This is a genomic window from Rhizobium sp. BT-226 (assembly GCF_025847085.2).
Lineage (GTDB): Bacteria > Pseudomonadota > Alphaproteobacteria > Rhizobiales > Rhizobiaceae > Rhizobium > Rhizobium sophorae.
Genome location: NZ_JAOYTI010000001.1, coordinates 1,903,325 through 1,960,995, shown reverse-complemented (window position 1 = coordinate 1,960,995; position 57,671 = coordinate 1,903,325). Strand labels below are relative to the sequence as shown.

The window sequence follows — 57,671 nt, the reverse complement described above, 5'->3', positions numbered from 1 at the left end:
GTGTGTCACGCGGTCCTGGGGCGGCCGCTTCCTGCGATGCCGTATCCGGTTCGGAAGAAACCCCCATCAACCAGTTCTTTGCCCTATCCTGCAGCGAAGGCGTCTGATCGACAAAGTCAGGATCGGTATCGAGACCCAGTGCCGTTACCGTTCCACCGACGACATCGCTGGATTTGGCGATCTCCAACTGTCCCTCGATGAACGCGTCTTCCGCGAAAGCCCTCTGCGCTTCGGAGCCGCTGACCTGGGGGACGATCACAAGTTGCGTGTTGGCAACGAACGTCGGTTCGGCGGTCAGCACGTAGCTCCCTGCCATTACGAGGAAAGCGAAAATCGTCGCCGCAATCCACAGCCAGCGCATTCTGAGAAAGAAGAGCATATCCCGCAAGGTGAGCGGCGAATTCCCGCTAGCGGCTGCGGCGGGCAGAGATATCGGAGAAACACCGCTGAAGATCGTGCTTGAGGTCATGTCGTCCTAATCCAAAATGGCGAGATCACGGAGTAACCGGGTAGTGGCAGCTTGGAGGGACGGGGGAGTGGCGTGTCTTCCGATTCCAGGCATGATCGGCGGCTCTCCCCATGAATGCTCAATACGAGCCACGCTGCGAAAACAGAGCGGGAATGGTCTTGGCAATGATGATGAAGTCCCGGCCGAGCGACCAGTTGTTGAGATAGTGAACGTCGAGGGAAACCCGATACTCGTAGCTGACATCATTGCGCCCGCTGGTCTGCCAGTGACCGGTCAGGCCGGGGCGGACGGCCATGTAGGCCCATATATGCTCGCCGTAGCGCGGCAATTCCTCGGCCGTGACCGGCCGGGGGCCGACAAGGCTCATGTCGCCACGCACGATATTGATCAGCTGCGGGAGCTCGTCGATGCTCGACCGCCTGAGGATATCACCGACAGCCGTGATTCTCGGATCGTCCTTCAGCTTGCGAGTCGCTTCCCATTCGCTTCGCGCAGCCGGATTGTTTTGCAGCAATTCGGCAAGCTGAGCACTCGCATTGGTCTTCATCGTGCGAAACTTGAGGCATCCGAACGGCGCTCCGCCGACGCCGATGCGCGTATGGGAATAGAAGACCGGGCCGCGGTCGCTCATCTTCACGATCATTGCGACGATCAACAGAAGCGGGGAAAGCAGGATCAGGGCCGTGACTGCGATGACAAGGTCTAGCGCGCGCTTGGACGATCTGCCTGCCGCACGAGGCCGGGACGAATGGAGATCGTCGCCTTTTGCGGACCGTCCGACACGCGACCAAGCCTCGAAACTATGTGCTTCCCATGTCATCGCTGGTCTCCAAAACATTCCGATTAAGAACCGTTCAAAGTTTGCTGCGCCGCACTCTGGTTGTCTGTTACCAAGGTCATAATCCTTAACAAATTCTTTATGCTACTAACGGGCATTCGAGAATTCGGATTACACCTTGATGGCCTTCTTTTCATTTCAAACGACAATCTAATCTAATTCGTGCTGATTATCTGCTGAAACTTATTTATAAGTTTTGATATCATCATTTCGATTGTTGCCGTTTTTTATTCAGTAAGCCATTTTAATAGGCATCCATCTTCGGTCGCGTGGCGGTTTTTTGGCTTCGTTGAGATTTTGATTCCTTTTTATGGTGTCTATTTTTGTTTTGAAGCTAAATATATACTTTATCTTTACGTCATACCTCCGTGATGTTATTTGACTCTCATATTAAGACAATATAAATGATGCAGTGCAGCATTGCCTATGGTTATCGAGTGGAGTTATGCGCATGGATGGGGCGACACAGGCATCAGATCGCAGGGCCGGCATCGGCAAGGCGGCGATATCGGCTAACGGCGGCATTCATCTGAACAGCCGCATCGTCATCGACGACGAATTCCTTTCCTGCCGGTCGAGCGTCCGGCGTTTCCGGCGCGGCGAGATCATCGCCGGGGCCGGCGTCCTCGTCGATACGTTCGCGCGCGTCCATTCGGGGGTGGTCAGCGCAAGCACGATGCTGCCCGACGGCAGGGAATTCATTGTCGAGATCATTCCGAAATCCGGCCTCATCGGCGAGCTCGAGGTTCTGCGCAGGCAGACGTTGAGTCTCGAATACCGCGCCGGTTCCGCCTGCGAACTGCATTTCTTCGAAGGCCGGCTGCTGCGCGACATGTACGCCAGCGATCCCTGCTTTCGCGAAAAGGTCTTCTCCAGGGCGCTGGCGCGTATTTCGGAGCTTGAACTCCGGATCATTGCGAATGCGGCGTCGGGCCTGCAGTCGAGGCTGGCCAGCACGCTGCTGCGGCTTTCCGCTGTTTATGGAAGAGATGCGGCAAACAGCGGCGACGAACTGATCATCTCGCAAAATGACCTGGCCGCGACGCTGCCGGCGTCCCGCGAGAAGGTCAATCAATGCTTGCGGCGCCTGCGGGAAGGCAAGATCATCGACGGGGGCCAGGGCAGGATTCGCATCCTCAACCGCAAGGCGCTGGAGGCCTGTGCCAACGGCGCGGTTTCGGTGAAGTGATGCGCCCGTCGCTTCCCGAGGCCCTCCGATCCGCCGCAAGCGTCGGCCGGTTTCCCGGCCCCGGAAAGATCGATCGCGTGGTCATCATCGACGACTATTCGGTGGCCAGAGGCGGTGCGACGGCGCTGGCGGTGCTGTCCGCCAAGCTTTTTCGGGGCCTCGACATCCCTGTGACTTATATTTGCGGGGATGACGCCGCCAATGCGGAGCTCGCTGCACTCGGGGTCGTAATGGTCGGGCTGAACAGCCGCGATCTGCTCAGTGCCGAGCGTGCGAAGGCTTTCGTGACCGGCATTCACAATGGCGCCGCCGTCCGTATGGTCGCGAACTGGATTGCCGCAAACGACACCGCCAACACCGTCTACCATGTGCATGGCTGGCACCAGATCCTGTCTCCGGCGATTTTCAGGGCGTTGATGCCGGTCGCCAGACGATGTGCGGTGCACGCGCATGATTTCTTCACGGCCTGCCCCAACGGCGCCTTTTTCGATTATCAGGCGCAGGAGGTCTGCCTTCGACGCCCGCTCGGCGGAGGCTGCATTGCGACGGCCTGCGACAAGAGAAGTTATTCGCACAAATTGTGGCGGGTTGCCCGCGGCTCCAATATCCTCCGGCGGCTGAAGGATCAGGCCGATTTCGGCCGCATCATCCTGCTGCACGAGAAGATGGCAAGCTTCCTCGTCGGCGCCGGATATCGGCCCGAGCGACTGACGACGATCCGCAATCCCGTCGCTCCGCTCTCCATCAAGCGCATCGAGGCGGAGGCCAACGACGAATTCGTCTTCATCGGGCGGCTGGACGAGGAGAAGGGCATAGAGGACGCCGTGGCCGCCACGCGCAAAGCCGGCGTCAGGCTCTGCGTGATCGGGGACGGGCCGCTGATGCCGCTGGTTGCGGCTTCGGGAGATCACGTCAGGGCCCTCGGCTGGCAGTCGCATGCGGAGATCGGCCCGACCATCCGCAAGGCGCGTGCATTGTTGATGCCGTCTCGCTATCCCGAGCCATTCGGCCTCGTCGCTATCGAAGCGGCCAGGAGCGGGCTGCCGGTCATCATGTCGCGCAGCGCCTTTCTTGCCGAGGAAATGGAAAGAGCCGGCATGGCGATCGCCTGCGATACGGCTGACGAAAGCGCCTTTGCTGATACTTTGACGAGATTTAGCCAAATGCCGAGGCACGAGGTCCGCGCCATGAGCGAGCGGGCTTTCCGGCTGTCGCCGGATCTTGCGTCGACACACGAGGAATGGCGCGACGCGCTTCTTTCCGAATACCACAGCCTGATTTCGAAGAATGCGGTTCCCGGTCTGACAGACGGTGTGGTGATACAAGGAGTATTGAGTTGACCCTTAAGGCAACAACCTCTCTTCCCGACGCGAGGGCATTTCTCGGCGATGCGCCTGTCATGGCGAAAAGACGTGTCTCCGAGGCCGGAAGCGTGAGCGATACCAAGCAGCTTCGTGTCGCCATCGTGCATTATTGGCTCGTTTCGATGCGTGGCGGCGAGAAGGTCGTCGAAGAGCTGTGCCGCATGTTTCCGCAGGCCGACATTTTCACCCTCGTCTGCAACCGGGATCGCATCAGCGATTTTCTGAAGACGCGGAACATCCGCACATCCTTCCTGCAGAAGATCCCCGGCGCACAGCGGCATTATACCAAGATGCTGCCGCTGATGCCCTTCGCGCTCGAGCAGTTCGATCTGCAGGATTACGATCTCGTGCTGTCGAGCGAATCCGGACCCGCCAAGGGCATCATCACGCGCGCCGACGCCCTCCATATCTGCTACTGCCATTCGCCGATGCGCTACATCTGGGATCAGTTCCATGTCTACCGCCATGGCCTGCCCTGGGTGGGTCGCGCAATGATGTCGATCACCGCGCCCATGCTGCGCGCCTGGGACGTGACGACCTCCTCGCGGGTCGATGTGTTCGTTGCCAATTCCGATTATGTCGCAAGCCGCATCCGCCGCTTCTACGACCGGGAATCCATCGTCATCCATCCGCCGGTTGCGACCGACGATTTTGCTGTGGGGAAGGGGAAGGGCGAGTTCTATCTCTATGCAGGACAGCTGACCACCTACAAGCGGCCGGATATCGCCGTTCGCGCCTGCACCGAGGCCGGCAGGAAGCTGGTCGTGATCGGCGAGGGCGATCAATTGGCCTATCTGAAGTCGATCGCCGGACCGACCGTTCAGTTTCTCGGCCATCAGCCCTTCAACGTTCTGCGCGACCACCTGTCGCGATGCCGCGCCCTGTTGTTTCCGGGGACGGAGGATTTCGGCATCCTGCCGGTGGAAGCCATGGCATCAGGACGGCCGGTCCTGGCTTTCGACGCCGGCGGCGCCAGGGAAACCGTTTCCTCGCCGCAGGTCGGGTTTCGCTTCGCGCAGCAGACCACGGAAGCACTGTTGGAAACGATGGCGGCGTTCGAAGAGGTGGAGGACGATATCGATCCGCATGCCATCCGCGCGCACTCGCTGAAATTCTCTTCCGCCGTGTTCCGCGACCGTCTGTCAAGCCTGATCGAGCAGCAACTGACCACCCATGGCGACCGATCCGCCGAGGCCTTCAGAAGACGGCCAGGCTGAGGGCAAGGAACGGAGCTGCCTGTCTTGCCGCTGCGACCGAAACCGTCTCAAACCCTCGACGAGGAATAGATAAACAGATCATGTCAAGCGTATCTCAGAGGACGGCGACGGCGAGCATCTGGACCATCAGCGGAAAATTCCTGGCGCGGATGCTCGATTTCGTCAGCCTTCTGGTGCTGGCAAGGCTTTTGAGCCCTGCGGATTTCGGCCTGGTCGCCATCGCGACCTCGGTGCTGGTCATCGTCGAGGCGATCCTGGACCTACCGTTGACGCAGGCCCTGATGCGCCAGCCTTCGCCTTCGAACGAGATGTTCGCCACGGCCTTCACCCTCAGCCTGCTCAGGGGGCTCGCCATCAGCCTGCTGATGATGATCATCTCCTGGCCGATGGCGCTGATCTACGACGATTCCCGGCTTTTCGCCCTTGTCGCCGTTCTCTCGATCGCGCCTGCCATGCGCAGCATGATCAGTCCGCGCATGGTTCTTTTCATGCAGCGGTTCGACTTCAAACGCGAGTTCGCGCTCGATCTCATCGCCAAGGGATCGACATTGCTGTTCGGGGTAGGTGTAGCTGTGGCAACAGGCAGCTATTGGGGGCTGGCGATCGGAGCGGTCGCCGGCCCGACTGCGGCGACGATCACGTCCTATGTCTTCGCGCCGATGCGACCGACATTCAGCCTCTCCGAATGGAAGCATTTTCAGGACATGATCAGCTGGAATACCGTCTCGCAGGTGCTGAATTCGATTAATTGGCAGCTGGACCGACTGCTTTTGCCGCGCTTTACGGGCTTGTCGACCTTCGGCGCCTTCAGCGTCGCCGACAATATCGCGGGTATTCCATACCAGACCTTCGTCGGCCCGTTGCTGCGCCCGCTGATGGCGGCATTCTCCACTGTCGAAGACCGCCGCAACTTGATCGTCGCCTATTTAAAGGCGACGAATGCGATCACCTTCGTCGCGGCGCCCATTCTCATCGCGCTTGCTCTTCTCGCCGAGCCGACCGTGCGGATCCTCGTCGGCGAGAAATGGGCATCGTCCGCGCCGATCCTGCAATGGCTGTGTCTTGTCAGCCTACTCGGTCTTCCCACGAACATGATGCCGCCATTGGCCATGGTCATGAACAATACCCGTTATGTCGCCCTGAGGATGTTTGTCGAGTTCGCCGTCAGGGCTCCAGTCACCATCCTGGGCATCGCCTATTTTCAGGTAGCGGGTGCGATCGGCGCACGGATCGTGGCAGTCCTCGTCGCCTATGGCGCATCGCTGGTCATCACGCGGCGGCTGATCGGCGCGAGTTTTGCCGCGCAGCTGAATTCGTTTTGCCGGCCGCTGGCCGCGAGCTTGCCGATGATCGCTTTCCTGCTGTGGATGGAGCCGATGCTCGCCGCCATGCCTGTCGGCCTCAACCTGATCGTCAGCCTGGCGCTTTGCGGCGGGGCGGCAGTGGCGATCTTCTGGGCCTTCGCGCTGCTCGTGTGGCAAATTGTCGGAAGGCCCGACGGCATCGAGACCATCGTCGTCCAAAGGCTCATGCCGCGACGAAACGGAGTTCTCATCTCATGATCGAAACAAGTGCAGCCCAACGATTGGTTTGGCGTTTTCGGAGGAGCAGAATGCGTTACGGGATATCTTCTAAGGCTCTGGGTTTGCTAATCGTTCTTGGTCTGGGGGCGTTGCCCGGCCAGCCCAGCGTGGCTCAGGAACCACTCAATATCAATGCCTACCAGCTTACGTTCGAGGAGAGTTTCGACAGTCTCGACGTCTCGGCCTGGGGGGAGAGAAGTTCCCGCTGGATCGCCCATACGCCCTGGAACGGCGATTTCGGTGACGCCCGTTTCACAGATCCGGCCCCCGGCTTTCCATTTACCACCGATCAGGGAATTCTGAAGATCGAAGCACGCAAGGAGGCCGATGGAACCTGGCGCTCGGGCCTGCTGTCGTCGGTGAACCCGAAAGGCGAAGGATTCTCGCAGCAATTCGGTTATTTCGAAGCACGGATGAAGCTGCCGCCGGGCAAGGGCGTCTGGCCGGCCTTCTGGCTTATCGGGCTCGACCGGTCGAAATACACCGCCGAGATCGACGTCCTGGAATATTATGGGCGCGCGCCCTACGAATTCAGCATGGGCTTTCATATCTGGCGTCAGAGCCAAGGCGGCCAGAACACGACCGGCGGCCACTGGCAAACCGTCCAGGACGGAATTCTGAACAGCGAATATCACACCTACGGCGTCGATATCCAAGCCGACAAGACGAGCTTCTACCTCGACCGTCAGTTCATCTGGAGCTTCGACACGCCGAAGGAATTCCACATGCCGTTCTATCCGCTGGTGAACCTGGCACTTGGCTCGGGTTGGCCGATCGATGAAACGCCGAATCCTTCCATTCTGCTCGTCGACTATATTCACGTCTACCAGCGGAAGCCTACTGACGCGGCGAATTGAACAACTGTCGGGGATAGCGTTCCGTCGCTAAAGCGCGTCAAAACCGCTGCATAGTTTTGCGCGACATGCTCTAGAACAGGATGATTTTAGGCCGGGTCGGCCTAAAATCTCAATCCTGTTCTACATTATATAGTGAGAGCATGATGTCGTCCGAAAGCCGATCACACTTTTCGGCATCATGCTCTAACGGCCGCAGCTGAGACCGGTTTCCGGGTCGAAGAGATGCATTGCTTCCTCGTCGAAAAAGAGGGTGAGTTTCTCGTTGTCGCGGATCGGTGTGCGTGGCGGCAGGCAGGCCATCAGGCGCTGATTTCCGGCAAGGGCGGTGACGACGAGTTCCGGGCCGGTCAGCTCTGCGACCTCAAGGGTTGCCTCGATCGACGGGCCAGTGCCGTCCGTGCGAAGCGCCTCGGGACGGATGCCGAGGATAAGGCCGCGGCCATTGCCGGCCGCCTGGCGGAAACGGGCGGGCAGGGGCAGGATCGCATCGGAGCCTGAAAGCGCCAGGCGATCGTCGCGCACCGTCGCCTGCAGCAAGTTCATCGGCGGCGCGCCGACGAAGGTCGCGACATAGAGCGTTGCCGGATGGTTGTAGATCTCCTCCGGCGTGCCCAACTGCTCGATGCGGCCGTCGCGCATGACGGCGATGCGGCTTGCAAGGGTCATCGCCTCGATCTGGTCATGGGTGACATAGACGACCGTGGTCTTCAGCATCTGGTGCAGCCGCTTGATCTCGGTACGCATCTCCATGCGCAGCTTGGCATCAAGGTTGGAGAGCGGCTCGTCGAAGAGGAATACCTCAGGCTTGCGCACCAGAGCGCGGCCGATCGCGACCCGCTGACGCTGACCGCCGGAAAGCTGGCTCGGCTTGCGGTCGAGGAGGTTTTCGATCTGCAGGAGCTTTGCGGCATCATGTACGGCCCTGTCGCGCTCCTGCGCCGGCACCTTGCGCATTTCCAGACCGAAGCCGATGTTCCGGTGCACCGTCAGGTTGGGATAAAGCGCGTAGGATTGGAAGACCATGGCGATATCGCGGTCCTTCGGATGCACGCCGAGCACCGAGCGTCCACCGATCCTGACATCGCCGCTCGTCGCCTCGGCAAGGCCGGCAATGATGTTGAGAAGCGTGGACTTGCCGCAGCCGGAGGAGCCGAGCAGCACGAGGAATTCGCCGCTTTCCAACGAGATGTCGATGCCTTTCAGCGTCTCGACGTCGCCATAGGTCTTGCGGATGTTTTGAATTTCGAGCGCGCTCATCGCACGGGCTCCTGAAGAGATGTCGGGCCGCCATAGGTGCGGGGAAGAGTGGAGATGGCGCGCGAGGCAACCTCGGTTCCCGCCATCAGGCAGGAAACCAGCGGCTCACCGCTTGCGAGCGCGGCGAGAAAGGCGGCGTTGAAGACATCGCCGGCGCCGATCGTATCGACGACTTCGACAACGGGTGCCGTCACCGAAACCAAGCTGCCGTCCGGCCCAATCGCGAGAGCGCCGTCCGGGCCGCGCTTGACGACGACGATCGCGCCTTCCGGCATGTGCGACCGGATTTGACGGGCGGCCTCGATCGGGTCGGCGATACCGGCAAGTGTCGTCGATTCGACTTCGTTCAGCAGTGCGATGCCACTGCGGGAGAGCCAGGCGCGTGTCGCTGCGCAATTATCGTCCGTCCAGCCGTCGAGCGGCCAGCCGGTATCGAGGGCGACGGTAATGCCATGGCCGTCGGCCCAGTCGAAGAAGGCGTCATAATCCGCTGTCAGATCGTCGGTTAGGAACGAGCCGCAGAGAAGGGCGTAGCCGCCCTGCAGTGTTGTGCCCTCGATGACGGTGAAGACATCTGCCAGGCTGAAGCGCGGCAGGTGGCCTCTCGTCGTGAAGAAGGTGCGCTCGCCGTCCGGATGGGTGATGCCGACGGACAGCGTCGTTTTCTCAGGACGTACCGGCCACTTGTCGGAACGGTGGCCGAAGGCTTCGCTCAGCCAGCGACCGAACTGATCACTGCCGATATTGGCGGCGATCTCGAATTCGACGCCGAGCGCTTGCCAGGCGAGCGCGCTGTTGCCGGCGGCTCCGCCGACCCGCAACTCGTCATGATCGACGATGATTTCCGTCCCGGCTTTCGGCCAGGGGGCGGCCGGTCCAAGGATCAGGTCGACGTTGACGTTGCCGATGACTGCAAGCGGCCGCATTCATTCGCTCCGGGTGATTTTGGTGGATCGAACCGGGGTTCCCGCATTCTCCACGCGGGCATCGGCAAAGGCGATCATCAGCCGCTGGGCGACCGGCAGCATGGCGAAGATCGCGGCAAGGCCCGTTGCAGGCGTAAAGCGGATCGTCACAGCGCCGGCGACCGGCGCTTGCCCGGATGCGTCGAACAGGATGACCGGGGCGCCGGTCTCGACGGCGGACACCGCCATTGCCGTCACCAGGTCGGCGGTTTCATCCATGCCACGGAACAGCACGACGCCGACCTCCGGCCCCAGCATCTCCATCGGTCCGTGGCGCAGCTGGCCGCCTTCGAGCGAGAAGCAGGGACGGCGCGACAGCTCGGTCAATCCGAGCGCGAGCGCCTCGGCGATACCCTGCAGCCGGCGGCCTGACGTGACAATGGTTGCGACGTTTTCGAGCGCCGAGACAGCGGTGGCGATGTCATGATCTTCCGGCGCCTTGAGGGCGGCAAGGGCGGTGTCAGGATCTTCGCCAAGAGCAGAAAGGATCGCCAGATGCAGGGCGAAAGTCACCGTCAGGCTGCGGGTCGCGGCGAAGGCGAGCTCGGTGCCGCCGCTGCCCACCAGCGACGGGGCGGTTCTTGCGAGGAAGGAATTGCCTTCGAGTGTCAGGCCGAAAGTCTCCTCCGTGCCGCCGGTCTCGTTGAACCAGCGTATGACCTCGGCGCTTTCGCCGGATTGTGAGGTGACGAAGATCGTCCTGCCGGCGATCGGCAGCGGCTGGCCGAGCTGTTCGGACAGCGGCAAGGCAACGGCATCGACGCCGAGGGCCCGGTAGAGCGGCTCGACGGCGCGGTTGACGGCATGCGAGCCGCCCATGCCGATGAGCAGCAGCCTGCCGGTCTTTTTCAGCGAAGCGGCGGCCCTCGCCGCCATCGGCTGGGCCGCTTCATAGGAGACGATCGCATCGGCATGCTGGCGCGCCATTTCGTGATCGATCGCGGCAAGTCCGGCCGGCCGGGTTCTTTCTTCTGTCATGTTCATCCCTTGACGCCGCCGCTGGTGAGCCCCGAAATCAGGGCGCGTTGCATGACGAGACCGATCAGCACCGGGGGCAGGGCGGCGAGCACACCTGCCGTCGCGATCAATCCATAATCGGAAACGCGGCCGCCGGCGAGATCGGCAATGGCGACGGTCAAGGTCTTGGCGCGCTGGTCGGAAGTGAAGAGCAGCGCATAGAAGAATTCATCCCAGGCAAGCAGGAAGGCAAAGAGGCTTGACGTCGCCACCACGGGGGCGGCCAACGGCAGCGTGATGATCCTGAGCGTCTGGAAGAGGCCGGCGCCGTCGATCATCGCGGCGGATTCGATCTCGCGCGGGATGGAATCGAAGCCCGACTTCATCAGCCAGGTGGTGAAGGGGGCTAGGATCGTCAAATAAACCAGGGCAAGGCCGAAGACGTTGTTCAGCATGCCGAGACGGGAAAGGCCCATATAGAGCGGCACCGCGAGCGCCACCGGCGGCAGCATGTAGGTGGCGATCACCATTGACAGCGACCATCCCACAGAGGGCGTGCGTGACACCGCCCAGCCGGCCGGAATAGCGAGTGCGATGGCGGCGATCGTCGCCATGCCAGCCACCTCGATGCTGTTGCGCAGCGACGAGGTGAAGGCGGCGCCGGCGCTGTTTTCGAGCGTCGAGAGCAGCACGCCGTAGCGCGAGAAATCCGCCGTCTGCGGCCACCAGCGCAGCGGCTTTGCAGCAAGGTCGGCGGCCGGCGAGATGCTCATGATGAACAGCCACAGGATCGGCGCCAGGATGACGGCGGCAAGCAGCAGCGCGCAGAGGTGGATGAAGGCGGAAAAAAGTGGGCTCTGGCGTTCCATCAGGCTGCACTCCCCGCGGTCCTGCGCACCAGGGCGGCGTAGCCGGCAGCAAGCAGCGTCACCAGCAGCGTGACGATCAACGCCAGCGAGGCGCCGGAGCCCGCCCGTTGGAAGGAGAAGGCCTCCTGATAGACGAGGATAGACAGCGTACGCGTGCTGTTGGCCGGGCCGCCGCGGGTCATGACCCAGATGATGTCGAACACCTTGAAGGCTTCGATCGTGCGCAGCACCAGCGCCACCATCAGCGGGCCGGCGAGATAAGGCAGGATGACGAAGCGGAAGCGGGCGAAAGCGCCAGCGCCGTCGACCAGCGAGGCGGCGGTGATGTCGCGCGGCACGGCCTGGAGTGCGGCCAGCGCGATCAGCGCCACCAACGGGAAATTCTTCCAGCAATCGGCGACAATGAGGGCCGCCAGCGCCGTGCCCGGTTCGCCGAGCCAGGAACGGTAGGCCTCCAGCAGGCCGAGTTGAGTGAGTGCGGCGTTCAGCGCACCATATTCGGGATTGTAGATCAGCCGCCAGAGCGTGGCGTTGACGACGGTCGGCAGCGCCCAGGGCAGGATCATCAGGGCGCGAAGCGCGGTGCGACCGCGGAATTGCTGGTTCAGCAGCAGGGCGGCGAGCACGCCGATCACCATTTCGGCGGCGACCGAGACGATCGCGAACCATGCGGTGGTGACGAGCGTGCGCTGGAAATTCGAACCGGAGATCATCTTCACGTAATTGTCGATGCCGACGAAGTTTCCTTCGGTGCCGACCAGCTTGGCGTCGGTGAAGGAGAGACCGACGGTATCGATCAGAGGCCAGCCGATGACGGATATCATGACCACGAGAAGCGGTAGCATCAAAAGCCACGCGCGCGTTGTCAGCCAAGTGCTCGACATCGAGGCGACCCTTATTCTTCATAGGTTCTGGAGACCGGGCGACTGCAGCCGCCGCCCGGGGTTTCATGCGTTGCTCAGAGGCCGCTATTGTCGGCTGCCGACTTCAGCGCGTCCTCGGGCGAGGACTGGCCGAGCAGCGCTTCCTGGATCGCCTGCTGCAGCGCGGTCGAGAGCTCCTGATATTTCGGCGTCGTCGGACGTGGATACATCGCAGCAAGGCCGATCTTGGCGGCGGAGATCAACTCTTCCTGGCCCTTGGTGACCGCTGGGTCCTCATAGGAAGACGCCCAGATCGGCAGGCTGAGCTTGGCATAGGCATTCTGCGTCGCCTGCGAGGTCATGAAGGTGATGTATTTCCAGGCCTCATCGGGATGCTGGCTGGCCGAGGTGATGCCGAGGCCCATGGAGCCGTTGACGGCCGAAGCCTCGCTCTTGCCGGCAATACCCGGCGCCGGCACGACGCCGACCTTGCCCGCGACCTTGCTGTCCTTCGGATTGTTGGCCATGTTGTACATGTAGGTCCAGTTCAGCGCGAAGGCGGCATCGCCGTTTTCGAAGACCTTGCGGACGTCCTCTTCCAGGAATTCCTTGGAGTTCGGATTGGTGAGGCCCGAGGAGTAGCTGGAGACCATGTATTTCAGCGCATCGAGGCCGCCGCCGGTCTGGAAGGCCGGCTTGCCGTCCTTCAGGAAATCGCCGCCATAGGCGCTGACGAGCGTGGTGTAGTCGCAGATCGCGGCTTCGGCCTGCGACCAGCTCCAGGCGATCGGCGTGGCGAGCAGGCCCTTGTCCTTGATCGTCTTTGCCTGCTCGGTCAGTTCGTCCCAGGTCTTGGGCGGGGTCTTGATGCCGGCCTTTTCGAGGATTTCCTTGTTATAGAACAGATATTTGGTGTCGAGGATCCACGGCATGCCGTAATATTTGCCGTCGTATTGCACGGTGGTCCAGGCACCCGGCAGCACGCCCTTCTTCATCTCGTCGGTGACGCGAGAGGAGACGTCGACCAGCACCTTGTTGGTGGCGTATTCGGCGGGCCAGATGACGTCGAAGAGGACAACGTCGTAACCACCGCCCGAACCCTGCGCCAGCACCGTCTTGTCGTGCAGGCCTTCATAGGGAACGAATCCTAGATTGACCTTGATACCGGGATTCGCCTTGGCGAAGGCGTCGGTCATGGCGCGCACATCGGCCTCGCTATAGGCGGCCTGCGCCATGAACAGCGCGTTCAGCGTCGTTTCGGCGAAAGCGTGCGGCGCAAAGGATGCGCCGATCAAGGCCGCACCGAGAAGCGTCTTGTTAAAGGATTTCAGCATTGCAACCTCCAGTTTTTGACATTTACGCATTGCCGAGGGCGGTCCTCCGCCATCGGTGTTCGAGAGGGCACGCGCGAAAGCGTGCCGGTTCGTCGTCTCGGAGCGTTGTCGGAGCTCTTGCCGGCCTCCTGCGTTCCCTGGGACTCTCCGGTCCCTTATTAAGTCAATTGTCTTGACTTATTACTTCGTCAACATTCTATTGGAGTCAAGAGGGAATTGCACATGAATGACAGCCGCCCGATCCGGGCGAAGAGTGGCACCAATCACGAAGGCACCAGCGCCCATAACCGGCGCGTGATGATCGATGCCCTGAGGATCAACGGAGCGCTTTCACGCGCCGATCTGGCGCGGGCGACGCGGCTGACCAAGCAGACGGTGTCCAATATCATCGAGGAACTCGAGCGCGACGGTCTCGTCAGCTCGCAGGAGGCGGTACGGAAGGGCAGGGGCCAGCCCTCGACGCCCTACGGCCTGGTGCCCGAAGGCGCCTTTGCGATCGGCCTGCAGATCGACCGGCATGTGACGCGGGCGGTCGCCGTCGATCTCGTCGGCAGCGTTCTTGTGCGTGACGAGTCCGGCCTCCCGCCTGGAGGTCCATCGAGCGGGACGAGGGTCATCCTCGATCTCGTCGCCGGCGTACGCTCAAAGCTTGCCGGGATCGTCCAGCAATCGGAAAAGCGGCTGGTCGGCCTCGGTGCCGCCATGCCCGGGCCTTTCGGGGTTGCCGGCAGCGGCGACGATCCGTGGATGATGGAGGCCTGGCAGAAATTTCCGTTGTTGGAAACGCTGAGCGCCGGCACCGGGCTCGATGTCGGCCTGCAGAACGATGCGGCGGCGGCGGCGACCGCCGAGCGCATGGTGGGAGCCGCCCATGGCCTCGACCATGCCGTCTGCCTCTTCGTCGGCTATGGCATTGGCGCCGGCCTCATTCTGAATGGCGATCTCTACCGCGGCACCAACGGCAATGCCGGCGAGATCGGTATGGCGTTGTTGTTTGCCGACGGCAAATCGACGCCGCTCGAGCATCGCGCCTCGCTGGCCTCGCTCTATCAGCATCTGTCCGTCGATCCCGCCGATCCTCATCTCCATGCACGCATCAACGATCTTGCCTTGAAAGGCGACCAAAGCATCCACGCCTGGGTCGAAGCAGCGGCAGTGGACCTGCGCTGGAGTATCCATCTCATCGAAACGCTGTTCGATCCGCAGACGGTGATCCTCTGCGGCAGCGCGCCGGAAGCGCTGGTGAGCAGGCTGATTGCGGCAATCGGCCCGCTGCTGCCGTCGATCGCCGAGCGCCGTGGCCGGACGCTGCCGCGCCTGCAGCCCGGCATGGCCGATCCCTGGTCGGTGGCGCTTGGTGCTGCCGCTGGACCGATCAGCCGGGCATTCGATCCGCGTTTTGCGGCGATCCTGAAGGATTCCCTTCAATCATGAGGCCTAAACCCTGGGGTTGCACACCAGTGCAACGGCAAAAATGCGGGTGTTTTTACAAGTTTCGTTGGGTCGGAGCGGCCGAATAAAGGTGCTCTGTCGCAATATAAATAAATATTAAGTATGCCCTAAAATTCCATTTTTTCGAATATAGTTGTAATTTATTGACAACATGCTGAAGCAATCTTTGAAAATTCTCTAAATATTTCTCTGGGATTTGCGAATAACGGCTGCGTGAAGGTTTTATGACATCTGTATTTGGGTTGTTTCATGTCATGTAATATTCATTGGCCGTGGCAATTTGAACCAGCTAATAGGGCGTGCGCTGAAAGTGCGCGTCCCTTTTACGTTCGAGGTTCTCATGCAAGCCAAGCTTCTCGGCGCCGTTGGCGCCCTTCTCGCTACAGCGTTTCTTGCTGGTCCCGCTGCCGCCGCCGATAAGACCAAGATTGACTTCTGGTTCGGCAATTCCGGTGACATCGCAAAACGTGTCCAGGAGCAGTGCGATCGCTTCAACCAGTCGCAGGCCGACTACGAAGTGGTCTGCACCAGCCAGGGCAGCTACGACGCGTCCCTGCAGAACACCATTGCTGCCTTCCGCGCCGGCAAGCAGCCGACCATCGCCCAGGTCTCCGACGCCGGCACTCTCGACATCATGCTTTCCGGCGCCTACTACCCGGCCAACAAGCTGATGACCGACATGGGCTACAATGTCGACTGGAAGGACTACTTCTCCGGTATCTCCGGCTACTACGCGACATCGAAGGGCGAGATGTACTCCTTCCCCTTCAACTCCTCGACCGCTCTTCTCTACTGGAACAAGGACGCCTTCGCCAAGATTGGCAAGGATCATGCTCCGGCGACCTGGAAAGAAGCAGGCGAGGACCTCAAGGCTCTGAAGGATGCAGGCTATGCTTGCCCGCTCGGCTTTGACATCTCCAACAACGAAGTCTGGCAGTACATCGAGCAGTTCGAAGCCGTGAACGGCGAAGCGATCGCCACGAAGAAGAACGGCTTTGAAGGTCTCGACGCCGAGCTGGTGTTCAACAAGAACCCGCTTCTCGTCAGCTACGTCAAGGACCTCAAGTCCTGGTACGACAACAAGCTGGCCGTCATCAAGAACAAGGCTGTCGGTCAGACCTTCGTCGAAGCCTTTGCCGCTGGCGACTGCCAGGTCATCCTGACCTCGGTCGGCGACCACGGCAACGTTGGCCGCACCGCCAAGCAAGGCATGAACTGGGACGTTGCTATGCTCCCGACCTACGGCGATGCGACCCGGCACAGTTCTTATGTCGGCGGCGCTTCGCTCTGGGTTCTGAAGGGTCATTCCGACGCTGAATACAAGGCTGCCGCTGCCTTCTTCAACTTCATTGCCAAGCCGGAAGAAGCGCTGACCTGGTCGACCGTTACCGGCTACATTCCGGTTCGTAACTCCGGCTTCGAATATCTGAAGAAGCAGGGCTTTTACGACAAGGCGCCTTACGCTGGCCGCGAACTCGCCATTCAGAGCCTGACCGCATCGCCTGCTGGCGATGCAGCTCCGCAGGGCATCCGTCTCGGTGGCCTGCTGCAGGTCCGCACCGAAATCGCCAATGGTCTGCAGGCAATCTTCGTCAACAATGCCGATGTCCAGGCTTCGCTCGACAGCGCTGCCGAACGCGGCAATACGCTGCTGCGTCGCTTCCAGCAAACCTACAAGAACGTTCAGCTCCCCTGATCGGTTGATATGAGCCGCACCCGGCCCGCGTTTTGCGCGCCGGGTGCGTCTTTGTAAGTCTCTCATTTGTCGCGGCTGCGAACTCGCCGCCCGCGCCTAACCACATCAGGCCGAAAACGACCACCCATGGAAAAGCGCGTCACTTTCTCCTCAACGACAATCGGGCTGCTCTTCGCATTTCCGATGCTGTTGCTGATCTTCGTCTTCTTCTATTGGCCGAGCGCGCAGGCGCTCTATTGGGCGTTCACGCTCGAGCAGCCATGGGGCGGCGGCAATGCCTGGGTCGGTTTCGACAATTTCAGACAGTTGCTCACCGATCCGATCTATTGGGACTCGATTACCCGCAGCATGATCTTCGGCTTCAGCTCGACGGCCATTGCCATGGGGCTGGCGCTGATCCTGGCGCTTTTGACGGATCGTGAACTGCGTGGTCACAAGGTCTATCGGTCAGTCTTCATCTGGCCTTACGCGATTGCCGCTCCCGCTCTCGGCCTCGCCTTCCGCTTCATCCTGGCGCCGGAGGCCGGCCTTCTGTCCGTCATCAACCACGTCTGGCCCGGCCTCTGGAACCCCGCGCTCGACGGCAAAGATGCGATGATCGCGGTCGTTGTCGCCTTCTCCTGGAAATATATCGGCTACAACTTCATCTTCTTCCTCTCGGCGCTGCAAGGCATTCCGCGCTCGCTGATCGAGGCCGCCGCAATGGATGGTTCGGGGCCGATGCGCCGGATCTGGGATATCCAGCTGCCCCTGCTGACGCCGACGCTGTTCTTCCTGCTCGTCATCAACATCACCGAAAGCTTCCAGGATTCCTTCGGTATCGTCGATGTCATGACGCAGGGCGGCCCGGCGCGCGCCACCGAGCTCATGGTCTATAAGATCTATTTCGACGGCTTCAGGGGTCTCGATTATTCGGGTGCTGCAGCGCAGTCCATCATCCTGATGGTGCTCGTTGTCCTTCTCACAATCTTCCAGTTCCGCTTCATCGAGCGGCGCGTGCACTACAAGTGAGGTCGCGGACATGATCGAACGCACGCCGATATTCAACTTCATCTGCTATACGCTTCTCGCGCTTGGCATGGTGATCGCGCTTCTGCCTTTCGCCATCGTCATCATCGCGTCGACCCTCGATCTGGAGACGGTCAATCGCGTGCCGCTGCCGCTGATGCCGGGCTCGCATTTCTGGGAAAACGCTCAGACCGCCTGGGTTCGCGCCGATCTCGGCAACAAGCTGTTCCACAGCATCATCTTCGCCGCAACCGTCGGCGCCGGCAAGGTCATGCTGTCTTCCATGGCAGCCTTCTCGATCGTCTACTTCCGCTTCCGCGGCCGGTATGTGATTTTCTGGATCATCTTCATCACGCTGATGCTGCCGCTGGAAGTCCGCATCGTGCCGACCTATTCGATTGCGGCCAACGCGTTGCAGCCGTTCCAGACGATCCTCGAAGTCACCGGCATAAGCTGGCTCGTCGCACAGGTCACCGGCATTCAGATCAAGCTCGAATGGGGCCTGCTGAATTCCTATCCCGGCCTCGTTCTGCCGCTGGTCGCGACCGCGACCGGCACCTTCCTTTACCGGCAGTTCTACCTGACGGTTCCCGACGAACTGGCCGAGGCCTCGAAGATGGACGGATCGGGTCCGGTCCGGTTCTTCTGGGACATTCTGCTGCCGCTTTCGCGGCCGAACATGATCGCACTCTTCACGATCATGTTCGTCTGGGCCTGGAACCAGTATCTCTGGCCGCTGCTGATCACTACCGATCCGAATTTCGGCATCGCCGTGACGCAGCTCAAGACCCTCATCCCGTCCGAATTCGGCCTGCCCGACTGGAACGTCGCCATGGCCGGAACCCTGATCATCATGTCGCCGCCATTGATCCTCGTCATTCTGATGCAGCGCTGGTTCGTACGCGGCCTTATCTCCACCGAGAAGTGAAGGAGTACTCCCTTGGCACCGATCTCCATTCGTGGCGTGAAGAAAAACTACGGCAAAACCCCCGTCGTTCACGGCGTCGATCTCGACATCCAGTCGGGCGAGTTCATCGTCATCCTCGGCCCCTCCGGCTGCGGCAAGTCCACGTTGCTGCGCATGATCGCCGGCCTCGAGGAAATCACCGGCGGTGAAATCGCCATTGACGGCCGCGTCGTCAACCAGCTGGAGCCGCGCGAGCGGGGCTGTGCCATGGTGTTCCAGAACTATGCGCTTTATCCGCATATGAGCGTTGCCGAGAATATCGGCTACGCATTGAAGGTGGCCGGTGTCTCGAAGTCGGAGCGTCAGCGGCGCATCGGCGAGGTCGCCAAGGCGCTCAGTCTCGAACCGTTCCTCGAGCGCCGGCCGGCTGCCCTTTCCGGCGGCCAGCGCCAACGCGTCGCCATGGGCCGCGCGATGATCCGCGAGCCGAAGGTGTTTCTCTTCGACGAGCCGTTGTCGAACCTCGACGCCAAGCTGCGCATCGCCATGCGCGCCGAAATCCGCCGCCTGCACCGCCGCCTCAGCGCAACCTCGATCTTCGTCACGCATGACCAGACCGAAGCGATGACGCTGGCCGACCGGCTGGTGGTGATGAACGGCGGCAGGGTGGAGCAGGTCGGCACGCCTGAAGAGGTCTATCATCATCCGGTCTCGCGCTTCGTCGCCGGCTTCGTCGGCACGCCGGCGATGAACCTGCTCGAGGGCACGATCAATGACGAGGGCGTCTTCGTCTACGATCAAAGCCGCAAGGTCGCGCTGCCACGCGAGCGCGCCGCACCGCTGAAAGGCAAACGCGTGGTGCTCGGCATGCGCGCCGAGGCCGCCCGGCTGGTGGCCCCGGATGCGCCCGGTGCCCTTGTCGCAACGGCCGATTTCATCGAAGAGCTCGGCGCAAGCCGCATCGTCCACGCCGATTTCGATGGGCTGCCCTTTGCCGTGGCGCTGACTGAGGCCGTGAAGGTGAAGTCGGGCGATCCGATCGGCATCGCGATCGATTACGACCAGATCCACCTTTATGCCGCCGATACCGGCCGGATCATCGAGAACCCTGTTATGAACAGCGCAGGCGCCGTCCACGCCTAAAGCGGTCTGCGACGATCCTTTGCGATGATCTTGGCAGAGCGTTCGGCGGCTGAGGATGTCAGCCGCTTGCGCGAAGGTGAATTGCTCTAACGATGGATCGGGTCGATCCACGCGACGTCCTCCGGCTTTTCGACCGGCTCGATGTCGAGGTTGACGACGACCGGTTCCTGGCCTGAGCGGACGAGAACGCATTCCAGCGTCTCGTCGCGGCTGGCGTTGATTTCCTGATGCGGCACATAGGGCGGAACATAGATGAAGTCGCCTGGGCCAGCCTCCGCGGTATATTCCAGATGCTCGCCCCAGCGCATGCGGGCCTTGCCCTTGACCACGTAGATGATGCTTTCGAGGTCGCCATGGTGATGGGCGCCGGTCTTGGCGTTGGCATGGATCGTCACCGTGCCGGCCCAGATCTTTTCGGCGCCGGCGCGCGCGTTGTTGATCGCGGTCGCGCGATTCATGCCTGGCGTCTGCGCAGTGTTCGGATCGAGCGAGTTGCCGGGAATGACCTTGACGCCATGTTCGCGCCAATCGACGTGATGATGCTCGTGGTCGTCGCTCATGCCTTGCCTCCAGCTTCGATTTGATCAGTCTAGGCTTGAGCCGGGCGGCGGCCAAGCGGAATTGCCGTTGCGCAGCCACACGACATCTCCGCACCGATAGCTTCTGTGCGCCTAAGGAAAGAGCCGAGCCGGTGAGCCACCTCCCGCAAATCGATTACAACACCGCTTCGGAAGAGGTTCGTGCGGCGCATGACGAGGAAGTCATGCTGCGCGGCCGGATGACCAACATGAAGCGGACACTGCTGCACTCGCCGGCGGCTCACCGCATCTATGCCGAGTGGTTCACGCTGCGCGCCGAACTCGATCCTGCGGTCAACGACCGGGCGATCTGGATTTTCTCGCATGCGATCTCGAAGGCGGCCAGATCGAAGATCGCCGTCACCTTCTTTCGCAGGGCGCTGATCAACAAGGGCTTCAACCCCGATGCGCTGGAGTTTTCCGACGAGGAAGCGCTGCTCGACGCCTTCGGCAAGGCCATCGTCGCCGATTCCAACGCTGTTCCCGCCGAACTCTGGGCGAAGCTGAAACAGCGCTACGAGACCAAGGTGCTCGTCGATCTCGTCGCCTTCGCCGGCATCATGCTGGCCACCGCCGTCTTCAACAATGTCGTCGAGGTCGATTTCGACCCCGAGCTTGAAGCCTTTGCCGAAGGCGCCAGTTCATCCGCATCCTGAAGTTTCAGCTATCGAGCGGCAGGATCAGCACATCGCGCGGCGGCACCTCGATGCTACTATTGCCGATATGGTCGATCGGCCAGACTGCCTGGCTTTGCGCAAGCGCTCCTTCGGATAGCGTCACCTCGGTCTTCTGCGCCGTTCTCGTCGGATTGACGAGCCAGAGGAAGCTGCCATTTTCTCCCTTGTGGATACGGGCGAAGAGGGCGGCATTCGACAACGTTACGTGACGCTTCTTCCCGCTCCATCTCAATAGCTCAGCGAAGAAAGCGCCGTTCGCCTTCCCCTGTGTGCGGTAATAGGCAACGGAGGGGTTGGTGCCGATCAGTAGCGTGCGGCCCTTGCCATAGGCGTTTTCGACCACGGCAAGACGACCGTCGGTGAAGTGGCCGCGTCCCGTTCCGCCGGTCAGCCGATAAGACTGGAGGAAGCCGCCACCGTCGACCGCCGCGCCGTCGAGAGCGAAATGGATGCGGTCGCCGATATCGGGCATGAATTCGACTTCCTCCTCGCGCGCGCCGAAGACCTCGTCGAGGCCCATGTTCGGCTGCACGGTGCCGACATGGCCGCGATCGCCGAAATAGCCGGGGCATGCCTCGGCAATCAGCGTGCCGCCGTTTTCGACCCAGGCTTTCAGGCGCTGCGCCTGCTCTGACGTGAACATGATCGGATAGGGGAAATAGAGGAAATCATAGGCCGCGATGTCGTCGATATGTACCCAATCCGGCTGCACGCCATTTTCGAGGAAGGCGCGATAGGCCCCCCACATGGCTTCGGGATAGGGCTTTTCCTTGCGGTCGTGGTTCAGGAGGTAGTCGAACTCCTGGGTTTCGCGGACGACGAGGATGCCGACCTCGCCGCGCACGGGCTTCGCCTCCCAGAGGGTGGCCTGCGCCTTGTCGTTAGCCCATTTCGCCATGGCGCTTGCCATGTCCGAGCGCGGCGTACGCGAGCCGTCCATGCCGTAGGAGCCGAAAGCGCCGAAGAGTGGACCGTCGAGCAACGGGCGCCAGCGCAGATTGATCACGCCGCGGGCGCCGCCGGCAAGCGAGGTCATGCTCCAGAGGCGGATATCCTCTGGCTCGGCGACGCGGCCATCCTCCTTGTCGCGGCCGATCACCTGCGGCTGCAGCCAGAGCGGGCCGCCCTGGCGTTCGGCATGCCAGAAGGGTTTGCCGCGGGCGGCAGCGCGGTTGATGTCGACGCCGTACCAGTTCTTCCAGGCTTCCGAGCCCTTGCGGGCCTGGATCCAGGTGAAGCCGTAAACCTCGACCTTGGAGGCGGCGAGCCAGTCGTCGCAGCCGTTGGCCGCCATGTTGGGAATTGCGCCGGATATGCCGTGGGCAACGATGGTGTTCTTCTGGTCGACGGCGCGGATCGTGTCGATGCGCCATTGCATCTGATCATAGAAATTGTCGCGCTTGAACTGCAGCCAGTCGATGCATTCGGGGTAGGGCGCCATGTGCACTGGCGGCTCGATATCGTCCCATTCGGCATAGCTGTAGCGGTACCAGGTCTTGGCCAGAACCTTCAGGCTGCCGTATTTCTTTTCCAGCCATTTGCGAAAGGTAGCCTTGGCATAGGGGCTGTAATCGACATCGGCGGAATAGTTGCACTCGTTCCAGACGTCGTAGCCATAGATCGCCGGATGATCCTTGTAGCGGGTGGCGAGCGCGGTCAGGAATTTGCCCGCTGCTTCCTTCACTTCGGGGCAGTTCAGCGTCAGGGCGCCGGCGCCGCCACCATTGTTGGAAAAGCCGCCGGTTGCCGACGACACGCCCATATAGGAGCCGAGTTTGGTGCCGTCGGCATTGACCTGCAATGCATGAGCGTATTTGCGCACCGCCCAGTCGGGCACGGCATGGATCAACTCGGCGATAACGGTCTTGATGCCGTTTGCGGCGGCAAGGTCCATCTGACGGTCATATTCCTCCCAGTCGTAGACGCCGGGGGCGGTTTCGATCGCGCTCCACATGAACCAGTGGCGGAAGATGTTGAGGCCGTCTTGCCCAGCGGTCACGTAGTCGCGCTCCCAATCCTCGCGGGGCGGATTCGACTTGCGGAAATAGACGGCGCCGTAGGGCAGTTGGATATCTTTGTTGAGCATTGTCCTGTCCTTCTCTATCGATGTCCGGACATGGCTTCGCCGTCCGGAAAGAAGGATCCGGCAGTCGGCAATCGAAGATGTCGTCCGGCTATTCTAAAAAGCGTTGATCTAGCGGGGTCCTCCGGCGAGGAGTTCCAGGGTGCGGATGAGGGCGGAATGGTCGCGTTCGCCGTCGCCATTGGCGATCGCGGCATTCATCAGTTGTTGCGTGGCGGCCGTGTTCGGCAACGACAGATCGAGCGCGCGGGCGGCATCGACGGCAAGCGTCATGTCCTTGCGGTGCAGGCGGATACGGAAGCCGGGCTCGAAGGTCTCCTTGACCATGCGCTCGCCATGCACTTCGAGGATGCGCGATGAAGCAAAGCCGCCCATCAGCGCAGAGCGCACCTTGGCCGGATCGGCGCCGGCCTTCCTGGCAAAGAGCAGCGCTTCGGCAACCGCCTCGATCGTCAGGCCGACGATGATCTGGTTGGCGACCTTGGCCGTCTGCCCGTCGCCGCTGCCGCCGACATGGGTGATGTTCTTGCCCATTTTTTCGAAGAGCGGCTTGGCGCGTTCAAAAATCTGCTCCTTGCCGCCGACCATGATCGTCAGCGAGGCGGCCTTGGCGCCGACCTCACCGCCGGAAACCGGAGCATCGAGATAATCGCAGCCGAGCGCCTCGATGCGTTTGGCGAAAGTCTTGGTGGCGACCGGCGAGATCGAGCTCATGTCGATAACGAGCTTGCCCCGGGAAAGGCCGGAGGCGACGCCGTCTTCGCCGAACAGCACCGCCTCGACATCTGGTGTATCCGGCAGCATCAGGATGACGATGTCGGAGGCTTGCGCCACCGTCCTGGCGCTGGCGGCAGCTTTGCCGCCCTTGTCGACAAGATGCTGCGAGGCTTCCTTCACGCGGCTCAGATGCAGCGTGTGGCCGGCGTCGATCAGGTGTTCCGCCATCGGGCGGCCCATGACGCCCAGTCCGATAAATCCAATGTTCATGCTGCTCTCGCTGAGTTCAGATAGGGTTTCATCCAGCCGAGGCCCTCGCTGGTGCCGGATTTCGGCTTGTACTCGCAGCCGACCCAGCCGTCGTAGCCGAGACGGTCGAGTTCGGAGAGGATGAAGCCGTAGTTGATCTCGCCGGTGCCGGGTTCGCCCCGGCCGGGATTGTCGGCGATCTGCACATGGGCGATCTTCTCCTTCAGCCTTGTGAAGGTCGGGATCAGGTCGCCCTGCATGATCTGCATGTGGTAGAAATCATACTGGATATAGAGATTGTCCGAGCCGACCCGGTCGAGGATGTGCTCGGCATGAGTGGTCGTCGATAGGAAGAAACCTGGAATATCGCGCAGATTGATCGGCTCGATCAAAAGCCTGACGCCAGCGTCGGCACAGCGTTTTGCTGCATATTTCAGATTGTCGACCAGCACATTTTCCAGCGTTTGAAGGTCTGCACCCTTCGGCACCAGGCCGGAGATGACGTTCACCTGTGGGCAATCGAGCGCTGCGGCATAGTCGAGCGCCAGCGCGACTCCGTTGCGGAACTCCTCTACGCGCTCCGGCAGGCAGGCGATGCCGCGCTCGCCGCCGGCCCAGTCGCCGGACGGTACGTTGAAGAGCGCCTGTTTCAGGCCGCTCGCCTTCAGCGCCTCGGCGACCTTCTCCTTCGGCTCGGCAAAGGGGCCGAGATATTCCAGCGCACCGAAGCCGTCCCCTGCGGCAGCGGTGAAACGGTCGAGAAAGGGCAGGTCCTGGTAGAGGAAGGAAAGGTTGGCGGAAAATTTCGGCACGGGATCGTCCTTAGATATCGGCAGGCGCGACGAAACGATGCCGGTGCAGCATGCGCTTGTCGCGAGGGTCGGGATTGGGAACGGCGGAGATGAGGCTCTTGGTGTAGGCCTCTTCGGGAGCGGTGCAGATCTGTTCTGCCTCACCAAGTTCGACGATTTTGCCGCGATGCATGACGGCGACGCGATCGCAGAAATAACGCACGACCGAAATGTCGTGCGAGATGAAGATGAAGCTCAGGTTCAGCCGCTGGCGGATATCGAGCAGCAGGTCGAGGATCTGGCTGCGGATCGAGACGTCGAGCGCCGACGTCGCCTCGTCTGCGATGATGATGCGCGGGTCAAGTGCAAGGGCGCGGGCGATGCCGATGCGCTGGCGCTGGCCGCCGGAGAAGGCATGCGGGTAGCGCTCCATGCCCATCGGATCGAGGCCGACGAGGCGCATCAGTTCGGCGACGCGGTCCTCCAGTGCCTTGCCCTTGGCCAGCCCGTTGACAACAAGCGGATCGCCGATCACCTCCTTGACGGTCATGCGCGGATTGAGCGAGGCGAACGGATCCTGGAAAACCAGGCGGACTTCGCGGTGGAAAGTGCGGAGTTCGCGCTTGGTGAGTTTCGTGACGTCGATCTCGCCGCCGTCCCTGCCGCGATAGGTGATGCTGCCCGATGTCGGCTCGACGGTGCGCAGGATCAGACGGCCGAGCGTCGTCTTGCCGGAGCCGCTTTCGCCGACGATACCGAGGTTTTCGCCGGGATAGAGATCGAAGCTGGCGTCGTCGACGGCGCGCAGCGTATTGGCCTTGCCGTGCCAGCCGTAGATCTTGCCGAGATTGCGGACGGACAGGATCGGCTGCGGCGCCTGCGGCGACAGTGCGACGGCCGGCAGCCTGCCTTCGACATGGTGGGTGAGCTTGACCGTCGATGCGAGCAACTGGCGGGTATAGGGATGCTCGGCGGCATGGTAGATCGCATCGACCGGCCCGCGCTCGACGATACGGCCGAAGCGCATGACGGCGACGTCGTCTGCCACTTCGGCGACGATCCCCATGTCATGGGTGATGAGCAGCATGGCCATGCCGCGCTCGACCTGCAGGCGTTTGATCAGGTCGAGGATCTCGGCCTGGGTGGTGACGTCGAGCGCCGTCGTCGGTTCGTCGGCGATGAGAATATCGGGATTGCCGGCAAGCGCCATGGCGATCATGGCGCGTTGGCGCATGCCGCCGGAGAATTCGAACGTATAACGGTCGGCCATCTTGTCCGGATTCGGAATTTCGACCTGGCGCAGCAGTTCGACGGTCCTTTCGCGGGCGGCGCGCTGGTCGAGATTGCTGTGCAGGCGCACGGCCTCGATGATCTGCGAGCCGATGGTGTGCACCGGCGACAGCGAGCTCATCGGCTCCTGGAAAATCAGGCCGATGCGGCGGCCGCGGATGGCGCGCATTGCCCGATCCGACGGCTTCAACGCGGCGATATCGGTGATCCCGTCGCCGTTGTTGAGCAGGATGCGGCCGGAAACGATGCGGCCGGGGCTGTCGACGATCTGCAGCAGCGAGCGGGCGGTGACGCTTTTGCCGGAACCGCTTTCGCCGACGAGGCAGAGCGTCTCACCGCGCTTCAGCTCGAAGCTGACATTTTCGACGGCGTGCAGGATGTGGGTGCGCAGCCTGAAATCGATCGAGAGGTTTTCGACGGAGAGAACGACGTCGTCTGAAAGATCGGTCATGGTTTCCTCCTCAATTGTCATAGGGGTCGGCGGCATCGCGCAGGCCGTCGCCGAAGAAATTGAAGGACAGGACGGCGACGACGACTGCGAGCGACGGCCAGATCAGGAGCCACGGCGCGGTGGCGACGGTGCGGATGTTCTGGGCGTCCTGCAGCAGCACGCCCCAGCTGACGACCGGCGGCTTGAGGCCGATGCCGAGGAAGGACAGCGAGGTCTCGGCGACGATCATGGTCGGCACGGCCAGTGTGACGACCGCAAGGATATGGCTCGTCAGCGAGGGCAGGATATGGCGGAAGATCAGCCGCGTCTCGCTCGATCCGTCGAGCCGGGCGGCAACGACGAAATCCTCGCTGCGCAGCGCCAGGAACCGTCCGCGCACCTCCCGCGCCAGGCTGGTCCAGCCGAGCAGCGAGACGATAATCGTTATGACGAAATAGACATTGACCGGCGACCATGTCAGCGGGATCGCCGCCGCCAGGCCGAGCCACAGTGGGATGGTCGGCATGGCGCTGACGACCTCGATGACACGCTGGATCAGCGTATCCACCCAGCCGCCGTAGAAGCCGGAGATCGAGCCGAGCACGACACCCAGGATCAGCGACATCGCGACGCCGACGAGGCCGATCGACATGGATACGCGCGTGCCGTAGACGAGGCGCGAGAAGACGTCGCGGCCGAGCCGGTCGGCGCCAAGCAGATACATCGGGTCGTTCTGGTTGAGGGGGCCGATCAGGTGCCGGTTCATCGGGATCAGCCCCCAGAGGTTATAAGCTGCGCCTTTGACGAAGAAGCCGATCGGGACGACCTTGGTGTCGTCGACGACGAAAGTGCGGCGCAGCGCCACCTTGTCGATCTCGACCTTGTAGCCCTTCACATGGAAATTGAATTCCGAACTGCCGTCCGGCTTTTCGACGAAGAAGCTGAACCCCTGCGGTGGAGCATAGGTATATTGCGGTCGCGAGGTCATCGGCAAAGCAGGCGCCAGGAATTCGGCGAAGAGGCCGACCAGATAGAGAAAGAGGATGATAGCGCCGGCCACCATCGCCACTTTCTGGCGGATGAGTTTGCCGGCGACCAGCCGCCAGGGGCCGATCGCGGCGGTCGAGACGGCCTTGCCCTGTTTCAGCGGGCTGATCGAGGGGCCGTCGGCGACGACGTGGAGGGGTCCGGTGTGGTTTCCGAAGGTTTCGTGCGTGCTCATCGCATTCCCCTCAATTGAACCGGATGCGTGGATCGAGCAGCGCCAGCAGCAGATCCGACAGCAGCATGCCGACGAGGGTCAGCGCGCTCAAAAGCAGGATGAAACTGCCGGCGAGATACATGTCCTGCGAGATCAGCGCGCGGAAAAGCAGCGGGCCGGCCGTCGGAAGGTTCAGCACGATGGCGGTGATCGTTACGCCGGAGACGAGATGCGGCAGCACCCAGCCGATCGCCGAGACGAAGGGATTGAGTGCGATTCTGACCGGATATTTGAGGATCACCTTGTATTCCGGCAGTCCCTTGGCGCGGGCGGTAACGACATAGGGCTTGTGCAGTTCGTCGGTCAGGTTGGCGCGCAAGATGCGGATCATCGCTGCCGTTCCGGATGCGCCGATGATGATGATCGGGATCCAGAGATGGGCGAGGAAATCGCCGACCTTGGCGAGGCTCCAGGGCGCCTCGGCATATTCCGGCGAGATCAGTCCGCCGACGCTCTGGCCGAGATATTTATAGGCGATGTACATCAGCGTCAGCGCCAGGATGAAGTTCGGCACCGCAAGGCCGATGAAGCCGAGAAATGTGAAGACATGATCGCCGACGGAGTGGCGGCGGACAGCGGAATAGATGCCGATCGGCAATGCCACAATCCAGACGAAGAGCAGGCTCAAGAGCGAGATCACCAGCGTCGAGCCCATGCGGCCCCAGATCAGCCCGGAGACGGGCTGGCCCCATTCGAAGGAGTAGCCGAAGTCGCCGCGGCTGACGATGCCCCAGATCCATTTCAGATATTGGATATAGAAGGGGTCGTCGAAGCCGTAGATTTCCTTCAGCCGCTCGATCTGCGCGGGATCGACGGTCTGGCCGCTATCGCTCATGGTGGCGATCATCGACGTCAGATAGTCACCCGGCGGCAGCTGGATGATCAGGAACGAGATCAGCGACATGCCAAACAAGGTCGGGATCATGTAGAGCACGCGCTTGAAGATATAGCCAAGCATTGAAACGTTTCTCCTCCCGTCGGGAACGCCGTGACGCGCTTCCCCCGGATCTTCACCCGCCTTCGGCCCTCCAGGCCGAAAGCGCTCCTCCGTCGCGTGTCATCTCATTTCCAGGTGAGATGCAGGACCTCCAGCCGATCGATAGCAGGCACCTCCACCTGCGCGCGGCCATTCCCGAAGCTGAAGCTTGCGGCGCGATCGGCAACAACGAGCCAAGCCTTCGCCACCGATCGGCCCTCCGGAATCTCCACCGAAACGGTCTGCGCTGCCAGAGGGTAATTGTCGCGAATCGGGCCTTTCATCATCATCGGATTGGTGAGGTTGAAGAGGCTGAGCGCCAGGCCCTCATCGTTTTCGCGCAACGCCAGATCGACGACGCCCTTGCCCTTGACGGTGACGCGCGGCGTCTTGCCGAGTGCCCAATGGACGGCGTTGGCGATGAGACGGGCGTGGTCGACCGCAAAGACCTCCCAGAAGATCTCGCCGATGTTCCAGGGAATATAGACCGTGCGGCCACCCTTGCCAGTCTCGCGGGCGATGACGGCAGCACCTTTCGGGTCTTCACGCGGATAGACTTCTTCCATCGGCAGATCGGGAAAGTCGGGTACGTAGAGGAAGGGAGTCTTTGCATCGGCCGACGGCTCGGCGTGGATCAGGCGGGTGCCGCCCATGATGCGTTCGGCGCCGTCGAAACCCCGATTGATCGGGTGATCGCCGGAAAGGGCAACATAGGTGTTCTTGACGATGCCGCGCGGGCCGGAGACGTATCTGGCGCCGAGCACGTCGGCCAGACCGAATTCGTCACGCTTCTTGCCGAATTCGTCACGCAGCGACGTCTCGTAGGAGGAAATGACGCTGCCGCCGCGATCGACATAGGCGCGGATCGCCGCGTTCTGCACATCCGAAAGGCAGGAGGCGTTGGCGAGAATGATCAGCTTGAAGCGGTCGAGGTTTTCCTCGGTCAGCACTTGGTCCGAAAGCAGCTCGAAGGGCAGGCGGGCTTCAACGAGGGCGTGGTAGAGACCGAGATCGTGCTTCTCTGCGGAATGCCGTTCTTCCGGCGCCCAGTGGCGCAGCGTCGTCGAGGGATCGATGACGGCGATTTCGGCGGTCGGCTTCATACTTTCCAGCACTGGCTCGACGGCTGCCTGCAGGCCGAATGCGTCGGCCACCGGCTCGACCCAGCGTTTGTCGGGCACGACACCGTTGAACTTGGTGAACCAGGCGTAGAGGCCGTGGGCGGTGCCGTCATTGATCCAGAGCTGCATCTCCTCGCCCGAGGTGACGGCGTCCTTCCAGCGATATTCCTCCTCCGGGCCGATCGAGGTGATCAGTACGACCGGGCGGTCGGGGAAGGTGGCGCGGATGCGCTTGCCGTTGCGGCCAGCCGACCAGCCGAGCTCGAGGCCCTTGCGGCCCTGATGGTCGACGACGAGGAAGGGGCAGTGCCTGGCGATGACCGAGAGGTCGAATTCCATCAGAGACGCGCCGCCCATGTTCGGAATGAAGCTCGCATGCGGACGGATCGCTTTGACGGCATCGTCCCATTGCGCGATCATGTCGGTGAGCACGCGGCGGCGCCATTGCACCCAGGCCTGCCAGGCGGGATCCTCGGCGTCGGGTTTTACAGGCAGGGCGTGGCCGGACATGTCCTTGAAGCGGCGGGCGCTGTCTTCGCTATAATCGACGCCGTGGCCCTGCCAGCGATTGGCGAAGACCGCATCGATATCGTATTTGCGGACGATCTCCTTGACCACCTCAGGCATGAAGACGGTGTTGTAGTCGCCATAGGCATTGGTCACCCAGACATCGGGATAGGCCCAGTGACGGCGCGGCGTGCCGTCGGCATTGATCATCACCCATTCGGGATGGGCTTTGGCGGCATCGTCATGGATAGCATGCGGGTCGACGCGGGCCATGACATGCATATCGAGTTTGCGAGCGGCATCGACGAGCGCGCCGAAGATATCCTTGTCGCCGAGATACTTGCTCACATAATGGCAGGGCACTTCGCTCGGATAATAGGCAATGTAGCCGCCGGCGCTGAGGCAGACCGCGTTCGATTTCGTGCGCTTGAAGACGTCGACCCAGAAGGCCGGGTCGTATTTCTCCGGATCGTCTTCCACGAAGGTCAGCTGGGTCCAGCGGGTCGCCGTCTTGAACCAGTCCGGCGTCCTCAGCATGTGGGTATTCTGTTTTCTGGCATCGAGCATCGTCTTCATCCAATCATCGGCAAAAAAAGGGCCTCGGCGCCAACCGGCGGGGCCGGCGCCTAACTAGGCTCCTGGAATAAAGGTCTTCAGACCTTGTAGAACTGCTCCGGCATGGTCGGAGCAGGCGTCGGCCAGCCGAAGGAGTTCGGCATGATCTTCGTGATGTTCTTCATGTTGTTCTTGACGATGCCGTATCCATCGGGCGGCAGCGAAATGCCGAAGACATAGAAATTGTCGGCGGCGCCTTGCAGGATCTGCTTCATGACCTCGCGCTGGCCTGATGCGTCGGAGGTCGCCTTCAGCTTGTCGTAGAGCGCAAGCTGGTTCTTCGTGCTTTCCGGCGGCTCTTCGGCATTGGCATTGGCGCGGTCGCGATACCAGAGTTGCCAGGCCGGGGCATACATGGCGTTGGCATCGGTCGGCACGTAGTAGCGTGGGTCGAGCATGGCGGCGACGCCGCCGTTTGCGCCGAACTGGTGGGCGGTCGCATCGAAATCACGGCCCTGGCGGACGCGCGTCTCCCAGAGCGAACGGTCCATCGAGCGCATCTGCGCATCGATGCCGACCGCCTGGAACATCGGGATCACCAGCTGGAAGAGATCGAGGAAAACGGCGCGCGCCTGGTCGATCTCGAAGATGATTGTCAGGCGGCGGCCCTTTTCGTCGAGGCGGAAGTTCTGGTCGTCGCGCTTCGGCACGATCTGATCGAGCATGGCATTCGCCTTGTCGACGTCATAGGCCGTGAACTGCGTGGCGAGCTGCTCGTTGTAAAGCGGGTCTTCCTTCTTGATCGACGGCTGGGCAGGCGCCCCCTGACCAACAAGCACTGCATCGATCAGCGACTGCCGGTCGAGCGCGGTCGAGAGTGCCGCACGGAAATCCTTGTTCCGGAAGAGCTTCCGCTTGGTCTCGTCATTGTGGTTCAGGTTGAAGATGAAATTCATCACATTGGCCTCGGTCGAGGTCAGTGTGTAGAAATCATAACCGCCCTGCTCACGCGCATCGTAGAGAACCGACTTGTTGTTCGGCGTGGCGATATACTGGTCCATCAGGTCGACTTCGCCCTGCATGGCCTTCAACAGCAGAACCTGCGGGTCGGCGACCATCTGGTAGACGATACGGTCCATATAGGGCAGCTGGTTGCCCTCGGTATCGACCTTCCAATAGTAAGGATTGCGCTCGGCAACGGCGCGTTCGGTGTTTTCGCCGGGCGCTATGGTGAACATCCAGGCATGCACGCAGGGCTTCTTCGAGGAGTTCAGGAAGAAGGCGTTGTCATCCTGGAAACCGGCGGCCGCCTGGAAGGAAGCGATCCAGCTTTCGAAGCCGCGTTGCTTGGCGAGTTCATCGGCCTTCGGATTGAAGTCGATGTGGAACTGCTCGAGATAATGTTTCGGTGTGCGTGTCGTCTGGTCGTTGTTTGCCCAGGCGACCTGCAGCGGGAACAGGCCGTTCGGCTTGTCGAAGGTGACCTTGAAAGTCTGCTCGTCGACGATCTCCAGCTTGGCGGGCTTGCCGCCGGACTTCCAATGATCCTGACCGACGAAGGCGACGCGTTTGTCGGTGAAAACGGTGTCGTACCAGAACTTGATGTCGGCGGTGGTATAGGGATGGCCGTCCGACCATTTCATGCCCTTGCGCAGGCGGATCGTATAGACCTTGGACTCGGCGTCGCCCTCAAAGGACTCGGCGACATTCAGCGTTACGCCAGACCAGTCGGGCGTATAGCGCAGCAGCGGCTCGTAGGCTTGATAGCGGAACAGCATCGACAGCGAACCGCCGCCGACGAGCGCCATGTTCCAGTCGCCGCCGTACTTGCCGACGCTTTCGACCGGTTTGACGACGAGCGGATTTTCAGGAAGCCGGTCCTTCAGGGCCGGCAGGGTGCCGCTTGACACCTTCGTTTTCAAGATATCCGCTTCCTTGAAGTCAGCGGCGAAAACCGGCAGGGCCGGCAATATCAGGGCGGCCGATGTCCCGGCCAGAAACGCACGTCGTTTCAGCTTGATCATAGGGATCTCCTCCAAAAATCCGCGCCCTTATCATTATTTTTGCTGCGGGCTGGGATGAGGGGAAGATTACATTTGGATATTGTTAGGTAAAGCGTTATGTTTCCGTTAGTGTAAAAATTTGCTTTGGTGGCGCGGTTGATATAGCCAGCGTCGCATCAATCGAATGCTGAGGTGTCACGTGGGAAGCAGAGGCCGGGTTACATTGCAGACCATCGCAAAGGAGGTCGGCCTGTCGAAATATGCGGTATCGCGGTCGCTTGCCGGCAAGAGCGGCGTCAGCGAAGAGACGCGCGCACTGATTCGCGAGACGGCGCAGCGCCTTGGCTATACCAAGCCCGCCGGGCAGGGTGCTGCAGGTGAGGTCGCGGTTGTCTTTCACGATCTCGACGCGGTCAACAGTGAGCTCTATATGCAGGTGCAGAACGGTGTGCAGCGCGAGGCTCATCGGCTTGGCATGACGCTGCGCGTACGCTGGACCCATGATTCCGGTCAGCTGGAAGAGCTGGCGCGCAGCTGCGACGGGCTGATGCTCGTCGGTCCACATGCCCGTGAGGCAGTGGCGGCGGTGAGTGCTACCGGCGTTCCGATCGTGCGTTTCGGCTGGGTCGATGCGCTCGAACAGATCGATCATGTGGGTGGCACCGATCATGAGGCAGGGCAGGCGGTGCTGGAGTATCTGGTCGGGCTCGGCCACCGGTCCATCGTGTACGTCTATGGCATGCCGGGCCTGCGGGGCCGCCAGGAGCGGCATTACGGTGCCCGAGAAATCGCCGAACGTTATCCGGATGTTGCGCTTCATGTCATGCAGTTCGATGAAGAGAATGGCTTCAACGCAGCCTTCCGGGCGCTCGCCGAAAAAGGCATCCGGCCGACGGCTTTTTTCTGCGCCCATGACGGGCTTGCCCTGACCGTGGTTTCCGAGTTGCTCGGTCAGGGATACCGCATTCCCGACGATATTTCGGTTGTCGGTTTCGGCGACTACTCGCCGGCGACGCAGATCTCGCCGGCGCTGACGACGGTGAGGATGGAGGGGCAGGAATGCGGGGCTGTCGGGCTGCGGCTTTTGCTGGAGCGCATCGAAAATCCACGCCTGCCGGGCATGCCGGCGCGGCGCATCATGATCGCCTCGCGCATTATCGAGCGCCGCTCGGCCGGACCCTGCAAGGTGGTGGCAAGCGTCGATGCCGCCGAGGTTTAACCGCCGAGCGAAGCAATCGCGGCCTTGACTGCGTCCGCGCCGGGCCTAGTCGGCCGGTATTCCAGACCGACGGCGCCGTCGTAACCGTTGGCGAAGATCCAGCCGAGGCGTCGAGCAAGGTCGATATCGCCGGAGCCCGGTTCGTTGCGGCCAGGGTGATCGGCGACGTGGACGTGGACGATCGGTCGAGACGGCCGTTCAGCACCTCCTCGGTGCGCTCGTCCATCACGGCGGAATGGTAGATGTCGTAGACGATGCCGATCTCGGGGCGAGCGACGTCATCGATGATGTCGAGACCTTCGCGGGTCGAATCGAGGAAATAGCCGACATGGTCGATGCGGATGTTGAGCGGCTCGACGCCGAGGCGAACACCACTGCCTTTGAGGATGTCGGCGCCGGCTCTCAGCGTTTCGGTCAGCGCCCGGCGCTGTTCTTGGCGGGGCAAGCCTGGGACATCGTCGCCCGCCTGGGCAATCAGCACCGGCGCGCCGAGACGCTTCGCGACAGTGACGGATTCGGCAAGGCCTTTCAGCCAGGCCTGCCGGTTGGCAGCGTCGGTCAGCGCGATCATCGGTTCGGCGACGAGGCTGGAGACGGCAAGGCCGGTTTCCTTCAGCGCCGCCTCGATCGCATCCAGATCCCTGCCGGTCCAGCGCCAGAATTCGATCGTCGTCAGGCCGGCCGCATGGGCGCGGCGGTGCGATCGGGAAAGCTGTCACCCTCTTCGGCAAACAGCCATTCTATGCAGGCTGAATAACGTCGCATGAAAACTCCTCCCACATGTTGATGCAGGCATGCGACAGATCGGCGCCTGCCGCAAGAGGGCCTGGACGCTTGACGCCCGGGTTCATTGGCGAAACACTTGGCACATCAGGCCGGGATCTCCGGCCGTTTGCGGAGGAAGACATGGATCTCGGATTGAAGGGTAAGACTGCCGTCATAACAGGTGCGTCGGTCGGCATCGGGCTGGCGATCGCCGAGGGGCTGGCGGCTGAGGGCGCCGACCTCGTGCTGGCAGCCCGTGGCGGCGAACGGCTCGAGGCGGAAGCCGCCCGTATCGCCGAGAAGTACGGCGTCAGCGCCACCGCTGTCGCGGCCGATGTGGCGACGGTTGCGGGAACCGAGGCGATCATTGCGGCGGCGGCCGAAAGAGGCGGCGCCGATATCCTCATCAACAATGCCGGCACAGGATCGAACGAGACGGTGATGGAGGCGCCCGATGAGAAGTGGCAAGACTATTGGGACCTGCATGTGATGGCCGCCGTGCGGCTGGCGCGCGGCATCGCGCCCCAGATGAAGCAACGCGGTGGCGGGGTGATCCTGCACAATGCCTCGATCTGTGCCGTCCAGCCGCTTTGGTACGAGCCGATCTACAACGTCAGCAAGTCGGCGCTGATGATGTTTTCGAAGACGCTTTCGACCGAGCTCATCAAGGACAATATCCGCGTCAACTGCGTCAATGCCGGCCTGATCCTGACGCCCGACTGGATCAAGACCGCCAAGCAATTGACGGCGGAAACCGGCGGCAACTGGGAAGGCTATCTGCAGAGCGTCGCCAACGAGCACGCCGCCTCCAAACGCTTCGGCACGCCCGAGGAACTGGCCAACGTCTTCGTCTTCCTGAGTTCGGAGCGTGCGAGCTATTGCATCGGCTCGACCTATTTCGTCGATGGCGGCATGCTGAAGACGATCTGACCGAGACTCCCGGCAGGGCGCGCGGCGGCCGGTCTTTCTCGAGGCTGCCGGGCGTTTCTGTGGACGTTGCCCATACAAGCTATAAATAATAGCTATTTTGTTGTATGTTCACGCTTTTGACGCTATTTGCCTGCTATTAGCAGGATAAATACTGCGATTTCTACAAGGCGACGACGATGCTGACGAAAAAGGGAAAATACGGGCTGAAGGCGCTGGTCGACCTGGCACGGCTGGCGCCGGGTGAGACCGCCTTCATCAACGACATCGCGGCCCGCAACAATATCCCGAAGAAGTTTCTCGACACGATCCTGCTCGAACTGCGCAATGTCGGCATCCTGCGCTCGAAAAAGGGACCGGGCGGCGGCTATTCCCTGTCGCGGCCGGCAACCGAAATCCGCATCGGCCATGTCATCCGCACGCTCGACGGGCCCTTAGCGCCGATCCGCTGCGCCAGCCGTACGGCTTATGAGGCCTGCGATGACTGTGCCGATCCGGAAACCTGTCAGGTGCGGCGCTCGATGACCGATGTTCGGGACGCGATCGCCGCCATTCTCGACAATATGACCCTCGAGCAGTTCGTCGCCGACGGCGGCCGCATCGACGGCGCCAAGGAACAATTCCCGATCTCCGCCGCCAGCTGAATTAGGCGCTGCCAGGCTTCGACCTATATTCACCTGCGGTATGCACCAGTCTATCCCGCGGCAACGATAGCGCGTGAATGCGGGTGTTGCGCCAATGGCGGTCGAGATTGAGCCCGATGCTGGCCGATGTTTCCCCTGCAAGTTCGAACAGCGCGTTTGCGGTGTCGAGCGCCGTTTCCCCGGCAAGGATTGCAGCCGCCGAGCAGGAGAAATGCGCGTCCGCCATCGCGGCCTCAACGGGATTGACTTGGGCAATGTCGAGTTTGCGGCCAGCCCGTTCCAAGGCTGCCGCCGTTGCCTCGATGCGGATGGCGCGTTCGCCGATCTGGGGAAGGACGCTGGTGCTGCGATCGCCAATTGCTGTCATCAGGTCGCTCCATGCGGCCCGGGCGATGCCCAGGCTGACGCCCGCCTTGAGCAGCAGGCCGAGCGAGATGCCGGTCGAATGTCCGGACGAGGGAGCAGGGGCAATCGCATCGGCATTGACATGAAGCGTTCCGACGATCGCCGTCGCCGATCCATTGGTGCGCTGGCCGAAGCCGTCCCAATCATCCACCACCTGCACGCCTTCTTCACCGCGTGCGAGGTAGAGCGTCACCGGGCGGCTGGGAGGAGCGGTGGCGGCAGCGGCGATCCAGTCGGCGAAGAGAATACCGGGCACTTGGCGCGTGCGCCCGATCAGGCGGTAGCCCGGGCCTTCGGCTGTCAGTTCGGTCCCGTCGGTGAAGGCGGCACCCGCGAAGCGGTCGCCGAGCAGCACGCGGGCAAACAGCGATACCTTCAAATCTTCGGCAGCCTGAGTGCGGAGCGTTTCCAGCGCAGAAAAATGACTTTCCAGCGCCTCGCCGATCGATGCATCGCCCTCAGCGATGATTGCAACGATTTCGGCGAGCAGGGCGTTCGACACGTCGAGCCCTTCATAGTCTGGCGGAACAGTGATTGCCGTCAGCCCCGATACAGATAGCGCATCAAGCTCGGCAAAGGGCAGGATGCGGTTGATATCGCGTTCGCTCGCTTGATGCCGGAATGCGGCGGCGAGGTCGCGGGCCGTGGATATCGCCTCCTCTTCGCTTTCGATACGATGCGCGGGAGACCTCAGGCTCTCATGAAACTGCGATACCGTTCCCATCGGTCACTCTTTCCTCGACGGATACAGGAGTGAGGGATTAGCCCTCGAATGATAAGGCCGGTTTTTCTACAAAACCCGGGTGCTTTGAATTTTCTTACCAGCTTGATTGCCTTGTCCTTTACTCTACTTACGGTGAAGTGGGGCTTCCTTGATCGAGAAATATGATGAGCGACTCTCGTGCTCGCAACAGCGAGGTTTCGAAAATGGCGCGCCAGCCGAGACCGCGTCTGACGCTGGATATTGCCGCTATCCCAACTTATGCGATCGGCGACATTCACGGTCGGTACGATCTGCTTCTCAAAGCCGAGGAGGCGATCCTGCGCGATGGCGCGCGGCTGCCCGAGCGTAAGCTGATTGTCACGCTCGGCGACTATATCGACCGCGGCCCTGAATCGGCACAGGTCATCACCCACCTCATGGAGCCTCCGCCTGATGGATTCGACCGCATCTGCCTTGCCGGCAATCACGAAGTCGCCATGCTCGACTATATCGATGGTTGGATCTCCTATGACGATTGGATGCAGATGGGGTCGGCGGAGTCGCTCAAATCCTACGGCCTCGATCCGGAGCATCTACCGCTGGTCTTTCCCTCCGGCGCGAAGCTCGATGCCTTCATCCGCCAGTCGCTGCCGCGGACGCATATCGATTTCATGCGGGCGATGCCTGTCCTGCTGGAGACCCCGAGCGTGATTTTCGTGCATGCCGGCATCAATCCGAAGCTGCGGCTCAGTGAGCAGACGGACGAGGATCTGGTCATCATCCGCCAGCGGTTTCTCGAAAGCCGGGTGCCGTTGCCGAAACTCGTCGTTCACGGTCATACGCCGAACGATGAACCCGACATACGGCCGAAGCGGCTCAATATCGATACGCGCGCCTATCGCAGCGGCAAACTCACCGTCGCTCGCTTGTGGCAAGGCCGAGTGCATCTGTTTTCGACCTGACTTCCGTTTCCTCAGCCGATGGGATCGTCTCAGACGACCCCTTCCTCGACCGGCTCTGTCTTCGCTGGTTCTAAAGTGGCCGGCCGTTTACGGCGCCAGCCGCGTAGCACGACGTAGAAGACCGGCGTCAGGAACAGGCCGAAGATCGTCACACCGAGCATGCCCGAGAAGACGGCGGTGCCGAGCGACTGGCGCATTTCGGCGCCGGGGCCGGTGGCGATGGCAAGCGGCAGAACACCGAAGATGAAGGCGAATGCCGTCATCAGGATCGGGCGCAGGCGAAGATGGCTGGCCTCGATGGCCGCCTCCACCGGTGACTTGCCCTCGTCTTCCGCCTGCCTGGCGAACTCGACGATCAGAATGGCGTTCTTGGCCGCAAGGCCGATCAGGACGATCAGGCCGATCTGCGTCAGGACATTGTTGTCCATTCCCCTCAGCGAGACCCCGATCAGCGCCGCGAGCACCGCAAGCGGGACGATCAGAATGATCGCGAGCGGCAGAACCCAGCTTTCATATTGTGCCGCCAGCGCCAGGAAGACGAAGACGACAGACAGGGCGAAGATGTAGATGGCGGTGTTGCCGGTGTGGGTCTCCTGATAGGCGAGTTCGGTCCATTCGAAGGTCGTCCCCTGCGGCAGGATCTTGGCTGCTAAGGCCTCCATCTTGGCGATGGCATCGCCTGTCGACGTGCCTGGCGTCGGATTGCCCTGAAGCGGCACCGAGACGTACATGTTGTAGCGCTGGACAAGCGCCGGGCCGCTGGCATCCTGGATGTCCATCAAGGTTCCGAGCGGAACCAGCGCGCCGGTCGCCGAGCGGACCTTCAGGGCAAGGATGTCCTCCCGGTCCATGCGGTATTGCCGGTCGGCCTGGGCGCGAACCTGGTAGACGCGGCCGAACGCATTGAAATCGTTGACGTAGGCGACGCCGAGATTGATGGAAAGGGCGTTGAAGATATTGGGGATCGGCACATTCAGGAAGCGCGCCTTGTCGCGGTCGATCGCCAGGAAGTATTGCGGGCTGGCATCCGAAAATGTCGTAAAGACGCCGGTCAGCCCCTCGGTCGTTGCCGCCGCCCCCATCATTTGCCGGGCGAGGCCGAGGACGCGGGTCATATCGGCGTTTTCGAGATCGGAAATCTGCATCTTGAAGCCGCCGGAATTGCCGACGCCACGCACGGATGGCGGCGGGATGGCAATGATGAAGGCTTCCTGGATGCTTTGCAGCTTGCCAAAAAGCTCGCCGATGATCTTGTTGGCGTTTTCCCCGCCTTCTTCCCGTTCGGCAAAGGATTTGAACGGGACGAAAACGACGCCGGCATTCGAGGCATTGGTGAACGTGGCCCCGCTGAAGCCGGCAAATTGCACGGCATTGCCGACGCCGGGGACGGTGCGAGCGATATCGCCCACTTGTTTGACGACGGCATCGGTACGCGCGAGCGAGGCTCCGTCCGGTAGCTGTATGACGATGATGGCATAACCCTGGTCCATGGTCGGGATAAAGCCCGCGGGGACTTTCGTGCCCATGTACCAGGTCGCTCCGAGCAGGCAGACGAAGGTGACCATCGCGGCTGTCAACCCAATCCAACTGCTGACCAGATGCCGAACGGTCCATGAATAGCCGGAACTCAGCCGATCGAATCCATGATTGAAGCCGTTTGCAAGCCCTCTTCCCAGACGGGATGCGACATTCATGCGCTTGGTTTCATGGTCATGGGTTTTCAGCAATATGCCTGCGAGCGCGGGCGACAGTGTGAGCGAATTCAATGCGGAAATTGCAGTGGTGACGGAGATCGTGACCGCGAACTGCCGGTAGAACTGGCCGGAGATGCCTGGAATGAAGGCTGTCGGCACGAACACGGCGATCAGCACTAGCGAGATGGCGACGACGGCGGTCCCGACTTCGTCCATCGTGACATGGGACGCCTGCTTCGGCGTCATGCCGCGTGCCAGATTACGCTCGACGTTTTCCACTACCACGATCGCGTCATCGACGACGATACCGATCGCGAGGACGAGACCGAACAGGGTGAGCATGTTGAGCGAGAAGCCGAAGGCGAGCAGGACGGCGAAGGTGCCGATCAGCGATACCGGGATGGCAATGATCGGAATGATTGCGGTTCGCCAGGATTGCAGAAAGACAAGAACGACGATCGCCACCAGGATGGCCGCTTCGGCGATGGTTCTATAGACCTCGGTGATCGAATCCGAGATGAATTCGGTCGTGTCGTAGACGATACGATATTCCAGGCCCGGCGGGAAATTCTGGGATATGTCCTTCATGAGCGTCTGGACTTGATGGGCCGTGTCCAGGGCGTTGGTTCCCGGCCGGGCGAAGATGCCGAGAGCAACTGCGGGATCGTTGTTGAGATAACTGTTGGTGACGTAATCCTGTGCGCCGAGTTCTATCCGGGCGACGTCCTGCAACTGGACGAGCCGGCCCGATGTCGTCGATTTCACGATGACATAGCGGAACTCGCGCACATCGGAGAAGCGGCCGTCCGTTCGCACCGTATATTCGAAAGCATTCTTGCCGGTGACGGGTGGGGCACCGATCTTGCCGCCCGACACCTGGACGTTTTGATCTCTCAACGCGGAGACGACGTCATCGGATGTCATCCCGTAAGCGGAGAGCTTTTCCGGATCCAGCCAGATTCGCATCGAATATTGGCGCTCGCCAAAGATCTGCACGTCGCCGACGCCGTCAAGGCGCACGAGAACGTCGCGGATGCGGTTGCGGGCGTAATTCGAGACGTAAAGCTGGTCATAGCGGTGCGACGGCGAAAGCAGGTGCACCACCATCATCAGATCCGGTGAGCTTTTGTCGGTGGTGACGCCAAGCCGCTGGACTTCCTCGGGAAGACGAGGAAGGGCGATGGAAACGCGGTTCTGGACAAGCACCTGGACCTTGTCGAGATCGGTGCCGAGCTTGAAGGTGATCGTCAGCGCCATGGCGCCGTCGGCGCTGGAGTACGATGACATGTAAAGCATGTCTTCGACGCCGTTGATCTGTTGCTCGAGCGGCGTCGAAACGGTATCGGCGATCGTCTGTGGATCGGCACCCGGATAAGAGGTGCGCACGACGATGGTCGGCGGCGCTATCTCCGGATACTGAGATACCGGCAATTGCGTGTAGGCGATGCTGCCGACCACGAGAAAAAGGATCGAGATGACGGCCGCAAAGATCGGCCGGTCTACGAAAAAATGAGCAAATCTCATTGTCCATTCTCCGCGCCGACGGTTTCGGGCGCAGTGTCCTGCCGCTCCTTGGGCAGTTCGGTCATCTGAGGCGTGATCTTTGCTCCCGGCCGGGCGCGCATCAGGCCGTTGACGATGATTGTCTCGGTGCCGTCAAGGCCCTCGCGTATCACGCGGTAGCCATAGAGACGCGGTCCGGGTCTCACGGGCTTGGTCGATACCGTGCCGTCTTCGGCGACGACATAGACGACGCGCTCATTCTGGTCCGAACCGATGGCCTCGTCGGGGACGAGAATAGCCTGGTAGGTGTTGGAAGCTTCGACCTGTATGCGACCGAAGAGGCCGGGCTGAAGGACGAGATCGGGGTTGGGGAAGCGGGCACGCAGACGAATGGTGCCACTCTCATTGTCGACCCGGTTCTCGGCGAAATCGAGCTTTCCCTTGAATGGTTTGGCAGTGGGATCAGAGATCGTGACGGAGACATCCAGTCCGCCACCGCCCTGCTGGAGGTCCTTGCCCAGTTTGCGCGCCGTGTCGGCGAAATTCAGCAGGCGGCGCTCATCGACGTCGAAATAGAAATCGATCGGGTCGAGCGAAACGATCGTCGTCAGCACAGTCTGGTCGGTCTGCACGAGGTTGCCGGCCGAAATCAGCCGGCGGTCGATGCGGCCGCTGAGCGGCGCCTTGATTTCGGTATATTCCATGTCGAGAGAGGCGCGGTCGGCTGCGGCCTGTGCGCCGCGGACATTGGCCTCGGCCGAATCGAATTCGCGGCGGCGATCATCCAGCGTCTGGGCCGACTGGCTACCGCTCGAAGCAAGCGATTGCGTGCGCTTATATTGCGCATCGGCAAAGACCAGGGTGGATTGCGCCGATTCGAGTGTGGCCTTTGCCTGATTGAGCGCGGTTACGAATGGCCGCTGATCGATGACGAAGAGCAGGTCGCCCTGCTTGACCAATGCGCCGTCCTGGAAATGGATTTCCTGCAGGTAACCACCGACGCGCGAGCGAACGGAGACTTCGTCGACCGGCTCGAACCGGCCGATGAACTCGTCGCTGTCGACGACATCGCGAACGACCGGCTTGGCGACAGTGACGGGCGGGGGCGGCGGGGCGCTCTGGGCCAGCGCGGGGAGAGGCATGAATGCGGCAATACAGCCAAGCACCACCATCTGTCGAAGCGCGTAAGTCATACCGGTCCTCCAATCTCGACGGCCGATTCACTGCCGCCAACCTCAAGATGAAGTGATGCTGTTCATGTCTTGCTGCTTTGACCGAGGGTCTCTGCCCCCGTGATTCCCCGGCGTTCAATCCCTTGGAAAAGGAAGGCCGGCACACAATGCACATCGGAAAAATCGTAACCCTATGGAATTGGACTATAAACGGCAGCGGCGAAAAATTGCAAATGCCAATTGGTAACGATTCCGGAATCCATCAAAATGTCACGGAGGGCATCAGCTCTCGACGATCTCGTCTCTGCCGGGCGGCAGGGCGGCGAGTTCGGCCCAGTCGAGCTCCTGTTCCAGCATGTGAAAGACATCATCGTCGATCTCGTCGGCGCGGCGCATCGCTGCCAATCTGCGGCGTTTCGCGACGATGACGTTGCGGCGCTGCTTGTCGAGCCTGCTGACCTCGCGCGGGTGTTTTCCGTCAGCGGCGATTTCGCGCTCGGAGGTGTAGACGTCGCGCAGGATGCGGGTGGATTTGTCCTCGCCGCCGGCGAGTTCGGCAAGGGCCGCATCGATCAACGTGACGCGGGCTCTGGCGAGGTCGCGGTCCAGGGAGGTGTCCGGGTCGAATTTCAGGTAACGGATCAGTGGCCCGAGCGTCAGGCCCTGGACGATGAGCGTGCCGAGAACGACGGCGAGCGCGCTAAGCAGGATGATATCGCGATCGGGAAAGTCGATCGGCAAAGCGAGCGCAGTTGCCAGCGTGACGAGGCCGCGCATGCCGCACCAGCCGGCAAGCAGGCTGGTGGCGAAGGTCGGAACGGCTTGTGTCGTGCGTCCGCGCGCGGCGAGAAAGTTGATGACGCGATTATAGAAGAGCACCCAGGCCAGGCGGACGACGATGACGGTGACGAAGACCATGGCGGCGAAGGTGATCGCGAAATTCAGGCGGCCGGGATCGAGGTCGAGGACGATCTGGCGGGCCTGCAGGCCCATCAGCAGGAAAGCGAGCACGTTGAGCAGAAAGACCGCGGCTTCCCAGACCGAATAGGAGTGAATGCGGTGGCGTGCCGTCTGCCGCTCGGGCATGTAGCGGGCGATCACCATCGCATAGACGACGATCGCCAGAATTGCTGAAAGATGCAGCCGCTCGGCGATGATCCACGTGCCGAAAGTGGCGACGAATTCGAGCAAGGTGCCGCCGAGCGTGCCGGCGAGCCTCAGGCCGACAACCATGTAGAGACGGCCCAGGAGATAACCGAGGATGAGGCCGCCAGGAACGGCGAGCGCCAGCTCCGCCAGGGCACCGGCGAAGAAGGTGGGGCTTGCGGCGGCTGCCACCGCGGCGCTGAAGATCAACAGCGCGACGGCGTCGTTCAGGAGGCTTTCACCCTTCAGGATCACATAGCTCTGGCGCGGTAGGGTGAAGCGGTCGAGCATGGCGGTCGCGGCCGCTGCATCCGGCGGCGCGACGATGGCGCCGAGTGCGACGGCTGCGGCAAGCGGGAGGCCGGCCATCGTCACGCTGACGGTAGCGACGGCTGCGGCCGTCACGATCACGGCGATGGCGGCGAGCGAGAACAGTGGCAGCCAGTTGTGTCTCAATGTCCTCGGCGGCAGATCATAGGCGGCGTCGAAAAGTACGGGCGCGATCAGCAGCGCCAGCGCAAGCTCAGGATCGATCGAGACCTCGGGCGCCCAGGGCACGGCCGCGACGATGACGCCGGCGATCGCCAGCATTGTCGGATAGGGGATCCGGAATTTCCTGGAAAATTGCAGAAAGGCGATCGCTACCAGCAGCAGCGTCAGCATGCTTTCGAAGAACGCCATCGAGCTCCCCAATGCGCGCCTCCGGCGGAGGCTGTTCCTGCCGCAGAATTAGGGCGGAGCCGGGCCGCGGCTACCATCTGGCGCTTGTAAACGGCGAAAGGGGAAACTGCAGGGTATGATTGACCGGTCTGCGGCATTTTAGCCGCCATTGCTGAATCTACCGTCCATGCCCTTGTGCAGTGCACATGCTCAATATATCTACCGATATTATAAGGATGCTTATAAATAACGGTCACAGCTTTTCATGAACGCCACTCCGACCCTCGGTTTCCTTCTCCACGACGTCGCACGGCTGCTGCGCAAGCGGTTCGAGCAGCGCGCGAAGTGCCTTGGGCTGACCCGGTCGCAATGGCAGACGCTTGCCTATCTCTCGAATAACGAAGGCATCCATCAGGGCGGCCTTGCCGAAATCCTCGAAGTCGAGCCGATCACGCTGGTGCGCATTCTCGACAAGCTCGCCGAGCGCGGGCTGATCGAGCGCCGCCAGCACCCGACCGACCGGCGTATCTGGTTGCTTTATATGTGCGATGAGGCGCACCCGCTGCTTGCCGAAATGCGCGAGCTCGGTGACACCACCCGCGCGGAAGCGCTGCAAGGTGTTTCGGCCGAGCAGCGCGAGCAGCTTTTCCACATCCTATCCGTAATGAAGACGAACCTGGTTCAGGCATGCCGGAGCCCGGTTGACGAGAATGAGACGAACGATGGCTGATCAATCCCCCCTCCGCGTCGTTGCCGACGCCAATGCCAAGACCGAGACTCCTGTCGAAGAAACGCAAGCGAAACAGCAGGAAACGGTAGCCGAAGCGCCTTCATCCAATTCAGCGCCGGCCGCCGCCGTGGCTGCGCCTGGCGGCAACAAGGTCCGCCGCCGGCGCAGTCTCACGCGGCCGATCCTATTTGCCTTGCTGCCGGTGGCGCTCGTCGTCGGCGGTTATTATTACGTCAATGGCGGCCAGGTGATGTCGACCGACAACGCCTATATCCAGGCCGACATGGTCGGGCTTACCACCGATGTCTCGGGTATCGTCGACCAGATCAACGCGCATGAGAACGAGGCGGTCAAAGCGGGGCAGGTGCTCTTCAGCCTGCGGTCGGATTCCTTCAAGATTGCGCTCGATGGCGCCAAGGCGCAGCTCGGCGCGCAGCGCAACCAGATCATGAATCTCAAGGCGAGCTACCAGCAGTCGCTCGCCGAGATCACGCAGGCGCAAGCCGACATTCCCTATTACCAGGATCAGTTCGACCGGCAGCAGAACCTGGTCAACAATGGCAGCGCGACGCAGTCGGCCTATGACGAGGCCAAGCACAATCTGGACGCCGCTCGGCAGAAGGTTGCCGTTGCCAAGGCGGAAGCCGCAACAACGCTCGCCCAGCTCGGCGGCGCTGCCGACCAGCCGGTCGAGGAGAACCCGCTCTATCTGCAGGCCAAATCGAATGTCGACAGTGCCCAGCGCGAACTCGACCACAGCGTCGTCAAGGCGCCGTTCGACGGCATCGTCACCAATGTCAACGCGCTGCAGGTGGGCTCCTACCTGCAGGCTTCGCAGCAGGCCTTCTCGCTCGTTGCCACCGACCATCTGTGGATCGCCGCCAGCCCGAAGGAAACCGAGCTTACCTACGTCAAGCCCGGCCAGACGGCCGAGATCTATGTCGACACCTATCCCGGCGTGACATGGAAGGGCAAGGTCGAGAGCATCAGTCCGGCCTCCGGCTCCAGCTTCTCGCTGCTGCCGGCGCAGAACACTACGGGCAACTGGGTGAAGGTCGTGCAGCGCATTCCGATGCGCGTCAGCATCGAGGATACCGGCGGCAAGCCGCCGCTGCGCGTAGGCATGAGCACGGTGGTCGATGTCGAGACCGGTCATGCCCGCGGCCTGCCTGATTTCGTCAACAAGCTTCTGGGCCGGCCTCAGGGCAAGGATCATGAGTAACGCTTCCGCTTCTCCGGCGACGCCGATTGCCAATCGCGGTGCGATCACGGCCTGCGTCATTCTCGCCGTCATCATGCAGGCGCTGGACACGACGATCGCCAACGTGGCACTGCCCTATATCCAGGGCAGCGTGTCGGCCTCTGCCGACCAGATCAACTGGGTGCTGACCTCCTATATTGTCGCGGCGGCAATCATGACACCGCCGTCGGGCTTCCTCGCCGCCAAGTTCGGCCGCAAACGCGTCCTGCTCGTCGCCATTGCCGGCTTCGTGGCGGCCTCCGTTCTCTGCGGCCTGGCGCAATCGCTGAACCAGATCGTCGCTTTCCGCCTGCTGCAAGGCCTGTTCGGCGCGTCGTTGGTGCCGCTTTCCCAGGGCATCCTCCTCGACATCTATACGGTCGAGGAGCGCGGCTCGGCTATGGCCCTTTTCGGCGTCTCGGTCATGGTCGGGCCGGTGCTTGGGCCTGTCATCGGCGGCTGGCTGACCGACAATATCAGCTGGCGCTGGGTATTTTATATCAACGTGCCGATCGGGGCGCTCGCCTTCATGGGCATCGTCGTCTTCGTCACCGAGACCAAGAGGGATCTGCTGGCCAAACTGGACTGGTTCGGTTTCGGGATGATGAGCCTCGGCATCGCCTCGCTGCAGCTCTTCCTCGACCGCGGCGAGCAGCTCGACTGGTTCTCTTCCGGTGAGATCATGCTCGAGGCGTTGATCTGCGCCTCAGCCTTCTATCTGCTGATCGTGCATACGCTGACGGCGGAGAAATCCTTCGTGAACCCGAAGCTGTTCCTCGACCAGAACTTCTCGATCAGCATGATCTTCATCTTCGTGGTCGGCATTACCTATCTCGCCTCACTGGCGCTGATGACGCCCTATCTGCAGACGCTGATGGGCTATCCCGTCATCACCGCGGGCATCGTCATGGGGCCGCGGGGGCTTGGCACCATGCTCTGCATGTTCATCGTCGGGCGGATGGTCGGCAAGGTCGATACGCGCGCGTTGCTGGCGCTCGGCTTGGGGCTCACCGCATGGGCGATGTACGACATGACCGGCTGGACACCCGACGTCTCGCAATGGACGATCGTCTCGGTAGGCTTCATCCAGGGCGCCGGCCTCGGCTTTCTGTTCGTGCCGCTGACGACGATCGCTTTTTCCACGCTGCCTGCCCATATGCGCGGCGACGGCACCGGTCTCTACAACCTGTCGCGAAACATCGGCTCGGCGGTCGGCATCTCGATCGTCTCGGCGTTGATCGTCGAGAACACGCAGAGCAATCATGAATCGATCGCGGCCTATGTGACGCCGTTCAACCACGCCTTCAATGCGGTGGCTGCGCAGGGGCTCAGCCCGGTGACGGCGGCCGGCCGCGCCTCGCTCAACGAGATCATCACGCTGCAAGCGACGATCATCGCCTATATGGACGATTTCAAGCTGCTGATGCTGATGTCGCTTGCGGTCATTCCGCTGGTGCTGCTGCTGCGCAAGCCGAAGGCAGCACCCGCCGTCGACCACAGCGCCGTCATGGAATGAACTCCAGATTCGAGCAATTCCGGACGAAAAAGCGCTTCGCACTTTTCCTGGAATTGCTTTAGCGAAACGGCTTGCTGAGAAAACGCGATCCCTGAATGCCGAAGCGCCATGGTGCTTCGGCATTTTTCGTGATGCCGATGCGTTTTCCCGAGACGATCGGCACAGGTGCTGACGGCGCGATGGCATAGGGCGGGCGATCAAGCAGCCTGTCATTGATGGCGATATCGATGCCGAGCGCCTGGCATAGCTTGCCGGGACCGCTGCAAAGCGACGTCAGCATATCGGTGCCGCGCCGCTCCATCATCTGAGGGATTCCCGTTTCCGGCTCCAGGGCGCGGATGAGAGCAGCCGAGCCCGGATGGCAGACGAAATTCAGGCACCAGTACATGCCGTAGATGCGGTAGATATAGACGTTGCCCGGCTTGCCGTACATGGCGCCGTTGCGCTTGGTCGGGCCGCGGAAGCTGTGCGATGCCTCATCATCGGGGAAATAGGCTTCGGTCTCGGTGATGCGTCCGCCGACGCCGTCCACGGTCAGATGGCAGCCGAGCAGGTCGCGAGAGACGGCGATCGCATCGCGCTCGAAAAACTTCCTGAGGCTTTCGCCGGTGAGCATGCCGGCGCCGATCGCACCTGATATCGTTCCACCATCGGTCATGATCGACGCAGATAACATTCAGCGCGCTCGCCGTCATCCCGAAACCGCTTCATGCTTTTCGGCCAGAGACATCAGCGGCCGGCATTCGGATCGCGCATCGGGATCGAGGATGATGTGACCGAGACCGGGTCGCTCGCCGGGAAGGAATCTTCCAGACCCTCCTCCAGTTCTTCTTCGAGCAAGGCGGGATCCTTGCTGCGTGCGCCGTCGCTATGGGCCGGTTCGATCGCGGCGGCAAGCAGGGCCTTGGCCCGCAAAACGGCGTTTTCCGAGGTCAGCTCAGGTGTGGTCCGCAGCGTTACGGCAATGCTGTCTTCGCCTTCTCCGCCGAATTCGACGACGAAGCCGTCTTCCGTCTGGTAGACGGTGATATCGTTGAGTGCCATGGCCGTTCTCCGAGGGCGCTCATATTAGCAAGGCGCAATTTAGTGAAGCGCGTTTTCGGAATTTTGTCGAGCAAAGACCTTCACCAGCCAGTCGATGAAGACGCGCACACGCGGCGAAAGCTGGCGGTTGCGGGGGTAAAGCAGGGAAACCGGTGTCGGGGTCAGCGGAAAATCCTGCAGTATCTGGACCAGCGTTCCCGCGGCAAGATCTTCTTCGGCGTGATAGCGTGGGATCTGGATCATGCCGAGGCCCATCCTTGCCGCTGAAATATAGCTTTCGGCGGCGTTGACGGCGACGGTGGCGGGAATGGTGATGTCACGCACCGTGCTGCGGACGGTGAATTCCAACGGCAGCAGGCTGCCGGTGCCGCTGGAGTGGAAGCCGACCATGCGATGGCCGGCAAGCCGGTCGGGATGCTGCGGCAGACCGTGGCGGGCAATGTAGGCAGGAGAGGCGAGCGTCACCTCATCGAGCATGGCGACACGCCGGGCGACCATGTCGCTGTCTTGCGGCGTGCCGACGCGCAGCACGCAATCGATGCCCTCACGCACCAGATCGACCAGCCGATCGCCCTCGCTCATGTAGAATTCAATGGCAGGATAGGTCTCCAGGAAGGACGGCAGGCTTGGCAGCACGAAATGGCGGGCGAGCGTGCCGTGCACGTCGACACGCAGCATGCCCTTCGGCTTGGCGCCGGCAAAGGCCCCTTCGGCTTCCTCGATATCGGCAAGGATCGACAGGCAGCGTTGGTAATAGGCTTCGCCATCAAGCGTCGGACTGACATGGCGCGTCGTGCGCTGGAGCAGGCGCACGCCGAGGCGGGCTTCCAGCCCCTTGACCGCATCGGTGACGGTCGAGCGTGGCAGACCGGTGTCATCGGCGGCAAGCGTGAAGCTGCGGCGTTCCACGACACGGCAAAACACTCGCATGGCATCAAATCTGTCCATCTGTTTGTTCGATATTCCCGGATAGTGATGCCGAATAATGCCTGATTATCCGCAAAAGGAAAGGGCGCATCTTTTCCCCATCGAAAACGCGCTGCGGCGCAGAATGAAGGAGAAGGACAATGGCTTCCAACGAAAACAAGGTCGCATTGGTGACCGGCTCGTCCCGCGGCATCGGCGCAGCGGTCGCCGAGCGTCTCGCCAAGGATGGTTTCACCGTCGTCATCAATTACTCGGGCAATGCCGCTCCGGCCGAGGAACTGGCAAAGAAGATCGAGCAGGCCGGCGGCAAGGCGCTGACGGCGAAAGCCGATGTCAGCGATGCCGAAGCCGTCCGCCGCATGTTCGATGCCGCGGAAGCCGCCTTCGGCGGCCTCGATGTGCTCGTCAACAATGCCGGCATCATGATGCTCTCTTCGCTTGCCGAGGCCGATGACGCCAATTTCGATCGCCAGATCGGCGTCAATCTGAAGGGCACCTTCAATACGTTGCGCGAGGCAGCCAAGCGTCTGCGCGACGGCGGCCGGGTCGTCAACTTCTCGACATCCGTCGTCGGCCTGAAGCTTGAAACCTACGGTGTCTATGCCGCTACCAAGGCTGCGGTGGAAACGCTGACGGCAATCATGGCCAAGGAGATGCGCGGCCGCAACATCACCGTCAACGCCGTCGCGCCCGGTCCGGTCGCCACGGAGCTTTTCCTTAACGGCAAGTCGGACGAACTCATCGCCCGCACGGCGAAAATGAACCCGCTGGAACGCCTCGGCACACCGGAAGACATCGCTTCTGCGGTTGCCTTCCTTGCCGGCCCGGCGGGCGGCTGGATCAACGGCCAGACGCTGCGCGCCAATGGCGGCGTGATCTGACGAAACCGGCGGCTTCCGGCCTCGAGGACTTGCTGAAGCCGGCCGTCGGGAATTGAAACCCCGTCCGTCACCGCGCGCGGGGACGACCGCGCGGGAACATAGGAGCCAAGCCGTCATCGCAAATATGTGAACGCGATTGCGGAATTTTCCCTTATAATCCTGCGGGGAGTGCGTATATCTGCCTTATCGCGAGAGAGTGGAATTCCCTGCCGCTCTCTTTGCGAACCTCCAGAGCCTGCCGCGCCCTTGCTACAGTGCGACAGGCTTGATGTTCAAAGTTGCAGATTGCGGCCCGTCGAAGGCTTCCCTTGCCTTCCGGGCCGTATTTGTCTCGGCGCTCAACCGTCGTTCAGTCTTGCCTCGACCAGAAGTTTCACCAGCCAGTCGACGAAGACGCGGACCTTGTTGCTGAGGTGGCGGTTCGGCGGATAGACGACATAGAGCGGCAGCGGATCGCGACGCCAGTCCGGCAGCACTCGGACAAGTTCGCCCTTTGCCATCGGCTCGCGCGCCATGAAGATCGGCACCTGCGCGATGCCGAGACCCGTCAGCGCAGCTGTCAGATAGGTGCGGCTGTCGTTGACCGAGGCGATGTAACGCGGACTGGTCTCGATCACCTCGTTGTGCCGGCGGAATTCGAAGGGCAGCGTTCGGTTGTTCTGGGCGCGGAAATAGTTGACCGAGTGATGATCTGCCTCCAGATCCTCCGGCCGCTCGGGCATGCCGAATTTCTGGATGTAGCTCGGCGCAGCACATGTGATCATCTCGACTTCGGAGACTCGCCGCGCAATCAGCGACTGGTCGGTCGGCGTGCCGGCCCGCAGCGCGCAGTCGACATTTTCTGCAAGATAATCGACCGTGCGGTCGCCGACACCAAGGTCGATGCGGATGTCCGGATAACGCTGATAGAAATCGCAAAGTGCCGGAACGACGATCCAATCGGCGAAAGCGCCGGCCATCTCGACGCGCAGCCGCCCGCTCGGCAGGCTCTGCGAATTGGAAAGGCTGCCGTCGAGTTCCTCCAGCTCCGAAATGATATGGGCGGCGCGCTCGTAATAAAGCGCGCCGTCCGTGGTCACCATGACCCGGCGCGTGGTACGATTCAAAAGCTTGGTGCGCAGATGCGCTTCCAGGCCCTGGATGAGATTGGTCACCGTCGCCTTGGGCATGGCGAGCATGTCGGCGGCGCGGGTGAAATTGCCCGTCTCCACGACGCGGATGAAGACGCGCATTGCCGAGAGCTGATCCATCGGTTTCAAGTCCGCAGTTTGCGTTGCACCATTGTTCGAGATCTGGAACAGTGTTATCGCGATATAGCTTCTTATTCCCTGGTTGGAATAACAATATCTTTTTTGTGCAAAATGCAAGCGGCAGCCGTTGTCTGCTTGTGGCTGACGCAAAAGAGATCCGAACCATGACGGTGGAATGGAAAGATATGATGCTGGATAAGGTGGCCATCGGCCCCGTTTCCGCACGTATCTACATGGGTGCCGATTATGGCAGGGGCCCGCCGATCGTGCTTTACCTGCACGGCGGGGCTTTTCTCGACAGCGACAAAGCGGCCGACCGGCCGGTGGCGATGAGCCTCGCCAAAGCCGGCGCAATCGTCGTCGACGCTGACTACAGCACGCTGTCCGGCAACATATTTCCGAAGGCGCTGGAAGTTTCCTTCTCAGTTTTTACCTATCTCGCCAACAAACGCGCCGGTCTTGGCGACCGAAAGTCGTTGCTTTTCGTCGCCGGTGAAGAGGCCGGCGGCAATATCGCCGCCGGCGTCGCACTGAAGGCACGCGACCAGATGCCGGACGCGCTCGACGGCCAGGTCCTGATTTCGCCGTTGCTCGATCCCTTCATGGGTACCTCCTCGATCCGCAAGGCTGAAGCCATCGGCATGCGTCAGCGCTGGACGGAAGGTTGGAGCCACTATCTGAGCGGCGGCGGTTGCCACCCTTATGCGGCGCCTTGCCTCTGTTCGCGTATATCCGGCGTCGCGCCGGCACTGATATTCACCGCGGAGGATGATCCTCTGCACGACGAAACGATTGGTTACGGTGTCCGCCTGAAACAGGCCGGCGTCGGTGTGCGCCAGCATGTCCTTCCCGCCGGGACGGGCTGGCCCTCGATTTATGGTGGGAAATCCGAGGGAGTGCCCGACTGGCAGGAAAACGTCAGCCGCCATTTCGGAAGCTTCCTTCGGGAGGTAAGCGTCCAACCGCAATTGCATTGAAGAAGACTGATATTTCGGCGGCTTAGAGCCGCAAGGAGAGTACTAATGACGTCCAGAAGTAAGCGCTGGGCCCTGTTGGGCGCCGGCATTGGCCTTGTTGCGTCCGTTTCCGGCGCTGCATTGTTTTTCGAATTGCCGATGAGCACGACCGCCACGGCCGCTTCCGTCCCCGCGCAGGCTCCCGCTGTGCCGGTGACGGTTGCCGTCGTCGCGGCGCGCGACGTGACGGCCTGGGAAAGTTTCTCCGGCCGTCTCGAAGCGGTCGACCGGGTGCAGGTGCGTTCCCGTGTCGCCGGCGCCATCCTTTCTGTGGCGTTCCGCGAAGGGGCGCTGGTCAAGCAGGGCGACCTGCTCTTCACCATCGACCCAGCCCCCTATCAGGCGAGCGTGGCGCAGGCGCAAGGCCAGGTCGCTTCGGCCGAAGCCAAGGTCAGCCTGGCGCAGACCGAACTCGACCGCGGCCGCAGGCTTTCCGACAACCGCACCATCTCCCAGAGCGATCTCGACCAGCGCCAGAGTGCGCTGGCCGAGGCCCAGGCGGGGCTGCGTTCGGCGCAGGCTGCACTGCAGTCGGCCCAGCTCGATCTCGATTACACTGAGGTGCGGGCTCCGGTGTCCGGCCGTATCGGCAAGATCGAGGTGACCGCCGGTAACCTCGTGGCGGCCGGGTCGGCCTCGCCGGCGCTGACGACACTCGTTTCGGTCGATCCGATCTATGCGAGCTTCAACGCCAGCGAAGAGATGGTGACGCGTGCGCTTGCCCAGCTTCCGCAGACGGACAGCGCCCTGCCTCCCGTCGAGCAGATCCCGGTCGAGGTCGGCACGTTGACCGACAGCGGCACGCCGATCAAGGGCAAGTTGCAACTGATCGATAACGAGGTCGATGCATCAAGCGGCACGATCGGCGTTCGCGCCGTCTTCGATAATCCGGGCGGGCGTCTCATCCCCGGCCAGTTCGTGCGGGTGCGCATGGGCCAGCCGAAGGCCGAAAACAAGATCGTCATCAGTGACCGCGCCGTCGGCACGGACCAGGACAAGAAGTTCGTCTTCGTCGTCGATGGCGAGAACAAGGTCGCCTATCGGCAGGTCCAGCTCGGCACAGTGGCTGACGGTCAGCGGGTGGTCGAAAGCGGCCTGAACGTCGGCGAGAAGATCGTCGTCAACGGTCTGCAGCGCATCCGTCCAGGCGCAGTCGTCGCACCTCAGATGGAAGAGAAGGTCGCGACCGCGCAGTAAAGACTTTCGCCTTCCCCTGAGGGGGAGGGCGCCAATACTCGAAATGATACGACCCGCCGGCGGCTCCCAAACCGCCGGAGAGGGGCTTTGCATCCATGTTCACCCCGGAGAGGGCTTTGATATGAACATCTCCAGATTCTTTGTCGACCGCCCGGTCTTTGCCGGTGTTCTTTCGGTCCTCATCCTGGTTGCCGGCCTGATCGGCCTGCGCGCGCTGCCGATTTCCGAATATCCAGAGGTCGTGCCGCCGTCGATCGTCGTGCGCGCTACCTATCCCGGCGCCAACCCAAGCGTCATCGCCGAAACGGTGGCGACGCCGCTCGAAGAGCAGATCAACGGCGTCGAAGGCATGCTCTATATGGCCAGCCAAGCGACATCGGACGGCGTGCTCAACGTCACCGTCACCTTCAAGCTCGGCACCGACCCCGACAAGGCGCAGCAGCTCGTACAGAACCGCGTTTCGCAGGCCGAACCGCGCCTGCCGGCGGAAGTCCGTTCGCTCGGCATCACGACAGTCAAGAGCTCACCCAACTTCATCATGGTCGTCAACCTCGTCTCCGACGGGAACAATCACGACATCACCTATCTTCGCAATTACGCGACCCTCAACGTCAAGGATCGGCTCGCCCGCATCGCAGGCGTCGGTCAGGTGCAGGTTTTCGGCGCCGGCGACTATTCCATGCGTGTCTGGATCGACCCGCAGAAGGCCGCCGAGCACAATCTTGCCGCCAGCGACATCAGCAGCGCGATCAGTTCCCAGAACATCCAGGCTGCCGCCGGTATCATCGGCGCATCGCCGAGCCAGCCCGGTGTGGACCTGCAGCTCAACGTCAATGCCCAGGGCCGCCTGCGCACGCCCGAGGAATTCGGCAACATCATCGTCAAGACGGGCGCCAATGGCGAGATCACCCGCCTTCGCGATGTCGCCCGCATCGAGCTCGGTGCTGCGGATTACACGCTGCGTTCGCTGCTCGACGGCAAGCCGGCCGTCGCCGTCGCCGTCCTTCAGGCGCCGGGTTCGAACGCGATCGAGATCGCGGACAATGTGAACGCGACCATGGATCAGCTGCAGCTCGCCATGCCTGAGGGCGTCAAATACGAGATCGTCTACGATACGACGAAATTCGTGCGGGCCTCGATCGAGAAGGTCATCGACACGCTGCTCGAAGCCATCGCGCTCGTCGTCCTCGTCGTCATCCTGTTCCTGCAGACGTGGCGCGCCTCGATCATCCCGCTGATCGCCGTTCCTGTATCGATCATCGGCACTTTCGCGGTCATGTATGTCTTCGGCTTCTCGATCAACGCGCTCAGTCTGTTCGGACTGGTGCTTGCGATCGGTATCGTCGTCGACGACGCGATCGTGGTGGTCGAAAACGTCGAGCGCAATATCGAGGAGGGCCTGTCGCCGCGGGCTGCCACTTACAAGGCGATGAGGGAAGTCTCCGGTCCGATCGTCGCGATCGCGCTGGTGCTCGTCGCGGTCTTCGTGCCGCTTGCCTTCATCTCCGGTCTTTCGGGTCAGTTCTATCGCCAGTTTGCGCTGACGATTGCGATTTCGACCGTCATCTCGGCTTTCAACTCGCTCACGCTGTCTCCGGCGCTGGCAGCCCTTCTCCTGAAGAGCCATGATCAGCCGAAGGATTGGCTGACGCGGTTCATGGACGCTATCTTCGGCTGGTTCTTCCGCGGCTTCAACCGTGTCTTCGGCGCGGGCTCGAATGCCTACGGCAAGGGCGTTGGCGGGCTGTTGTCGCGCAAGAGCATCGTTATGGTGATCTATCTGGCGCTAGTCGGTGCGACCTACAGCCTGTTCAGCACGGTCCCCGGCGGCTTTGTGCCGTCGCAGGACAAGCAGTATCTGATCGGCTTTGCCCAGTTGCCGGATGCCGCAAGCCTCGACCGCACGGAAGACGTCATCAAGCGCATGACCGACATCGCGCTGGCGCAGCCGGGCGTTGCCAATGCGATTGCCTTCCCGGGCCTGTCGATCAACGGCTTCACCAACTCCTCGAACGCCGGCATCGTCTTCGTGACGCTGAAGGACTTCGAAGAGCGCAAGACGCCTGATCTCTCGGGCGGCGCAATCGCCATGGCACTGAACCAGAAGTTCGGCGTCATCCAGGATGCCTTCATCGCCATGTTCCCGCCGCCGCCGGTCAATGGTCTCGGCACGACGGGCGGTTTCAAGCTGCAGATCGAGGATCGTGCCGGCCTCGGCAACCAGGCGCTCGACGAGGCGACCAAGGCCGTGCTTGCCAAGGCCTACCAGACGCCTGAGCTCGCCGGGCTGTTCTCCAGCTTCCAGATCAATGTACCGCAGCTCTATGCCGATCTCGACCGTGCCAAGGCCGAGCAGCTCGGGGTTTCCGTCACCGATGTCTTCCAGACGCTGCAGATCTATCTCGGTTCGCTCTATGTGAACGACTTCAACGCCTTCGGCCGCACCTACAGCGTCCGTGTACAGGCCGATGCGAAATTCCGCGCCCAGCCGGAAGATATCGGCCAGTTGAAGGTCCGGTCGGCCTCGGGTGAGATGATCCCGCTTTCGGCCCTCTTGAAGGTGGAGCCGAGCACCGGTCCGGAACGCGCGAACCGTTACAACGGCTTCCTTGCCGCCGATATCAACGGCGGTCCGGCACCGGGCTTCTCGTCGGGTCAGGCGCAGGCGGCAATCGAGAAGATTCTTCACGAGACCCTGCCTGCGGGCATCGACTTCGAATGGACGGATCTGACCTATCAGCAGATCCTGGCCGGCAATTCGAGCATCGTCGTCTTCCCCCTGGCACTGTTGCTCGTCTTCCTCGTGCTGGCCGCCCAGTATGAAAGCCTGACGCTGCCGCTTGCGATCATCATGATCGTGCCGA

Annotated in this window: 47 protein-coding genes and 1 pseudogene (2 of these 48 running past the window's edge); 22 read left to right on the top strand and 26 right to left on the bottom strand. The window is 61.6% G+C overall.

Annotation, left to right across the window (positions count from 1 at the left end; genetic code table 11):
- Positions 1–469: the 5' portion of a GNVR domain-containing protein gene (locus tag OIU37_RS09855; RefSeq protein ID WP_264257366.1), read on the bottom strand. The gene continues 1,298 nt to the left of window position 1, outside the view; only the first 469 of its 1,767 coding nucleotides appear in the window; it begins with the start codon at positions 467–469; the stop codon falls past the left edge of the window.
- Positions 470–587: 118 nt separating this feature from the next.
- On the bottom strand, positions 588–1,289 hold the full coding sequence (locus OIU37_RS09850) for a sugar transferase (protein ID WP_171605325.1): 702 nt from the start codon (positions 1,287–1,289) through the stop codon (positions 588–590).
- A 469-nt stretch (positions 1,290–1,758) separates the two neighbouring features.
- Here OIU37_RS09850 and OIU37_RS09845 point away from each other — a divergent pair, with 469 nt between their 5' ends.
- The 5 genes from OIU37_RS09845 to OIU37_RS09825 all read left to right on the top strand — a co-directional run bounded on the left by OIU37_RS09845 (position 1,759) and on the right by OIU37_RS09825 (position 7,517).
- Complete coding sequence (locus OIU37_RS09845) at positions 1,759–2,496, top strand: Crp/Fnr family transcriptional regulator (RefSeq protein WP_264257364.1); 738 nt, start codon at positions 1,759–1,761, stop codon at positions 2,494–2,496.
- Entirely contained in the window at positions 2,496–3,836 is a 1,341-nt protein-coding gene (locus OIU37_RS09840; RefSeq protein ID WP_372353413.1) for a glycosyltransferase family 4 protein, read from the top strand. Before OIU37_RS09845 ends, OIU37_RS09840 begins: the two co-directional genes overlap by 1 nt.
- Positions 3,833–5,077 carry a glycosyltransferase family 4 protein gene (locus OIU37_RS09835; RefSeq protein WP_240605270.1) on the top strand — a complete coding sequence of 415 codons (1,245 nt, stop codon included), beginning with the start codon at positions 3,833–3,835 and terminating at the stop codon, positions 5,075–5,077. The genes OIU37_RS09840 and OIU37_RS09835 overlap by 4 nt, the downstream gene beginning before the upstream one ends.
- An 80-nt stretch (positions 5,078–5,157) precedes the next feature.
- Complete coding sequence (locus tag OIU37_RS09830) at positions 5,158–6,639, top strand: lipopolysaccharide biosynthesis protein (protein ID WP_180694300.1); 1,482 nt, start codon at positions 5,158–5,160, stop codon at positions 6,637–6,639.
- A 50-nt stretch (positions 6,640–6,689) separates the two neighbouring features.
- Positions 6,690–7,517: a glycoside hydrolase family 16 protein gene (locus OIU37_RS09825; protein ID WP_168311727.1), complete on the top strand. Its 828-nt coding sequence runs from the start codon at positions 6,690–6,692 to the stop codon at positions 7,515–7,517.
- 183 nt (positions 7,518–7,700) lie between these two features.
- Here OIU37_RS09825 and OIU37_RS09820 read toward each other — a convergent pair whose 3' ends face one another.
- The 6 genes from OIU37_RS09820 to OIU37_RS09795 form a co-directional block, all read right to left on the bottom strand.
- A complete protein-coding gene (locus OIU37_RS09820) occupies positions 7,701–8,774 on the bottom strand; it encodes an ABC transporter ATP-binding protein (RefSeq protein ID WP_264257359.1) in 1,074 nt (357 codons plus the stop codon).
- Positions 8,771–9,700, bottom strand: coding sequence for a PfkB family carbohydrate kinase (locus OIU37_RS09815; RefSeq protein ID WP_264257358.1), 930 nt, complete (start codon positions 9,698–9,700; stop codon positions 8,771–8,773). Before OIU37_RS09815 ends, OIU37_RS09820 begins: the two co-directional genes overlap by 4 nt.
- Positions 9,701–10,723, bottom strand: coding sequence for an SIS domain-containing protein (locus OIU37_RS09810; RefSeq protein WP_264257356.1), 1,023 nt, complete (start codon positions 10,721–10,723; stop codon positions 9,701–9,703).
- Positions 10,720–11,565 carry a carbohydrate ABC transporter permease gene (locus OIU37_RS09805; protein ID WP_168314340.1) on the bottom strand — a complete coding sequence of 282 codons (846 nt, stop codon included), beginning with the start codon at positions 11,563–11,565 and terminating at the stop codon, positions 10,720–10,722. The genes OIU37_RS09810 and OIU37_RS09805 overlap by 4 nt, the downstream gene beginning before the upstream one ends.
- Complete coding sequence (locus OIU37_RS09800; protein WP_168311723.1) at positions 11,565–12,449, bottom strand: carbohydrate ABC transporter permease; 885 nt, start codon at positions 12,447–12,449, stop codon at positions 11,565–11,567. The genes OIU37_RS09805 and OIU37_RS09800 overlap by 1 nt, the downstream gene beginning before the upstream one ends.
- Positions 12,450–12,523: 74 nt before the next feature.
- Positions 12,524–13,762: an extracellular solute-binding protein gene (locus tag OIU37_RS09795; RefSeq protein ID WP_264257354.1), complete on the bottom strand. Its 1,239-nt coding sequence runs from the start codon at positions 13,760–13,762 to the stop codon at positions 12,524–12,526.
- Positions 13,763–13,984: 222 nt separating this feature from the next.
- On the opposite strand from OIU37_RS09795, the gene OIU37_RS09790 reads away from it, so the two are divergent.
- From OIU37_RS09790 to OIU37_RS09770, 5 genes are all read left to right on the top strand, one after another.
- A complete protein-coding gene (locus OIU37_RS09790) occupies positions 13,985–15,196 on the top strand; it encodes an ROK family transcriptional regulator (RefSeq protein ID WP_168314339.1) in 1,212 nt (403 codons plus the stop codon).
- Between the two features lie 358 nt (positions 15,197–15,554).
- Positions 15,555–16,910 (top strand): extracellular solute-binding protein, encoded by a 1,356-nt coding sequence (locus OIU37_RS09785; protein WP_171376227.1) that lies wholly within the window; start codon positions 15,555–15,557, stop codon positions 16,908–16,910.
- A 126-nt stretch (positions 16,911–17,036) separates the two neighbouring features.
- A complete protein-coding gene (locus OIU37_RS09780) occupies positions 17,037–17,921 on the top strand; it encodes a carbohydrate ABC transporter permease (RefSeq protein ID WP_027663811.1) in 885 nt (294 codons plus the stop codon).
- A gap of 10 nt (positions 17,922–17,931) precedes the next feature.
- Positions 17,932–18,846 (top strand): ABC transporter permease subunit, encoded by a 915-nt coding sequence (locus OIU37_RS09775; RefSeq protein WP_171376225.1) that lies wholly within the window; start codon positions 17,932–17,934, stop codon positions 18,844–18,846.
- A gap of 12 nt (positions 18,847–18,858) precedes the next feature.
- On the top strand, positions 18,859–19,968 hold the full coding sequence (locus tag OIU37_RS09770) for a sn-glycerol-3-phosphate import ATP-binding protein UgpC (protein WP_264257348.1): 1,110 nt from the start codon (positions 18,859–18,861) through the stop codon (positions 19,966–19,968).
- A gap of 86 nt (positions 19,969–20,054) precedes the next feature.
- Here the strand turns inward: OIU37_RS09770 and OIU37_RS09765 are convergent, their stop codons facing one another.
- Positions 20,055–20,528: a cupin domain-containing protein gene (locus tag OIU37_RS09765; RefSeq protein ID WP_027683319.1), complete on the bottom strand. Its 474-nt coding sequence runs from the start codon at positions 20,526–20,528 to the stop codon at positions 20,055–20,057.
- A 131-nt stretch (positions 20,529–20,659) separates the two neighbouring features.
- Here OIU37_RS09765 and OIU37_RS09760 point away from each other — a divergent pair, with 131 nt between their 5' ends.
- Entirely contained in the window at positions 20,660–21,202 is a 543-nt protein-coding gene (locus OIU37_RS09760) for a hypothetical protein (RefSeq protein WP_264257345.1), read from the top strand.
- 4 nt (positions 21,203–21,206) lie between these two features.
- Here OIU37_RS09760 and OIU37_RS09755 read toward each other — a convergent pair whose 3' ends face one another.
- The 8 genes from OIU37_RS09755 to OIU37_RS09720 form a co-directional block, all read right to left on the bottom strand.
- The gene (locus tag OIU37_RS09755; RefSeq protein WP_264257343.1) at positions 21,207–23,309 is read right to left on the bottom strand and encodes a beta-galactosidase; all 2,103 of its coding nucleotides are present in this window, start codon (positions 23,307–23,309) and stop codon (positions 21,207–21,209) included.
- 108 nt (positions 23,310–23,417) lie between these two features.
- The gene (locus OIU37_RS09750; protein ID WP_264257342.1) at positions 23,418–24,293 is read right to left on the bottom strand and encodes a 2-hydroxy-3-oxopropionate reductase; all 876 of its coding nucleotides are present in this window, start codon (positions 24,291–24,293) and stop codon (positions 23,418–23,420) included.
- On the bottom strand, positions 24,290–25,084 hold the full coding sequence (otnI, locus tag OIU37_RS09745) for a 2-oxo-tetronate isomerase (protein ID WP_264257340.1): 795 nt from the start codon (positions 25,082–25,084) through the stop codon (positions 24,290–24,292). The genes OIU37_RS09750 and otnI overlap by 4 nt, the downstream gene beginning before the upstream one ends.
- A 10-nt stretch (positions 25,085–25,094) precedes the next feature.
- Complete coding sequence (locus OIU37_RS09740) at positions 25,095–26,804, bottom strand: ABC transporter ATP-binding protein (protein ID WP_264257338.1); 1,710 nt, start codon at positions 26,802–26,804, stop codon at positions 25,095–25,097.
- Positions 26,805–26,814: 10 nt separating this feature from the next.
- Positions 26,815–28,005, bottom strand: coding sequence for an ABC transporter permease (locus OIU37_RS09735; RefSeq protein WP_264257337.1), 1,191 nt, complete (start codon positions 28,003–28,005; stop codon positions 26,815–26,817).
- 10 nt (positions 28,006–28,015) lie between these two features.
- Complete coding sequence (locus OIU37_RS09730) at positions 28,016–29,002, bottom strand: ABC transporter permease (RefSeq protein ID WP_168311711.1); 987 nt, start codon at positions 29,000–29,002, stop codon at positions 28,016–28,018.
- 104 nt (positions 29,003–29,106) lie between these two features.
- Positions 29,107–31,215, bottom strand: coding sequence for an alpha-amylase family protein (locus OIU37_RS09725; RefSeq protein ID WP_264257335.1), 2,109 nt, complete (start codon positions 31,213–31,215; stop codon positions 29,107–29,109).
- 86 nt (positions 31,216–31,301) lie between these two features.
- Positions 31,302–33,227 (bottom strand): ABC transporter substrate-binding protein, encoded by a 1,926-nt coding sequence (locus OIU37_RS09720; protein WP_168311709.1) that lies wholly within the window; start codon positions 33,225–33,227, stop codon positions 31,302–31,304.
- A gap of 178 nt (positions 33,228–33,405) precedes the next feature.
- Here OIU37_RS09720 and OIU37_RS09715 point away from each other — a divergent pair, with 178 nt between their 5' ends.
- Positions 33,406–34,425 (top strand): LacI family DNA-binding transcriptional regulator, encoded by a 1,020-nt coding sequence (locus OIU37_RS09715; RefSeq protein WP_168311708.1) that lies wholly within the window; start codon positions 33,406–33,408, stop codon positions 34,423–34,425.
- Here OIU37_RS09715 and OIU37_RS09710 read toward each other — a convergent pair.
- A pseudogene (locus OIU37_RS09710) lies at positions 34,422–35,190 on the bottom strand (TIM barrel protein). The gene OIU37_RS09715 and the pseudogene OIU37_RS09710 sit on opposite strands and share 4 nt — an antisense overlap.
- Before the next feature lie 141 nt (positions 35,191–35,331).
- Here OIU37_RS09710 and OIU37_RS09705 point away from each other — a divergent pair.
- Together OIU37_RS09705 and OIU37_RS09700 are read left to right on the top strand one after the other, a co-directional pair.
- The gene (locus tag OIU37_RS09705; RefSeq protein ID WP_182210343.1) at positions 35,332–36,120 is read left to right on the top strand and encodes an SDR family NAD(P)-dependent oxidoreductase; all 789 of its coding nucleotides are present in this window, start codon (positions 35,332–35,334) and stop codon (positions 36,118–36,120) included.
- 176 nt (positions 36,121–36,296) lie between these two features.
- The gene (locus tag OIU37_RS09700) at positions 36,297–36,761 is read left to right on the top strand and encodes an Rrf2 family transcriptional regulator (RefSeq protein ID WP_003542434.1); all 465 of its coding nucleotides are present in this window, start codon (positions 36,297–36,299) and stop codon (positions 36,759–36,761) included.
- A gap of 1 nt (position 36,762) precedes the next feature.
- On the opposite strand, the gene OIU37_RS09695 is transcribed toward OIU37_RS09700, so the two are convergent.
- Positions 36,763–37,890, bottom strand: a complete 1,128-nt coding sequence (locus OIU37_RS09695) for a monooxygenase (protein ID WP_171605351.1) — start codon at positions 37,888–37,890, stop codon at positions 36,763–36,765.
- A 164-nt stretch (positions 37,891–38,054) separates the two neighbouring features.
- On the opposite strand from OIU37_RS09695, the gene OIU37_RS09690 reads away from it, so the two are divergent.
- Positions 38,055–38,831 carry a metallophosphoesterase family protein gene (locus OIU37_RS09690; RefSeq protein ID WP_171605352.1) on the top strand — a complete coding sequence of 259 codons (777 nt, stop codon included), beginning with the start codon at positions 38,055–38,057 and terminating at the stop codon, positions 38,829–38,831.
- Between the two features lie 29 nt (positions 38,832–38,860).
- Here OIU37_RS09690 and OIU37_RS09685 read toward each other — a convergent pair whose 3' ends face one another.
- From OIU37_RS09685 to OIU37_RS09675, 3 genes are all read right to left on the bottom strand, one after another.
- Complete coding sequence (locus OIU37_RS09685; protein ID WP_240605253.1) at positions 38,861–42,049, bottom strand: efflux RND transporter permease subunit; 3,189 nt, start codon at positions 42,047–42,049, stop codon at positions 38,861–38,863.
- The gene (locus OIU37_RS09680; RefSeq protein ID WP_182210345.1) at positions 42,046–43,221 is read right to left on the bottom strand and encodes an efflux RND transporter periplasmic adaptor subunit; all 1,176 of its coding nucleotides are present in this window, start codon (positions 43,219–43,221) and stop codon (positions 42,046–42,048) included. The genes OIU37_RS09685 and OIU37_RS09680 overlap by 4 nt, the downstream gene beginning before the upstream one ends.
- A gap of 261 nt (positions 43,222–43,482) precedes the next feature.
- On the bottom strand, positions 43,483–45,027 hold the full coding sequence (locus OIU37_RS09675; RefSeq protein WP_264257328.1) for a sodium:proton antiporter: 1,545 nt from the start codon (positions 45,025–45,027) through the stop codon (positions 43,483–43,485).
- A 244-nt stretch (positions 45,028–45,271) separates the two neighbouring features.
- Between OIU37_RS09675 and OIU37_RS09670 the strand changes: the two genes are divergently transcribed.
- The 3 genes from OIU37_RS09670 to OIU37_RS09660 are packed head-to-tail and all read left to right on the top strand — an operon-like array spanning position 45,272 to position 48,492.
- On the top strand, positions 45,272–45,736 hold the full coding sequence (locus tag OIU37_RS09670) for a MarR family winged helix-turn-helix transcriptional regulator (protein ID WP_171605355.1): 465 nt from the start codon (positions 45,272–45,274) through the stop codon (positions 45,734–45,736).
- A complete protein-coding gene (locus tag OIU37_RS09665) occupies positions 45,729–46,958 on the top strand; it encodes an HlyD family secretion protein (RefSeq protein WP_264257325.1) in 1,230 nt (409 codons plus the stop codon). Before OIU37_RS09670 ends, OIU37_RS09665 begins: the two co-directional genes overlap by 8 nt.
- On the top strand, positions 46,951–48,492 hold the full coding sequence (locus OIU37_RS09660) for a DHA2 family efflux MFS transporter permease subunit (protein ID WP_264257323.1): 1,542 nt from the start codon (positions 46,951–46,953) through the stop codon (positions 48,490–48,492). The genes OIU37_RS09665 and OIU37_RS09660 overlap by 8 nt, the downstream gene beginning before the upstream one ends.
- A 58-nt stretch (positions 48,493–48,550) precedes the next feature.
- Here OIU37_RS09660 and OIU37_RS09655 read toward each other — a convergent pair whose 3' ends face one another.
- From OIU37_RS09655 to OIU37_RS09645, 3 genes are read right to left on the bottom strand one after another with little or no spacing between them, the layout of a single operon-like run.
- Entirely contained in the window at positions 48,551–49,168 is a 618-nt protein-coding gene (locus OIU37_RS09655) for a DNA-3-methyladenine glycosylase (RefSeq protein WP_240605250.1), read from the bottom strand.
- Positions 49,169–49,221: 53 nt separating this feature from the next.
- Entirely contained in the window at positions 49,222–49,536 is a 315-nt protein-coding gene (locus OIU37_RS09650; RefSeq protein WP_222402968.1) for a hypothetical protein, read from the bottom strand.
- A gap of 39 nt (positions 49,537–49,575) precedes the next feature.
- Positions 49,576–50,484 carry a LysR family transcriptional regulator gene (locus tag OIU37_RS09645; RefSeq protein ID WP_264257320.1) on the bottom strand — a complete coding sequence of 303 codons (909 nt, stop codon included), beginning with the start codon at positions 50,482–50,484 and terminating at the stop codon, positions 49,576–49,578.
- Positions 50,485–50,603: 119 nt separating this feature from the next.
- Here OIU37_RS09645 and OIU37_RS09640 point away from each other — a divergent pair, with 119 nt between their 5' ends.
- Positions 50,604–51,344, top strand: coding sequence for an SDR family oxidoreductase (locus tag OIU37_RS09640; RefSeq protein WP_240605247.1), 741 nt, complete (start codon positions 50,604–50,606; stop codon positions 51,342–51,344).
- 338 nt (positions 51,345–51,682) lie between these two features.
- Here the strand turns inward: OIU37_RS09640 and OIU37_RS09635 are convergent, their stop codons facing one another.
- Entirely contained in the window at positions 51,683–52,594 is a 912-nt protein-coding gene (locus tag OIU37_RS09635; RefSeq protein ID WP_180694333.1) for a LysR family transcriptional regulator, read from the bottom strand.
- Between the two features lie 164 nt (positions 52,595–52,758).
- Here OIU37_RS09635 and OIU37_RS09630 point away from each other — a divergent pair, with 164 nt between their 5' ends.
- The 3 genes from OIU37_RS09630 to OIU37_RS09620 form a co-directional block, all read left to right on the top strand.
- On the top strand, positions 52,759–53,571 hold the full coding sequence (locus OIU37_RS09630; protein ID WP_264257317.1) for an alpha/beta hydrolase: 813 nt from the start codon (positions 52,759–52,761) through the stop codon (positions 53,569–53,571).
- Positions 53,572–53,616: 45 nt separating this feature from the next.
- Positions 53,617–54,807 (top strand): efflux RND transporter periplasmic adaptor subunit, encoded by a 1,191-nt coding sequence (locus OIU37_RS09625; protein ID WP_168311692.1) that lies wholly within the window; start codon positions 53,617–53,619, stop codon positions 54,805–54,807.
- A 121-nt stretch (positions 54,808–54,928) separates the two neighbouring features.
- Positions 54,929–57,671 carry the 5' portion of an efflux RND transporter permease subunit gene (locus tag OIU37_RS09620; protein ID WP_164022934.1) on the top strand. The gene runs 458 nt beyond the window's last position, so the window shows 2,743 of its 3,201 coding nt (coding positions 1–2,743); its start codon is at positions 54,929–54,931; its stop codon lies off the right edge, out of view.

What these genes read in the sequence shown, in the direction of transcription:
- OIU37_RS09815 (WP_264257358.1), bottom strand. Translation starts at nt 9,700, where the DNA reads ATGCGGCCGCTTGCAGTCATCGGCAACGTCAACGTCGACCTGATCCTT.
- OIU37_RS09825 (WP_168311727.1), top strand. Translation starts at nt 6,690, where the DNA reads ATGCGTTACGGGATATCTTCTAAGGCTCTGGGTTTGCTAATCGTTCTT.
- OIU37_RS09725 (WP_264257335.1), bottom strand. Translation starts at nt 31,215, where the DNA reads ATGCTCGATGCCAGAAAACAGAATACCCACATGCTGAGGACGCCGGAC.
- OIU37_RS09785 (WP_171376227.1), top strand. Translation starts at nt 15,555, where the DNA reads ATGCAAGCCAAGCTTCTCGGCGCCGTTGGCGCCCTTCTCGCTACAGCG.
- OIU37_RS09780 (WP_027663811.1), top strand. Translation starts at nt 17,037, where the DNA reads ATGGAAAAGCGCGTCACTTTCTCCTCAACGACAATCGGGCTGCTCTTC.
- OIU37_RS09850 (WP_171605325.1), bottom strand. Translation starts at nt 1,289, where the DNA reads ATGACATGGGAAGCACATAGTTTCGAGGCTTGGTCGCGTGTCGGACGG.
- OIU37_RS09845 (WP_264257364.1), top strand. Translation starts at nt 1,759, where the DNA reads ATGGATGGGGCGACACAGGCATCAGATCGCAGGGCCGGCATCGGCAAG.
- OIU37_RS09660 (WP_264257323.1), top strand. Translation starts at nt 46,951, where the DNA reads ATGAGTAACGCTTCCGCTTCTCCGGCGACGCCGATTGCCAATCGCGGT.
- OIU37_RS09640 (WP_240605247.1), top strand. Translation starts at nt 50,604, where the DNA reads ATGGCTTCCAACGAAAACAAGGTCGCATTGGTGACCGGCTCGTCCCGC.
- OIU37_RS09755 (WP_264257343.1), bottom strand. Translation starts at nt 23,309, where the DNA reads ATGCTCAACAAAGATATCCAACTGCCCTACGGCGCCGTCTATTTCCGC.
- OIU37_RS09680 (WP_182210345.1), bottom strand. Translation starts at nt 43,221, where the DNA reads ATGACTTACGCGCTTCGACAGATGGTGGTGCTTGGCTGTATTGCCGCA.
- OIU37_RS09630 (WP_264257317.1), top strand. Translation starts at nt 52,759, where the DNA reads ATGACGGTGGAATGGAAAGATATGATGCTGGATAAGGTGGCCATCGGC.
- OIU37_RS09820 (WP_264257359.1), bottom strand. Translation starts at nt 8,774, where the DNA reads ATGAGCGCGCTCGAAATTCAAAACATCCGCAAGACCTATGGCGACGTC.
- OIU37_RS09675 (WP_264257328.1), bottom strand. Translation starts at nt 45,027, where the DNA reads ATGGCGTTCTTCGAAAGCATGCTGACGCTGCTGCTGGTAGCGATCGCC.
- OIU37_RS09685 (WP_240605253.1), bottom strand. Translation starts at nt 42,049, where the DNA reads ATGAGATTTGCTCATTTTTTCGTAGACCGGCCGATCTTTGCGGCCGTC.
- OIU37_RS09790 (WP_168314339.1), top strand. Translation starts at nt 13,985, where the DNA reads ATGAATGACAGCCGCCCGATCCGGGCGAAGAGTGGCACCAATCACGAA.
- OIU37_RS09805 (WP_168314340.1), bottom strand. Translation starts at nt 11,565, where the DNA reads ATGGAACGCCAGAGCCCACTTTTTTCCGCCTTCATCCACCTCTGCGCG.
- OIU37_RS09665 (WP_264257325.1), top strand. Translation starts at nt 45,729, where the DNA reads ATGGCTGATCAATCCCCCCTCCGCGTCGTTGCCGACGCCAATGCCAAG.
- OIU37_RS09765 (WP_027683319.1), bottom strand. Translation starts at nt 20,528, where the DNA reads ATGAGCGACGACCACGAGCATCATCACGTCGATTGGCGCGAACATGGC.
- OIU37_RS09750 (WP_264257342.1), bottom strand. Translation starts at nt 24,293, where the DNA reads ATGAACATTGGATTTATCGGACTGGGCGTCATGGGCCGCCCGATGGCG.
- OIU37_RS09830 (WP_180694300.1), top strand. Translation starts at nt 5,158, where the DNA reads ATGTCAAGCGTATCTCAGAGGACGGCGACGGCGAGCATCTGGACCATC.
- OIU37_RS09810 (WP_264257356.1), bottom strand. Translation starts at nt 10,723, where the DNA reads ATGAACATGACAGAAGAAAGAACCCGGCCGGCCGGACTTGCCGCGATC.
- OIU37_RS09795 (WP_264257354.1), bottom strand. Translation starts at nt 13,762, where the DNA reads ATGCTGAAATCCTTTAACAAGACGCTTCTCGGTGCGGCCTTGATCGGC.
- OIU37_RS09635 (WP_180694333.1), bottom strand. Translation starts at nt 52,594, where the DNA reads ATGGATCAGCTCTCGGCAATGCGCGTCTTCATCCGCGTCGTGGAGACG.
- OIU37_RS09645 (WP_264257320.1), bottom strand. Translation starts at nt 50,484, where the DNA reads ATGGACAGATTTGATGCCATGCGAGTGTTTTGCCGTGTCGTGGAACGC.
- OIU37_RS09695 (WP_171605351.1), bottom strand. Translation starts at nt 37,890, where the DNA reads ATGGGAACGGTATCGCAGTTTCATGAGAGCCTGAGGTCTCCCGCGCAT.
- OIU37_RS09740 (WP_264257338.1), bottom strand. Translation starts at nt 26,804, where the DNA reads ATGACCGATCTTTCAGACGACGTCGTTCTCTCCGTCGAAAACCTCTCG.
- OIU37_RS09840 (WP_372353413.1), top strand. Translation starts at nt 2,496, where the DNA reads ATGCGCCCGTCGCTTCCCGAGGCCCTCCGATCCGCCGCAAGCGTCGGC.
- OIU37_RS09690 (WP_171605352.1), top strand. Translation starts at nt 38,055, where the DNA reads ATGAGCGACTCTCGTGCTCGCAACAGCGAGGTTTCGAAAATGGCGCGC.
- OIU37_RS09800 (WP_168311723.1), bottom strand. Translation starts at nt 12,449, where the DNA reads ATGTCGAGCACTTGGCTGACAACGCGCGCGTGGCTTTTGATGCTACCG.
- OIU37_RS09625 (WP_168311692.1), top strand. Translation starts at nt 53,617, where the DNA reads ATGACGTCCAGAAGTAAGCGCTGGGCCCTGTTGGGCGCCGGCATTGGC.
- OIU37_RS09730 (WP_168311711.1), bottom strand. Translation starts at nt 29,002, where the DNA reads ATGCTTGGCTATATCTTCAAGCGCGTGCTCTACATGATCCCGACCTTG.
- OIU37_RS09650 (WP_222402968.1), bottom strand. Translation starts at nt 49,536, where the DNA reads ATGGCACTCAACGATATCACCGTCTACCAGACGGAAGACGGCTTCGTC.
- OIU37_RS09655 (WP_240605250.1), bottom strand. Translation starts at nt 49,168, where the DNA reads ATGTTATCTGCGTCGATCATGACCGATGGTGGAACGATATCAGGTGCG.
- OIU37_RS09705 (WP_182210343.1), top strand. Translation starts at nt 35,332, where the DNA reads ATGGATCTCGGATTGAAGGGTAAGACTGCCGTCATAACAGGTGCGTCG.
- OIU37_RS09700 (WP_003542434.1), top strand. Translation starts at nt 36,297, where the DNA reads ATGCTGACGAAAAAGGGAAAATACGGGCTGAAGGCGCTGGTCGACCTG.
- OIU37_RS09775 (WP_171376225.1), top strand. Translation starts at nt 17,932, where the DNA reads ATGATCGAACGCACGCCGATATTCAACTTCATCTGCTATACGCTTCTC.
- OIU37_RS09735 (WP_264257337.1), bottom strand. Translation starts at nt 28,005, where the DNA reads ATGAGCACGCACGAAACCTTCGGAAACCACACCGGACCCCTCCACGTC.
- OIU37_RS09720 (WP_168311709.1), bottom strand. Translation starts at nt 33,227, where the DNA reads ATGATCAAGCTGAAACGACGTGCGTTTCTGGCCGGGACATCGGCCGCC.
- OIU37_RS09670 (WP_171605355.1), top strand. Translation starts at nt 45,272, where the DNA reads ATGAACGCCACTCCGACCCTCGGTTTCCTTCTCCACGACGTCGCACGG.